Source organism: Paraburkholderia sp. BR14374 (assembly GCF_040948685.1).
In the GTDB taxonomy this organism is placed as follows: domain Bacteria; phylum Pseudomonadota; class Gammaproteobacteria; order Burkholderiales; family Burkholderiaceae; genus Paraburkholderia; species Paraburkholderia youngii.
The window spans coordinates 1-57,671 of record NZ_JBFPKF010000005.1 but is presented as its reverse complement, the minus strand read 5'-3'; the positions used below and the strand labels follow the sequence as shown (position 1 = coordinate 57,671).

49 protein-coding genes, 1 tRNA gene and 1 rRNA gene are annotated in these 57,671 nt (G+C 64.0%); 16 read left to right on the top strand and 35 right to left on the bottom strand.

Annotation, left to right across the window (positions count from 1 at the left end; all coding sequences use genetic code 11):
- Positions 1–153: 153 nt before the first annotated feature.
- From AB3X86_RS13360 to AB3X86_RS13345, 4 genes are all read right to left on the bottom strand, one after another.
- Positions 154–3,153 carry a ribonucleoside-diphosphate reductase subunit alpha gene (locus tag AB3X86_RS13360; RefSeq protein WP_368596358.1) on the bottom strand — a complete coding sequence of 1,000 codons (3,000 nt, stop codon included), beginning with the start codon at positions 3,151–3,153 and terminating at the stop codon, positions 154–156.
- A 533-nt stretch (positions 3,154–3,686) separates the two neighbouring features.
- The gene (gene ampD / locus AB3X86_RS13355) at positions 3,687–4,283 is read right to left on the bottom strand and encodes a 1,6-anhydro-N-acetylmuramyl-L-alanine amidase AmpD (RefSeq protein WP_368596357.1); all 597 of its coding nucleotides are present in this window, start codon (positions 4,281–4,283) and stop codon (positions 3,687–3,689) included.
- Positions 4,280–4,582 carry a PP0621 family protein gene (locus AB3X86_RS13350; RefSeq protein ID WP_368596356.1) on the bottom strand — a complete coding sequence of 101 codons (303 nt, stop codon included), beginning with the start codon at positions 4,580–4,582 and terminating at the stop codon, positions 4,280–4,282. The genes ampD and AB3X86_RS13350 overlap by 4 nt, the downstream gene beginning before the upstream one ends.
- A gap of 8 nt (positions 4,583–4,590) precedes the next feature.
- Positions 4,591–5,514 carry an inner membrane protein YpjD gene (locus tag AB3X86_RS13345; RefSeq protein WP_368596355.1) on the bottom strand — a complete coding sequence of 308 codons (924 nt, stop codon included), beginning with the start codon at positions 5,512–5,514 and terminating at the stop codon, positions 4,591–4,593.
- A gap of 81 nt (positions 5,515–5,595) precedes the next feature.
- On the opposite strand from AB3X86_RS13345, the gene ffh reads away from it, so the two are divergent.
- On the top strand, positions 5,596–6,963 hold the full coding sequence (gene ffh, locus AB3X86_RS13340; protein ID WP_176105005.1) for a signal recognition particle protein: 1,368 nt from the start codon (positions 5,596–5,598) through the stop codon (positions 6,961–6,963).
- Positions 6,964–7,121: 158 nt separating this feature from the next.
- Positions 7,122–7,673: a hypoxanthine-guanine phosphoribosyltransferase gene (locus AB3X86_RS13335; protein WP_018437636.1), complete on the top strand. Its 552-nt coding sequence runs from the start codon at positions 7,122–7,124 to the stop codon at positions 7,671–7,673.
- A 93-nt stretch (positions 7,674–7,766) separates the two neighbouring features.
- On the opposite strand, the gene AB3X86_RS13330 is transcribed toward AB3X86_RS13335, so the two are convergent.
- Positions 7,767–8,366, bottom strand: coding sequence for a MarC family protein (locus AB3X86_RS13330; RefSeq protein ID WP_368596354.1), 600 nt, complete (start codon positions 8,364–8,366; stop codon positions 7,767–7,769).
- A 12-nt stretch (positions 8,367–8,378) separates the two neighbouring features.
- The gene (locus tag AB3X86_RS13325) at positions 8,379–10,115 is read right to left on the bottom strand and encodes a proline--tRNA ligase (RefSeq protein ID WP_368596353.1); all 1,737 of its coding nucleotides are present in this window, start codon (positions 10,113–10,115) and stop codon (positions 8,379–8,381) included.
- Positions 10,116–10,415: 300 nt separating this feature from the next.
- Between AB3X86_RS13325 and AB3X86_RS13320 the strand changes: the two genes are divergently transcribed.
- A complete protein-coding gene (locus AB3X86_RS13320; protein ID WP_368596352.1) occupies positions 10,416–11,165 on the top strand; it encodes an RNA pyrophosphohydrolase in 750 nt (249 codons plus the stop codon).
- Positions 11,166–11,242: 77 nt separating this feature from the next.
- Positions 11,243–11,800 carry a CNP1-like family protein gene (locus tag AB3X86_RS13315; RefSeq protein ID WP_176105000.1) on the top strand — a complete coding sequence of 186 codons (558 nt, stop codon included), beginning with the start codon at positions 11,243–11,245 and terminating at the stop codon, positions 11,798–11,800.
- 121 nt (positions 11,801–11,921) lie between these two features.
- Here AB3X86_RS13315 and proB read toward each other — a convergent pair whose 3' ends face one another.
- The 4 genes from proB to rplU form a co-directional block, all read right to left on the bottom strand.
- Positions 11,922–13,040, bottom strand: coding sequence for a glutamate 5-kinase (proB, locus tag AB3X86_RS13310; RefSeq protein ID WP_176121902.1), 1,119 nt, complete (start codon positions 13,038–13,040; stop codon positions 11,922–11,924).
- Between the two features lie 69 nt (positions 13,041–13,109).
- Positions 13,110–14,231 (bottom strand): Obg family GTPase CgtA, encoded by a 1,122-nt coding sequence (gene cgtA / locus AB3X86_RS13305; RefSeq protein ID WP_176104998.1) that lies wholly within the window; start codon positions 14,229–14,231, stop codon positions 13,110–13,112.
- A gap of 235 nt (positions 14,232–14,466) precedes the next feature.
- Complete coding sequence (rpmA, locus tag AB3X86_RS13300; protein WP_008923994.1) at positions 14,467–14,727, bottom strand: 50S ribosomal protein L27; 261 nt, start codon at positions 14,725–14,727, stop codon at positions 14,467–14,469.
- Positions 14,728–14,752: 25 nt separating this feature from the next.
- Entirely contained in the window at positions 14,753–15,064 is a 312-nt protein-coding gene (gene rplU, locus AB3X86_RS13295) for a 50S ribosomal protein L21 (protein WP_007180329.1), read from the bottom strand.
- 285 nt (positions 15,065–15,349) lie between these two features.
- Between rplU and AB3X86_RS13290 the strand changes: the two genes are divergently transcribed.
- The 9 genes from AB3X86_RS13290 (at position 15,350) to yacG (ending at position 23,578) form a co-directional block, all read left to right on the top strand.
- Positions 15,350–16,342 (top strand): polyprenyl synthetase family protein, encoded by a 993-nt coding sequence (locus tag AB3X86_RS13290; protein ID WP_026229109.1) that lies wholly within the window; start codon positions 15,350–15,352, stop codon positions 16,340–16,342.
- A gap of 49 nt (positions 16,343–16,391) precedes the next feature.
- Positions 16,392–16,468: transfer RNA gene (locus AB3X86_RS13285), tRNA-Pro, on the top strand.
- A gap of 245 nt (positions 16,469–16,713) precedes the next feature.
- Complete coding sequence (locus AB3X86_RS13280; RefSeq protein ID WP_368596351.1) at positions 16,714–18,012, top strand: HlyC/CorC family transporter; 1,299 nt, start codon at positions 16,714–16,716, stop codon at positions 18,010–18,012.
- Between the two features lie 147 nt (positions 18,013–18,159).
- Positions 18,160–19,416, top strand: coding sequence for a GspE/PulE family protein (locus AB3X86_RS13275; RefSeq protein ID WP_368596350.1), 1,257 nt, complete (start codon positions 18,160–18,162; stop codon positions 19,414–19,416).
- Positions 19,413–20,651: a type II secretion system F family protein gene (locus AB3X86_RS13270; protein ID WP_368596349.1), complete on the top strand. Its 1,239-nt coding sequence runs from the start codon at positions 19,413–19,415 to the stop codon at positions 20,649–20,651. Before AB3X86_RS13275 ends, AB3X86_RS13270 begins: the two co-directional genes overlap by 4 nt.
- 27 nt (positions 20,652–20,678) lie before the next feature.
- A complete protein-coding gene (locus tag AB3X86_RS13265) occupies positions 20,679–21,620 on the top strand; it encodes an A24 family peptidase (protein WP_368596669.1) in 942 nt (313 codons plus the stop codon).
- Positions 21,621–21,623: 3 nt separating this feature from the next.
- Positions 21,624–22,238, top strand: coding sequence for a dephospho-CoA kinase (gene coaE, locus AB3X86_RS13260; protein ID WP_368596348.1), 615 nt, complete (start codon positions 21,624–21,626; stop codon positions 22,236–22,238).
- Between the two features lie 258 nt (positions 22,239–22,496).
- The gene (zapD, locus tag AB3X86_RS13255) at positions 22,497–23,252 is read left to right on the top strand and encodes a cell division protein ZapD (protein ID WP_008921182.1); all 756 of its coding nucleotides are present in this window, start codon (positions 22,497–22,499) and stop codon (positions 23,250–23,252) included.
- A 122-nt stretch (positions 23,253–23,374) separates the two neighbouring features.
- Positions 23,375–23,578, top strand: a complete 204-nt coding sequence (yacG, locus tag AB3X86_RS13250; RefSeq protein WP_013090597.1) for a DNA gyrase inhibitor YacG — start codon at positions 23,375–23,377, stop codon at positions 23,576–23,578.
- A 90-nt stretch (positions 23,579–23,668) separates the two neighbouring features.
- Here yacG and AB3X86_RS13245 read toward each other — a convergent pair whose 3' ends face one another.
- From AB3X86_RS13245 to secA, 4 genes are all read right to left on the bottom strand, one after another.
- Entirely contained in the window at positions 23,669–24,115 is a 447-nt protein-coding gene (locus tag AB3X86_RS13245) for an NUDIX domain-containing protein (RefSeq protein ID WP_368596347.1), read from the bottom strand.
- Positions 24,112–24,981 (bottom strand): ATP-binding protein, encoded by an 870-nt coding sequence (locus AB3X86_RS13240; protein ID WP_368596346.1) that lies wholly within the window; start codon positions 24,979–24,981, stop codon positions 24,112–24,114. The genes AB3X86_RS13245 and AB3X86_RS13240 overlap by 4 nt, the downstream gene beginning before the upstream one ends.
- A 37-nt stretch (positions 24,982–25,018) precedes the next feature.
- A complete protein-coding gene (argJ, locus tag AB3X86_RS13235; RefSeq protein WP_368596345.1) occupies positions 25,019–26,260 on the bottom strand; it encodes a bifunctional glutamate N-acetyltransferase/amino-acid acetyltransferase ArgJ in 1,242 nt (413 codons plus the stop codon).
- A gap of 154 nt (positions 26,261–26,414) precedes the next feature.
- Positions 26,415–29,231: a preprotein translocase subunit SecA gene (secA, locus tag AB3X86_RS13230; protein ID WP_176121915.1), complete on the bottom strand. Its 2,817-nt coding sequence runs from the start codon at positions 29,229–29,231 to the stop codon at positions 26,415–26,417.
- A gap of 284 nt (positions 29,232–29,515) precedes the next feature.
- Between secA and AB3X86_RS13225 the strand changes: the two genes are divergently transcribed.
- Positions 29,516–29,998, top strand: a complete 483-nt coding sequence (locus AB3X86_RS13225) for a DciA family protein (RefSeq protein ID WP_368596668.1) — start codon at positions 29,516–29,518, stop codon at positions 29,996–29,998.
- Positions 29,999–30,061: 63 nt separating this feature from the next.
- Here the strand turns inward: AB3X86_RS13225 and lpxC are convergent, their stop codons facing one another.
- From lpxC to coq7, 18 genes are all read right to left on the bottom strand, one after another.
- Positions 30,062–30,979, bottom strand: a complete 918-nt coding sequence (gene lpxC, locus AB3X86_RS13220; protein ID WP_368596344.1) for a UDP-3-O-acyl-N-acetylglucosamine deacetylase — start codon at positions 30,977–30,979, stop codon at positions 30,062–30,064.
- Between the two features lie 287 nt (positions 30,980–31,266).
- A complete protein-coding gene (locus tag AB3X86_RS13215) occupies positions 31,267–31,770 on the bottom strand; it encodes a peroxiredoxin (RefSeq protein WP_368596343.1) in 504 nt (167 codons plus the stop codon).
- 264 nt (positions 31,771–32,034) lie between these two features.
- Positions 32,035–33,237, bottom strand: coding sequence for a cell division protein FtsZ (gene ftsZ, locus AB3X86_RS13210; protein ID WP_013090606.1), 1,203 nt, complete (start codon positions 33,235–33,237; stop codon positions 32,035–32,037).
- 116 nt (positions 33,238–33,353) lie between these two features.
- The gene (gene ftsA, locus AB3X86_RS13205) at positions 33,354–34,586 is read right to left on the bottom strand and encodes a cell division protein FtsA (RefSeq protein WP_008921172.1); all 1,233 of its coding nucleotides are present in this window, start codon (positions 34,584–34,586) and stop codon (positions 33,354–33,356) included.
- 27 nt (positions 34,587–34,613) lie between these two features.
- Complete coding sequence (locus AB3X86_RS13200; protein WP_368596342.1) at positions 34,614–35,366, bottom strand: cell division protein FtsQ/DivIB; 753 nt, start codon at positions 35,364–35,366, stop codon at positions 34,614–34,616.
- Between the two features lie 23 nt (positions 35,367–35,389).
- Complete coding sequence (locus AB3X86_RS13195) at positions 35,390–36,331, bottom strand: D-alanine--D-alanine ligase (protein ID WP_368596341.1); 942 nt, start codon at positions 36,329–36,331, stop codon at positions 35,390–35,392.
- Between the two features lies 1 nt (position 36,332).
- The gene (gene murC / locus AB3X86_RS13190) at positions 36,333–37,736 is read right to left on the bottom strand and encodes a UDP-N-acetylmuramate--L-alanine ligase (protein ID WP_368596340.1); all 1,404 of its coding nucleotides are present in this window, start codon (positions 37,734–37,736) and stop codon (positions 36,333–36,335) included.
- Entirely contained in the window at positions 37,733–38,857 is a 1,125-nt protein-coding gene (murG, locus tag AB3X86_RS13185; RefSeq protein WP_368596339.1) for an undecaprenyldiphospho-muramoylpentapeptide beta-N-acetylglucosaminyltransferase, read from the bottom strand. Before murG ends, murC begins: the two co-directional genes overlap by 4 nt.
- Complete coding sequence (gene ftsW, locus AB3X86_RS13180; RefSeq protein ID WP_176104982.1) at positions 38,854–40,131, bottom strand: putative lipid II flippase FtsW; 1,278 nt, start codon at positions 40,129–40,131, stop codon at positions 38,854–38,856. The genes murG and ftsW overlap by 4 nt, the downstream gene beginning before the upstream one ends.
- Positions 40,128–41,639, bottom strand: a complete 1,512-nt coding sequence (gene murD / locus AB3X86_RS13175; protein WP_368596338.1) for a UDP-N-acetylmuramoyl-L-alanine--D-glutamate ligase — start codon at positions 41,637–41,639, stop codon at positions 40,128–40,130. Before murD ends, ftsW begins: the two co-directional genes overlap by 4 nt.
- Positions 41,640–41,664: 25 nt before the next feature.
- On the bottom strand, positions 41,665–42,834 hold the full coding sequence (gene mraY, locus AB3X86_RS13170; RefSeq protein WP_176104980.1) for a phospho-N-acetylmuramoyl-pentapeptide-transferase: 1,170 nt from the start codon (positions 42,832–42,834) through the stop codon (positions 41,665–41,667).
- Positions 42,835–42,851: 17 nt separating this feature from the next.
- Positions 42,852–44,264, bottom strand: a complete 1,413-nt coding sequence (gene murF / locus AB3X86_RS13165; RefSeq protein ID WP_368596337.1) for a UDP-N-acetylmuramoyl-tripeptide--D-alanyl-D-alanine ligase — start codon at positions 44,262–44,264, stop codon at positions 42,852–42,854.
- A complete protein-coding gene (locus tag AB3X86_RS13160) occupies positions 44,261–45,823 on the bottom strand; it encodes a UDP-N-acetylmuramoyl-L-alanyl-D-glutamate--2,6-diaminopimelate ligase (RefSeq protein ID WP_368596336.1) in 1,563 nt (520 codons plus the stop codon). Before AB3X86_RS13160 ends, murF begins: the two co-directional genes overlap by 4 nt.
- A complete protein-coding gene (locus AB3X86_RS13155) occupies positions 45,820–47,685 on the bottom strand; it encodes a peptidoglycan D,D-transpeptidase FtsI family protein (RefSeq protein WP_368596335.1) in 1,866 nt (621 codons plus the stop codon). The genes AB3X86_RS13160 and AB3X86_RS13155 overlap by 4 nt, the downstream gene beginning before the upstream one ends.
- Positions 47,682–48,032: a cell division protein FtsL gene (gene ftsL, locus AB3X86_RS13150; protein WP_176121926.1), complete on the bottom strand. Its 351-nt coding sequence runs from the start codon at positions 48,030–48,032 to the stop codon at positions 47,682–47,684. Before ftsL ends, AB3X86_RS13155 begins: the two co-directional genes overlap by 4 nt.
- Positions 48,029–48,982: a 16S rRNA (cytosine(1402)-N(4))-methyltransferase RsmH gene (rsmH, locus tag AB3X86_RS13145; protein ID WP_176104975.1), complete on the bottom strand. Its 954-nt coding sequence runs from the start codon at positions 48,980–48,982 to the stop codon at positions 48,029–48,031. The genes ftsL and rsmH overlap by 4 nt, the downstream gene beginning before the upstream one ends.
- 15 nt (positions 48,983–48,997) lie before the next feature.
- Positions 48,998–49,426, bottom strand: a complete 429-nt coding sequence (gene mraZ, locus AB3X86_RS13140) for a division/cell wall cluster transcriptional repressor MraZ (protein WP_013090620.1) — start codon at positions 49,424–49,426, stop codon at positions 48,998–49,000.
- Between the two features lie 457 nt (positions 49,427–49,883).
- Positions 49,884–50,522, bottom strand: a complete 639-nt coding sequence (coq7, locus tag AB3X86_RS13135) for a 2-polyprenyl-3-methyl-6-methoxy-1,4-benzoquinone monooxygenase (RefSeq protein ID WP_368596334.1) — start codon at positions 50,520–50,522, stop codon at positions 49,884–49,886.
- Between the two features lie 304 nt (positions 50,523–50,826).
- On the opposite strand from coq7, the gene AB3X86_RS13130 reads away from it, so the two are divergent.
- Positions 50,827–52,023, top strand: coding sequence for a porin (locus AB3X86_RS13130; RefSeq protein ID WP_176380956.1), 1,197 nt, complete (start codon positions 50,827–50,829; stop codon positions 52,021–52,023).
- A 125-nt stretch (positions 52,024–52,148) separates the two neighbouring features.
- Here the strand turns inward: AB3X86_RS13130 and AB3X86_RS13125 are convergent, their stop codons facing one another.
- A complete protein-coding gene (locus AB3X86_RS13125) occupies positions 52,149–53,822 on the bottom strand; it encodes a long-chain fatty acid--CoA ligase (RefSeq protein WP_368596333.1) in 1,674 nt (557 codons plus the stop codon).
- A 147-nt stretch (positions 53,823–53,969) separates the two neighbouring features.
- A complete protein-coding gene (locus tag AB3X86_RS13120) occupies positions 53,970–56,048 on the bottom strand; it encodes a molybdopterin-dependent oxidoreductase (protein ID WP_368596332.1) in 2,079 nt (692 codons plus the stop codon).
- Between the two features lie 186 nt (positions 56,049–56,234).
- Between AB3X86_RS13120 and AB3X86_RS13115 the strand changes: the two genes are divergently transcribed.
- Entirely contained in the window at positions 56,235–57,431 is a 1,197-nt protein-coding gene (locus AB3X86_RS13115) for a M20 aminoacylase family protein (RefSeq protein ID WP_368596331.1), read from the top strand.
- Between the two features lie 119 nt (positions 57,432–57,550).
- Here AB3X86_RS13115 and rrf read toward each other — a convergent pair.
- Positions 57,551–57,664 (bottom strand): 5S ribosomal RNA (gene rrf / locus AB3X86_RS13110).
- Positions 57,665–57,671: the final 7 nt, after the last annotated feature.

Here is a 57,671-nt window from a genome sequence, read left to right as displayed (position 1 = left end):
GCTGCATCGACGAGCGGTGAGACTTCGATACTGCTCACCGCTCATCGACCTGCTTCTACTTCATCAACGGGGCGCGTCGCTCGCCGCCTGCGGGTCATCACCTACGACCCTCGTGTGCAGTTAGCAAGCATCGCTCCCGCTGCTTGCCTCTCGTTACTGGCAAGCCTCGCACTCGTCGAAGCCAGGATCGCCCGGACGCATCATGCAGACCGGACCATCCGCTTCGGGTGCCGCTTCGACTGCGACCGCGGCAGTCGCTGTCGCTGCCTGGAAGCCGCCGCTCACGCCACCCGCCGCGCCGCCCACGCCGAAGCCGCCTGCCGCGCCGCCTGCGCCACCCGAGCCGTCATGACCCGAGCTCACCGCGTTAAGCGCGCCGTGCGCGACCGTCGACTTCTCGACGTGCGTCGCCGCCATCGTGCGCAGGTAGTAGGTGGTCTTCAGACCGCGCAGCCATGCGAGCTTGTAGATCTCGTCGAGCTTCTTGCCCGATGCGCCCGCCATGTAAATGTTCAGCGACTGCGCCTGGTCGATCCACTTCTGACGACGCGAGGCCGACTCGACGAGCCACACCGGATCGACTTCGAACGCGGTCGCGTAGATCGCGCGCAGGTCGGCCGGGATGCGGTCGATGCGCGACAGCGTGCCGTCGAAGTACTTCAGGTCGGCGACCATCACTTCGTCCCACAGACCGCGCGCTTTCAGGTCGCGCACCAGGTAGTCGTTGACCACCGTGAACTCGCCCGACAGGTTCGACTTCACGTACAGGTTCTGATAGGTCGGCTCGATGCACGCCGACACGCCGATGATGTTCGAGATCGTCGCGGTCGGCGCGATCGCCACGCAGTTCGAGTTGCGCATGCCGTGGGTCGCGATGCGCGAGCGCAGCGCCGGCCAGTCCATCGACTCGCTCGAATCGACCTCGACATAACCGCCGCGCGCTTGCTCGAGCAGCGCCACCGAGTCTTGCGGGAGGATGCCGCGATCCCACAGCGAGCCGCGGTAGCTCGAGTAGCGGCCGCGCTCTTCGGCGAGCTCGGTCGAAGCGTAGTACGCGTAGTAGCAGACCGCTTCCATCGAGCGATCGGCGAACTCGACCGCTTCCTGCGACGCGTACGGCGTGCGCAGCACGTGCAGGCAGTCCTGGAAGCCCATGATGCCGAGGCCGACCGGACGGTGCTTCAGGTTCGAGTTACGCGCCTTGGCGACCGCGTAGTAGTTGATGTCGATCACGTTGTCGAGCATGCGCATCGCGACGCTGACCGTGCGCTTGAGCTTGTCGTGGTCGAGCGCCACCGTGCCGTCGGCCTGCTCCTTCAGGTGCGCGACGAGGTTCACCGAGCCGAGGTTACAGACGGCGATTTCGGCGTCGCTGGTGTTCAGCGTGATTTCCGTGCACAGGTTCGACGAGTGGACGACGCCGACGTGCTGCTGCGGCGAGCGCACGTTGCACGGGTCCTTGAACGTGATCCACGGATGGCCGGTTTCGAACAGCATGCCGAGCATCTTGCGCCACAGTTGCGCCGCCGGAAGCTTCTTGAACAGCTTGATCTCGCCGCGCGCGACCTTGTCTTCGTAAGCCGTGTAAGCCGCTTCGAATTCGGCGCCGAACTTGTCGTGCAGATCCGGGCAGGTGGACGGCGAGAACAGCGTCCAGTCGCCGCCTTCCATCACGCGCTTCATGAACAGGTCGGGAATCCAGTTCGCGGTGTTCATGTCGTGCGTGCGACGACGGTCGTCGCCGGTGTTCTTGCGCAGCTCGAGGAACTCCTCGATGTCGAGGTGCCACGACTCGAGATACGCGCACACCGCGCCCTTGCGCTTGCCGCCCTGGTTCACCGCGACCGCCGTGTCGTTGACGACCTTCAGGAACGGCACCACGCCCTGCGACTTGCCGTTGGTGCCCTTGATGTGCGAGCCGAGCGCGCGCACACGCGTCCAGTCGTTGCCGAGACCGCCGGCGAACTTCGACAGCAGCGCGTTTTCCTTGAGCGCTTCGTAGATGCCGTCGAGGTCGTCGTCGACCGTGGTCAGGTAGCACGACGACAGCTGCGAGCGGCGCGTGCCCGAGTTGAACAGCGTCGGCGTCGAGCTCATGAAGTCGAAGCTCGACAGCACGTTATAGAACTCGATAGCGCGCGCTTCGCGGTCGATCTCGTTCAGCGACAGACCCATCGCGACACGCATAAAGAATGCCTGCGGCATCTCGATGCGCACGTTGTCGTGATGCAGGAAGTAGCGGTCGTAGAGCGTCTGCAGACCGAGGTAGCCGAACTGCAGGTCGCGGTTCGCGTCGAGCGCGGCGCCTAGACGCTTCAGGTCGAACTGCAGCAGCTTGTCGTCGAGCAGTTCCGCTTGCACGCCGCGCTTGATGAACTGCGGGAAGTACTCGGCGTAGCGCTCGCCCATTTCGGCTTGCGTGACTTCCTCTTCGAGGATCTCGCGGCGGATCGTGTGCAGCAGGATGCGCGCGGTGACCTGGCTGTAAGCCGGGTCCTTTTCGATCATCGTGCGGGCAGCGAGGATGGCCGAGTCGTACACCTGGCTCATCGGCACGCCGTCGTACAGGTTCTTCACCGTTTCCGCGACGATCGGCTCGGCGCTCACCGCGTCGCCGAGGTTCGCGCAGGCGGACTCGATGATGCCACGCAGCGCGGCCATGTCCAGCGGACGCGTGATGCCGTTGTCGGTCACGTTCAGGCCCGGCGTGCTCGCGGCATCTGCATGGTCGTCATGCGCGCGCGCCTGGTTGCGCTTCTCGCGATACAGCACGTAAGCACGCGCGACGTTGTGCTCACCGCCGCGCATCAGCGCGAGTTCGACCTGATCCTGAATGTCTTCGATATGGAACGTGCCGCCGTTCGGACGGCTGCGCAGCAGCGCGCGCACCACGTTCTGCGTGAGTTGCTCGACCAGTTCGCGCACCCGTGCCGACGCCGCGCCCTGACCACCGTTGACGGCGAGGAACGCCTTCGTCACGGCGATCGCGATTTTCGACGGCTCGAACGACACCACGGTGCCATTGCGGCGGATCACCTTGTAGTCGGCGTAGCTCGCTTGCGGCGCGAGCGACTGTGCGCCTTGAGTCTGGCCGAAAGCCTGGCCAGTCGGTGAGCCCTCGTACCGGGTCGTCACGTTGTCGGTGGTTTGCATGTGCAAAGCTCCTGGTCTTGGAAATGGCGGCGGGTGCCGCGGATTAAATCGAACGCCGCGCCGTCGCGTGCGCGAGCGATGAGGTGCAGGAAGGCCGGCTACGCCGGTTGGCGGGATGCAACTGCGAGGAAGCCTGGTTCGATTTGATGACGGTCTTCATCGGGTCGGTCGCGATCACTGGCTGGTCCTTTCCTGAATGCTTCTGGATGCGGCCGGAGATCCCCCAACGGCTGCGCCCCAGGAATTTTTTTCGCTGTCTGGAATGCTTGCGGCGCCGTGCTCGGGGAGCGGGGCGCCGCAGACTTATCCACTCTTATTCACTCGGTTATGCACATGGTTATTCACAGCACAACACAAGATATAGTGCGAAACTCAGTTGTCGGCACCAAGTATAGTGGAGATTCGAGACAGGTCAAACCGTTTTATTTGCGCTCGAAGTCTTGACTTTTGCGTCGCGCGACGCGCATAAGCTCCCCGGAGAAGCAGGCTGCGCTTCGTTCTCTGCGGATCACGCAAGATCGTGCGAAGGGGGATTACCGCGTTTCGGAAAACTTGAGATAGGGGAAATACCGACCGTCGAGCAACGTGTCGCGTTGCAGCCGCGGCCACTCGAAATGTGGACCGGGATCGGTCTTGCGACCGGGCGCGATGTCGGAGTGTCCAGCAAGCGCGTCGATCGGATAGCGCGCCTTCAGTGCGCTCACCAGCGCGGCGAGCGTGCGGTATTGCGCCGCTTCGAAGGCGGTGGTGTCGCTGCCTTCGAGCTCGATGCCGATCGAGAAATCATTGCAGCGCTCGCGGCCGAAAAAATTCGACGGTCCCGCGTGCCACGCGCGCTCATTGCACGACACGAACTGCTCGAGCGCGCCGTCGCGATGAATCACGAAATGCGCGGACACACGCACGCCGCGCAGATGCGAGTCGTAGTACGGGTGAGCGTCGCAGTCGAGCGTGTTCTGGAACAGCTCGGCAATCGCGGTGCCGCCGAACTCGTTCGGCGGCAGGCTGATGTTGTGAACGACGATCAGCGTCGGCACCGCGCCTTGCGGCCGCGCTTCGAAGTTCGGCGAGGGGAGCTTGCGTGCGGCGGGAACCCAGCCGTCGGTATCGACGGTGAAGACGTCGCTCATCGGGCGTCGCGGCCGCTCGGACGCGCGCCGTGACGCTGCGCGTGCGCGGCGCAACAGAACGCCTGCCCCGCGACGCTGACCGAGTCGCTCTTCGGTGCGTGCACGCCGCACTCGACGCAGCGAATCATCGGTTCGGCAAGCTGCGGCTGTTGTCCATCCGAAGAACGCGCGCCGCCGTTCGCGGCGCCGGCACCGTTGGCGCCGCGCGCGCCGGTGCGTTGCGCGTCGTGGCGGCGCAGTGCCTTCACGAGCCACTGTCCGACGATGAACAGCAGAATCAGCAAAAAGATTTGTCGCATGGGGACGCTCACACTACAGGCCGGTGCAACAGCACCTCTAAAACGAAACGGCTGCCGACGTACGCGAGCAACAGCGCGACGAACGAGGCCAGCACCCAGCGCAATGCCGCACGGCCGCGCCAGCCGGACACCTTGCGCGCCGTCAGCAGCGCGCCGAACATCACCCACGAAAGAATCGCGAACACAGTTTTGTGATCGAGCCGCAACGCGCGGTCGAGCAGTTGCTCGCTAAACAGGATGCCCGACAGCAGCGTCAGCGTAAGCAGCACGAAGCCGGCGCCGATCAGCCGGAACAGCAGCTTCTCGAGTGTGAGTAGCGGCGGCAGGGTGTCGAGCCAGCTCGACCACCAGCCGTTGCCCGACGCCGCGTGTCGCTGCGCGAGAGCGCCGCGCATCGAATGCAAACGCCGCTCGACCGCCAGCATCAGCACCGCGTGCAGCGCGGCGATCGCGAACAGACCGTACGCGATGTTCGCGATCAGGAAGTGCAGCTTGAACATCGGCGCGGCCGCATACGGCAGCACGCGCGCGCCACCGAACGCAAGCGGCAGCAGCGATGCGACGCACGCGAGCGGCAACACCAGCAGGCGCAGTCCGTCGAGCGGGAAGAAGAAGCTTTCGATCCAGTAGATGCCGGCGCCGAGCCAGAACATCGCCGACAGCGCGAACGCGAAGCCGAACACCATCGCGTTCTGCGGGAAGATCGTGGTATGCAGCAGTACGCCGTGAGCGAGCAGCGCGACGAATAACAGCGCGCGCCCGGGCGCGCTCATGCCGGAGGCCACCAGAGCGCCCGCGTGGACGGATTGATCGGGCAGCGGCGGCACGCTCTCGAGCAGCGGACGCACGGCCGCGTGCCGGTGCGAGCGCCAGCCGGCCACGGCAAGACCGCCGTAGAGAAGCGCGGTGAGGGCATACAGTACAATATCCATATTCGAAGTTTACACTAGGGCCCTTCCCCGCGACGCCTTCTGCTTCGCGCGCTGCGCGGGCCCCACCGTTCATCGCTCCCCATGCTCGACAATCTGACTCAACGGATGGCGCGCGTCGTCAAGACGCTGCGCGGCGAAGCCCGGCTCACCGAGGCGAACACCCAGGAAATGCTGCGCGAGGTGCGTCTCGCACTGCTCGAGGCCGACGTGGCGCTGCCCGTCGTGCGCGAGTTCATCGCGAAGGTCAAGGAGAAGGCGCTCGGCGAGGAAGTGATCGCCAGCCTGTCGCCGGGTCAGGCGCTCGTCGGCGTGGTGCAGCGCGAGCTGACCGCGGTGATCGGCGGCGATTACGAGGGCAAGGCCTCCGAACTGAATCTCGCCGTCACGCCGCCTGCGATCATCCTGATGGCGGGTCTGCAGGGTGCCGGTAAAACGACCACGGTCGGCAAGCTCGCGAAGCTGCTGCGCGAGAAGTACAAGAAGAAGGTGCTGACGGTTTCGTGCGACGTCTATCGTCCCGCCGCTATCGCGCAGCTGAAAACGGTGACTGAGCAGGTCGGTGCGGACTTCTTCCCGTCGGAGCCGAACCAGAAGCCGGTCGACATCGCGCGCGCCGCGGTCGACTGGGCCAAGCGCCACTATCACGACGTGCTGCTCGTCGACACGGCCGGCCGTCTCGGTATCGACGAAGCGATGATGCAGGAAATCGCCGCGCTGCACGCCGAGCTGAAGCCGGCGGAAACGCTGTTCGTCGTCGACGCGATGCTCGGTCAGGACGCGGTCAACACCGCGAAGGCGTTCAGCGACGCGCTGCCGCTCACCGGCGTCGTGCTCACCAAGCTCGACGGTGATTCGCGCGGCGGCGCGGCGCTGTCCGTGCGTCACGTGACGGGCAAGCCGGTCAAGTTCGTGGGCGTCGCCGAAAAGCTCGACGGCCTCGAAGTATTCCACCCCGACCGCATGGCGAGCCGGATTCTCGGCATGGGCGATATTCTCGCGCTCGTCGAGGAAGCGCAGCGCGGCGTCGACGTGCAGGCCGCGCAGAAGCTCGCCGACAAGGTCAAGAAAGGCGGCGACTTCGACCTCAACGATTTCCGCGCGCAGCTCTCGCAAATGAAGGGCATGGGCGGCTTGTCGTCGCTGATGGATAAGCTGCCCGCGCAGTTCCAGCAGGCCGCCGCCGGCGCCGACATGAGCCAGGCCGAGAAGCAGATGCGCCGCATGGAAGGCATCATCAACTCGATGACGCCGGCCGAGCGCGCCAAACCCGAACTGATCAAGGCGACCCGCAAGCGCCGCATCGCCGCGGGCGCGGGCGTGCAGGTGCAGGAAGTCAACCGCATGCTGAACCAGTACGAACAGATGCGCACGATGATGAAGAAGCTCAAGGGCGGCAACCTGCAGAAGATGATGCGCGGCATGAAGGGCATGATGCCCGGCATGCGCTAAGCTTGATGGGACCGGCGCGCGCTCGCGCCGATGCGCGGCGTGGCTGACTTCGGCATCGTGCGGGTTTATTCTGTAGCGCATCGCGTCGTCCCTCGCGGGAACGTCCCTCGGGATGTTGCCACTCACACTATGTATACAGTTATCGGCCGTCAGACGTCATGAACCGCGAAGAAGCCCTGCAGATTTTTCAACATTCCGAAGAGATCGTTTCGGCCTCGGACGTCACTGCGTCAATCGCCCGCATGGCGGCCGCCATCCGCGACGAGATGAGCGAGGACTTCCCGCTCGTGCTGTCGGTAATGGGCGGCGCCGCGGTGTTCACCGGCATGCTGCTGCCGCACCTCGATTTCCCGCTCGAGTTCGACTACATCCATCTGACGCGCTACCGCAATACGACGAAGGGCAGCAACGAGATGCAATGGCGCGTCGCGCCGGCCGAGTCGGTCAAGGATCGCGTGGTGCTCGTGCTCGACGACATCCTCGACGAAGGCGAGACGATGGCCGCGATCCGCGACCGCATTCTCGCGATGGGCGCGAAGCGCTTCCTGTCCGCGGTGCTGTGCGAGAAGATCATTCCGAAGGCGAAGCCGCTGCGCCCCGATTACTGCGGCTTCGAAGTGCCGGACCGGTACGTGTTCGGCTGCGGGATGGATGCGAAGGGCTACTGGCGCAATCTGCCGACCATTCGGGCGTTGACCGAGGGGGCGTGAGCGGCGCATCCGCGTACCGGCAAAAAAAAAGCAGCCTGTCCGGCTGCTTTTTTTATGGCTGCGACGGTGGCGGCTCGCGCACCGGCTCCCGCTTTACAGCTTGTGCACGAAAGAGCGGATCCCGCCGAGCATCATCTCGACTGAAATCGCGACGAGCACCAGCCCCATCAGCCGCTCGAACGCCGCCATCATCCGTTCACCGAGCCACGCCTGAATGCGCTCGGCGAGCATCAGCACGATCGCGCAGATGATCATCGTGACGGTCAGCGCGCCGACCCACTCGAACGTCTGGCCCGGCGCCTGCGAGGTCAGCAGCATGACGGTCGCCAACGCCGACGGACCCGCGAGCGCCGGAATCGCGAGCGGCACGATCAGCGGCTCGCCGCCGCGCGCGTCGCCGCCGAATGGACCGTCCGGATGCGGAAACACCATGCGCAGCGCAATCAGAAACAGCACGATGCCGCCGCCGATCCGCAGCGACTGGTCACTCAGGCTCATCATGCGCAGAAAGCTCTGCCCGAGCACCATGAACACCAACAGGATCGCAAACGCGATCGCGACCTCGCGCAGGATCACCACCGTGCGGCGCTCCGGCGACACCCCACGCAGACAGCTAATGAAGATCGGGATGTTGCCGAGCGGATCGGTGATCAGGATCAGCAGCACCGTCGCGGACAGGAAGGTGTACTCCACTGCCCGCCCCGCTTAGTTCGCGAGCGCCGCGCGCACTTTGTCGATCACGGTCTGCGCGGCGTCCGCGACCGGCAGCAGCGTCGCTTCGGCGTCGCGACGGCCCTGATACTCGATCTTGCCGTCCTTCAGCCCGCGGTCGCCGATCACCAGCCGATGCGGCACGCCGATCAGTTCCCAGTCGGCGAACATCACGCCCGGACGCTCGCCGCGATCGTCGAGGATCACGTCGATGCCGGCCGCGACGAGTTCCGCGTACAGCTTGTCGGCCTGCTCGCGTACCGCGTCGCTGCGGTCGTAGCCCATCGGGCACAGCACGACTTCGAACGGCGCGATCGACTCCGGCCAGATGATGCCTTTGTCGTCGAAATTCTGTTCGATCGCGGCGCCGAGAATACGTGTGACGCCGATACCGTAGCAGCCCATTTCCATCGGCCGCGGCTTGCCGGTTTCGTCGAGACAGGTCGCGTTCATCGCTTCGGAGTACTTCGTGCCGAGCTGGAACACGTGGCCCACTTCGATGCCGCGGCAGATGTCGAGCACGCCCTTGCCGTCCGGCGACGGATCGCCCTTCTTCACGTTGCGGATGTCGGCGACGACCGGCTCCGGCAGGTCGCGGCCCCAGTTCACGCCGGTGGTGTGATAGTCGACCTCGTTCGAGCCGACCACGAAGTCGCTCATGTTCGCGACCGTGCTGTCCGCGATCACCTTGACCGGCTTCTTCGTGTTGATCGGACCGAGATAACCCGGCGGCGTGCCGAACGTCTCGATGATCTCGGCTTCGGTCGCCATGCGGAAGTCGGCGAGGCCGGCCAGCTTGCCGACCTTGATCTCGTTCAGGTCGTGGTCGCCGCGCAGCATCAGCAGCCAGATGGTCGGCTCGGCGCCTTCGTTTTCGGTGGCGAGAATGACCGACTTGATCGTCCGCTCGAGCGGAATGTTCAGCAGTTCGGCGACCGCCTCGCACTTCGCCTTGCCGGGCGTCGCGGTCTTTTTCATGTCCTCGGCCGGCGCGGCGCGTTGCGCGATCAGCGGCAGCGCGTCGGCGGCCTCGACGTTCGCGGCGAAATCGGAACTCGGGCAATAGGCGATCGCGTCTTCGCCGGTGTCGGCGATCACGTGGAACTCATGCGAGCCGCTGCCGCCGATCGAGCCGTTGTCCGCCGCGACCGCGCGGAACTCGAGGCCGAGGCGCGTGAAGATGCGCACGTACGCGTCGTACATCTTGCGATACGACTCGCGCAGACCTTCCGCGTCCTTGTCGAACGAGTACGCGTCTTTCATGATGAATTCGCGGCCGCGCATCACGCCGAAACGCGGACGGATCTCATCGCGGAACTTCGTCTGGATCTGATAGAAGTTGACCGGCAGCTGGCGATAGCTCTTGATCTGGTTGCGCGCGATGTCGGTCACGACTTCCTCGTGCGTCGGGCCCATCACGAAATCGGCCTGCTTGCGGTCCTTGAAGCGCAACAGCTCGGGACCATACTTCTCCCAGCGGCCCGATTCCTGCCACAGTTCGGCCGGCTGCACGGCCGGCATCAACAGCTCGATGGCGCCTGCCCGGTTCATTTCCTCGCGCACGATCGCTTCTACCTTGCGGATCGAACGCAGGCCGACCGGCAGGTAGTTGTAGATACCGCCCGCGACGCGGCGGATCATGCCCGCGCGCACCATGAGCTTGTGGCTGATGATTTCGGCGTCGGCGGGCGCTTCTTTGAGCGTGCCGATAAAGAAACGGGAAGCTTTCATTCAAGGTGTCCAAAAGCGGCGGCTTCCGGTGGGACCGCCAGAAAAGGTGAAAACATGGGGAAAATCGACACAGATCAGCGGCGAAGCCAGCGGGGTTCGCCCGACTGGCGGCGCCCTGCCGCCGTGCGGCGCCGAAACCGCCGCGCAAAGCCTCTCGCAAGGGATCGGGCACGGAAAACCGACAGGCTACCGCAAACACGGGCTGTTGCGGCGAATCGCGGCAATCTCATGCGATTCGGTGCGTAGGGTCCGTTATCTGTTTATAATCAAAGCAATTTTAAAGGATTCGAAGGTGGTTGTATGCTGGATCGTGAAGGCTTTCGCCCGAACGTCGGCATCATCCTCTTGAACGCGCACAACGAGGTGTTTTGGGGCAAACGGCTCCGTGAACATTCCTGGCAGTTTCCGCAAGGGGGCATCAAATATGGCGAGACCCCCGTGCAAGCGATGTATCGGGAGTTACACGAAGAGACCGGACTGCTTCCTGAGCACGTCAAGGTGATCGGTCGCACGCGCGACTGGTTGCGTTACGAGGTGCCTGACAAGTTCATCAAGCGCGAAGTACGCGGTCATTACCGCGGCCAGAAACAAATCTGGTTTTTGCTCCGGATGGTAGGACGCGACTGCGACATCTGTCTGCGCGCCACCGACCACCCTGAGTTCGATGCGTGGCGTTGGAACGAGTATTGGGTACCGCTCGACTGTGTGATCGAGTTCAAGCGGGATGTGTATCAGTTGGCGCTGACGGAGTTGTCCCGTTTCATGCGCCGGCCTGCGCCGCGTGCGGAAAAACCTGGCGGGCATCATGGGTCGCGTTATCCTCGGATAGCGTCGTCGATGCAAAGCCCGCCGGATTCCGCGGTAAGCACGGTGGTCACCACCGTCACTACCGTAAGTTCGGTCGGTGTCGAAACTTCGACGCGCCTGCTGGTCGTGCCGGATTGCGGCCCCGGCTCACCGGATGCAAACATTGCACCGGAGCATGAGCAGGAAACGGCCGAAGCCCACGAGGTCGGCGCCCCGTCAGTCCGACGAGGGGTGCGCGATTAACCATTGCAAGGCGGCGGCTCACGCCGCCTCTCTCTGGCGCGGCCTTCGGGCCGCGTCCGTCTTTCGAGGGAATCAGATTGAAAGCATTTGCACTCGCCGTGGCATGCGTCGCCACCGGCGCCCTGCTGGCAGGCTGTTCGAGCGCCGGCAAACCGACCAATAAAGACGACAGCGAGTTCGTCTATCTGCTGGATCGTAAGAGCAACTGGGTTGAAAACAAGGTCGACACGTTGCCGCCGCTGCCCACCGACACGAACCTGCTGCCGTTCGAGGTCTCCGGCAATACGCCGCTGCAATTCGCGATCGACCCGAAATCGGTCAGCGTCGGCGACGACGGTGTCGTGCGTTACACGGTGGTCGTCACGAGCCCGGGCGGCGCGCGCAACGTCAATTACGAGGGCATCCGCTGCGATACGTATGAATGGCGTCAGTACGCGGGCCTCAACGCCGATCACGACGGCTGGGACACGACGGTCGCGAATCAGTTTTCGCGCATCGAAAACGGTGCGCTGAACGCGTACCAGGCCGCGCTGTATCAGGACTATATGTGCGCGAACAAGATTCCGACCGGCAACGCGCAGCGCATCGTCGAGAACATTCGTTACAAGCGCACGCAGACGTCGCAGATTCATTGAGGCCGTTTGTGCGGCACACCTGATTCAGGCGTCGTTGCCTACACATGACCACAAAAAGCCGTTCCAGCCTGCGCTGGAACGGCTTTTTTGTCGGCGCTTTGTGCGCTCGCATCCTGAAAGATCAAATCAGCACGAGATTGTCGCGGTGAATCAGCTCGGGCTCCAGCATATAGCCCAGTACCGACTCGATTTCGCCGCTCGGACGCCGCTGGATCAGCTTGGTTTCCGCGCTGCTGTAGTTCGTCAAACCACGTGCGACTTCACGGCCCGACGCGCTCAGACACGCGATCACCTCGCCGCGCGCGAAAGCGCCCTGCACGCCGACGATGCCGATCGGCAGCAGGCTCTTGCCGCCGGCGGTCAATTTTTCGACCGCGCCGTCATCGATCACGACGTGGCCGCGCACCTGCAGGTGATCGGCCATCCATTGCTTGCGCGCCGCCATGCGCGCGGTGCGGGCGATCAGCTGCGTGCCGATCGCCTCGCCGGCCGCTAGTCTCAGCAGCACGTCCGCTTCGCGCCCACTCGCGATCACCGTATTTGCGCCGCTATGGGCGGCGCGCTTCGCGGCAAGGATTTTGGTCAGCATGCCGCCGCGGCCGAGGCTCGAGCCCGCGCCGCCCGCCATCGCTTCCAGATCGGGCGCGCCGGCGTCGGCTTGCTGGACGAGCGTCGCGTTCGGGTTCTTACGCGGATCGGCGGTGAAGAGGCCTTGCTGGTCCGTCAGAATGATCAGCGCGTCGCCCTCGATCAGATTGGCGACCAGCGCGCCGAGCGTGTCGTTGTCGCCGAACTTGATTTCGTCGGTGACGACCGTGTCGTTCTCGTTGATGATCGGTACGACACCGAGCCGCAGCAGCGTGAGCAGCGTGGAGCGCGCATTCAGATAGCGCTCGCGGTCGGCGAGGTCGGCGTGAGTGAGCAGGATCTGCGCAGTCTGGATGGAATGCTCGGCAAAGCGGCTTTCGTACACTTGCGCGAGGCCCATCTGGCCGACCGCCGCGGCCGCCTGCAATTCATCGATTTCACGCGGCCGCTTGGTCCAGCCGAGCCGCTGCATGCCCTCGGCGATCGCGCCCGAACTGACCAGCACGACTTCCTTGCCCTGCGCGCGCAGTGCGGCAATTTGCGCGGCCCAGCGGCCGATGGCCGCATGATCGAGGCCGCGTCCGTCGTTCGTGACGAGGCTCGAACCGACTTTGACGACCAATCGCCGTGAATCTGCGATGACGGAACGCATTGTGCGCTGTCTCCCAAGATGACGCGTGATGCATGCCGACACCCGCCGCAGGCGCCGGCGCTCGAGTTGTTATTCCTGCGGATCGGTGCCGGCTTCGCGGGTCGCGGCCGGTACTTGCGTCCCCTCTCGGAAACGCACGTCGGAGGCGAGATCTTCGGCTTCGGCCGCGCGTTGTGCGTCCGAGTGTTCGGCTAGGTAGTCGAACACCGCATAGCAAAGATTTTCACAGCCCTGGCCGGTCAGCGCCGAGATCTCGAACACCGGACCGTCCCAGCCGAAACCTTCGAGGAAAGCCGCCACGCGCGCTTCGCGATCGTCCTCAGGCACCATGTCCAGCTTGTTCAGCACGAGCCAGCGCGGCTTCTGGTAGAGCTCTTCGTCGTACTTGCGCAGTTCGTTGACGATCGCCTTCGCTTCCGCGACCGGATCGATCGATTCATCGAACGGTGCGATGTCGACGATATGCAGCAGCAGCCCGGTACGTTGCAGGTGACGCAGGAATTGATGGCCTAGGCCGGCGCCTTCCGCCGCGCCTTCGATCAGCCCCGGAATGTCCGCAATCACAAAGCTGCGGCTCGGCCCGACGCGCACGACGCCGAGGTTCGGCGCGAGTGTGGTGAACGGGTAATCGGCAATTTTTGGCTTCGCGTTAGACACCGACGAGATGAACGTCGACTTGCCTGCATTGGGCATGCCGAGCAGACCGACGTCGGCCAACACTTTCAGTTCGAGGCGGACCATGCGGCGCTCGCCCGGCTTGCCGTCGGTCTTTTGACGCGGCGCGCGGTTCGTGCTGGACTTGAAATGGAGGTTGCCGAGACCGCCGGCGCCGCCTTGCGCGATTTGCACGCTCTGGTTGTGCTCGGTCAGATCGGCGATCAGCTCGCCGGTTTCCATGTCCGTGATGGTAGTGCCAACCGGCATGCGCAGCGTGATGTCGTCGCCGCCCTTGCCATAGCAATCTGAACCACGGCCGTTTTCGCCGTTGCGCGCCAGATGTTTTTTCGCGTAGCGGTAGTCGATCAGCGTGTTGATGTTGCGGTCAGCAACCGCGATCACGCTGCCGCCCCGGCCGCCGTCACCGCCATCGGGACCGCCGAACGGAACGAACTTCTCGCGGCGCATCGACGCGCTGCCATCCCCTCCGTCGCCGGCGATGACTTCAATCCTCGCTTCGTCAATGAACTTCATGCGTTACTCCGTCCCGTGGTGTACTGCCCGATTCGATGCAAGGGCGTTACTGATTGGATACTTGCTATTTTGCCGCGCGCGCCGCGCGTTGATCAATCGACCGAACGGCATAGTCGCCGGTGATGAACTGCCGGCTGCGCGGCTTCGGCGCCACACGAAAGAGACGCCGCAATAAAAAAGGCCCCGCGAACTTCGCGGGGCCTTTTCCGGTCCTGAAGCCCGTGCCTGATTAAACTCAGGCTGCCGGGACGACGGAAACGGTATGCTTCTTCGCCGCGCCCTTCGTCGAGAACTGGACGTGGCCGTCCTTCAGCGCGAACAGGGTGTGATCCTTGCCCATGCCGACGTTCTCGCCAGCGTGCATGCGCGTACCGCGCTGACGCACGATGATGCCACCAGCGTTGATAGCCTGGCCGCCGTAAACCTTAACGCCGAGGCGCTTCGATTCGGAGTCGCGGCCGTTCCGGGACGATCCGCCTGCCTTTTTGTGTGCCATTTGATTTGCTCCTTAACCGGTGCGCTTACGCGTTGATCGCGTCGATGCGCAGTTCGGTATAGTTCTGGCGGTGGCCGCCATGCTTCTGGTAGTGCTTCCGGCGACGCATCTTGAAGATCGTCACTTTGGCGTGACGCCCTTGCGACACGACGGTAGCCTTGACGGAAGCCCCACTGACCAGCGGCGTACCGAACTTAATCGATTCGCCTTCGCCCACTGCGAGAACCTGGTCGAGCGTGATTTCAGCGTCAATGTCTGCCGGTATCTGTTCTACTTTAAGTTTTTCGCCGACGGCAACCTTGTACTGCTTGCCACCGGTTTTTATGACCGCGTACATTGAAAACCTCACTCTGTATTCATTTTTCCCACGCACCGCGCGCGGAAACTCTCAATTATACATAGAGTTAGCTGCTCGGTCAAAACCTGCTTACCAAACCGCCTACCGTTCGCGCTCGCCCTCTCTCGCAGGCGCTCGCAGAGACTAAACCAGCGACGCGCGGCGGCCCGCAGACGCCCTTGGCGAGCGGCCCTCGCGCCATGCGAAAAGCATCCGCACCGCAGCCGACGACACGGAAGCGCCCCGATCGCCTTATAATTCGCGGCACTACCCAATTCAGCCATCATGTCGTCGACTGCCACCACCTCCCCCAACGTCGCCAGCCTGCTTGCTCCGATCGCCGAAGACATGCAGCAGGTCAATCGCGTCATCCGGCAACGTCTTGCGTCGGACGTGATGCTGATCAACCAGATTTCCGAGTACATCATCAGCGCCGGCGGCAAGCGGCTGCGGCCCGCGCTGCTGTTGCTGGTGGCGGGCGCGCTGGGCGACACGACGGGACACCGGCACGAGCTTGCCGCGGTCGTCGAATTCATTCACACGGCCACGCTGCTGCATGACGACGTGGTCGACGAGTCCGACCTGCGGCGCGGCCGCCAGACCGCCAACGCGCTGTTCGGCAACGCCGCGAGCGTGCTGGTCGGTGATTTCCTGTATTCGCGCTCGTTCCAGATGATGGTCGGCGTGGGCAAGATGCGCGTGATGGAAATTCTGTCGGAGGCGACCAACATCATCTCCGAAGGCGAAGTGCTGCAGTTGTTGAACATGCACGATGCCGACGTCGATGAAGCCCGCTACATGCAGGTGATCCGCTACAAAACCGCAAAGTTGTTCGAGGCGGCCGCCCAACTCGGGGCAGTGCTCGCCGGCGCGGACGCGAAAACCGAAGCCGCCGCCGCCGAATATGGCCGCCGCATCGGCACCGCGTTCCAGATCATGGACGACTGGCTCGACTACACGGGCACGGCCGAGTCGATGGGCAAGAACGCCGGCGACGATCTGCGCGAAGGCAAACCGACGCTGCCGCTCATCTATCTGATCGAACGCGGCACGCCCGAGCAATCGGCGCTCGCGCGTGAAGCCATCGAGCAAGGTGGCACCGACCGTTTCGATACGATTTTCGACGCGATCACGCGATCGGGCGCGCTCGACCACACGCTCGAGTGCGCGAAACAGGAAGCGCAAGCAGCCGCGGCAGCAATTTCTTCATTTCCCCATTCCATTTTCAAAGAGAGCCTGCTAGAATTATGTTCTTACTCGACGGCAAGACAGTCTTGAACGAGACTGCAACGCCGAATTAGTCCGAGTCGAGTCAGCAGTACCAAATCGGGGTGTAGCTTAGCCTGGTAGAGCGCTACGTTCGGGACGTAGAGGCCGGAGGTTCGAATCCTCTCACCCCGACCAGATTCCCCCCTTGTTAGCTCAAGGTTTAAAAACCGCCGCAGCATTGCTCGGCGGTTTTTTGTTTTGCGCGGCACCTTTTTGCTGCTGTCGTGCTGCCTTTCGCTGCTTTCTTTTCCTCCGGTTAGACAGGCACAGCGCGCACGTCGCGACGTTGTCGTCCGAGCGGCGTCAGCCGCCGTTCACGGCGGAGCGCGTGGCCCCCTCTGCTATATTCTCTCCATCCTTTCCCTTATTTTTCACGACGCGTGGAACAACTTCCCTTATGGGCGCAGATCGGCGCCGTCCTTCTGCTGCTTGTCTGCTCCGCCTTCTTTTCCATTTCCGAGACAGCGATGATGGCGCTGAACCGTCATCGGCTCAAACATCTCGCCAGCAAAAACACCCTCGGCGCGAAAACTACCCAGGGACTGCTTGCGAAAACCGATCAGTTGCTGAGCGTGATCCTGATCGGCAATAACCTGTTCAACACGATCATTCCGGTACTGACTACATCGCTCGCGTTGCATACGTTCGGCCGCAATAGCCTCGTGCTGTCGATCGCGACCGGTATCGTCGCCTTCCTAATCATCGTGTTCGCAGAAATCACGCCGAAGATCGTCGGCGCAACCTTTCCCGAGAAAATCGCGCTGCCCGCAAGCCTGCTGATCGCGCCATTGATGCGCATCGGGAAACCGGTGATCTGGTTCGTCAACCTGTTCGCCACCGGCATCCTGCGCGTGCTGCACATTAATACGAAGGGCGCGCGCGATCAGCGACTGTCCACCGAAGAACTGCGCACCATCGTGCTCGAGTCGGGCAGCTTCATGCCGACCAAACACCGCAGCATCCTGCTGAATCTGTTCGACCTCGAAAACATCTCGGTCGATGACGTGATGATCCCGCGTCGCCGCATCGAAGCGCTCGACTTCGATGCACCGTTCGAACAGATCCTGCATCAACTAGAGACCTGCTATCACAACAAGCTGATCGTCTACCAGGGCGACATCGACCGAGTGCTCGGTGTGCTGCACGTGCGCAAGACCCTGTCAGCGCTGCACAACCAGGAGTTCGAACGCGATACCTTGCGCGAGCTGCTCGCCGAGCCGTACTTCGTGCCAAGCGGCACGCCGGTGTTCCCGCAGTTGCAATACTTCCAGGAGAGCCGGCATCGCATCGCGCTCGTCGTCAACGAATACGGCGAACTGCAAGGTCTCGTCACGCCGGAAGACATCATCGAGGAGCTGATCGGCGAATTCACCACGTCGATTCCGCGTGGCGCCAGTTCGCGCGGCGGCTGGAACGAAGCGGGCGAATGCATCGTCGCGGGCAGCATGCCGTTGCGCGAGTTGAACCGCTGGCTGCAACTCGCGCTGCCCACCGATGGCCCCAAAACGCTCAACGGCCTGATTCTCGAAATTCTCGAAGACATTCCCGACGGCGACGTCTGCGTGTGCATCGGCGACACCAAGCTCGAAGTGATGCGCAGCGACGATCAGGCAATCCGCACCGTCAAGCTGTTCAAACCGCCGTCGCGCACAAAGGCCGGAAAAGCAAGGTCAGGCTGAGACCCGCACAGTCGCTCGCTAATTCATGGTCAGCATTGCACAGGCTCGCGACGCGCGCCATTAGCCGAATGGCCGAATGGCATTCGGACGCCCTCATCGGGAAGATGAAGCCGTCATGTTCTACAGGCGGCTCATCACCGGTCTCTCATGCAAACCCCCTTTGCCACCGCTGCGGCATTGCCGCGCCCACTCGCTGCTGACGGCGAATCCAGCGCAACCAATCTAAACGATCCGGACAACGCCCCGGCCGTGCGTCTGTTGACCGACACGTTGCACGAAGCGACGCGGCGCAATGCGTCCGATATCCACATCGAGCCGGCCGAGCACGGCTGGCGTGTGCGGCTGCGCATCGACGGCGTACTGCATGAAATCCCGCGGCCGCCCGCGCATCTACGCGATGCCTTCGTCACGCGGGTTAAGGTGCTCGCGCGCATGGACATCGCCGAGCGACGCGTGCCGCAAGACGGCCGGCTACGCCTCGCGACGTCGCCCGGGCGACTCGAGGATTACCGCGTCAATTCACTGCCGACGCTGTTCGGCGAAAAGCTCGTGCTACGACGGCTCGACGCGCTGCCCGCTGATCTTTCGCTCGATTCGCTCGGCCTCGATCCGCGGCAGCGCGAAGCCGTGGACGCCGCGATCCGCGCGCCGCACGGTCTGATGCTCGTCACCGGACCAACGGGCAGTGGCAAGACGCTGTCGCTGTACTGCTTCCTCAATCTGCTGAACGGCGAGGCACGCAACCTCTGCTCAGTGGAAGATCCGGCCGAGATCCAGCTGGCCGGTATCAACCAGGTCAGCGTGCGCGAAAAAGCCGGGCTAACGTTCGCGGTCGCACTGCGCGCGTTCCTGCGTCAGGACCCGGACGTGATCATGGTCGGCGAAATCCGCGACAACGAAACCGCCGACGTCGCCGTGAAGGCCGCGCAAACCGGCCACCTCGTGCTGTCCACGCTGCATACGAACGACGCGCCCGCGGCCATCACGCGGCTCATCGATATCGGTGTCGAGCCGTACAACCTTGCAGCCGCGCTGCGGATGGTGACCGCGCAGCGGCTGGTGCGGCGACTATGCGTCGCGTGCCGCGCACCCGCGCCGCATTCGGCGACGGCGCTCCACGCCGCTGGCTTCGGCGAACAAGAGCTCGACGGCTGGCAACCGTATGCGGCGACCGGCTGTGCGGCTTGCCATGGCATCGGCTATCGGGGGCGCGTCGGCATCCATCAGGTGATGCCCGTTTCCGACGCGATGCGCGAGCTGATCGTCGCAAGCGCGGGTGCGCACGAGCTGGCCCGCCTCGCGCAGACCGAACAGGTCGCGACATTACGCGACGCGGCGCTAGCGCGCGTACGCGACGGCACCACCAGTCTCGCCGAAGCGCTCGCCGCCACGGAGGTCGCATGAGTACCGCCGCGCAGTCACCGACACGGCCCGTCTCAGCCGACCTGCGCTTCAGATGGCGCGGCGTCGACGCGGACGGCAAGCGCCATAGCGGCACGCTGATCGCGCCCGACGCGAGCGCCGCGCGCACGCTGCTCAAACGCGACAGCCTCTTTATCGTCGAACTCGCAACGCAAGGCCCGGCGCCACGCCCGAAGACCAGCGCGGCCGATGTCACGCTGTTCACGCGGCAACTTTCCAGTCTCCTGCGTGCCGGCTTGCCGCTCGCGCCCGCGCTCGAACTGCTCGCACAGACGCCGACGTCGGGGCAGCGGCAAGGCATGCCGCGCATCGTCGGCACGGTCGCGCGCGACATCACCGCCGGCCTGCGGTTTTCGGCGGCCTTGGAGCGGCACCCGGCGCAGTTCAATGCGCTGTATTGCCAACTCGTCGAGGTGGGCGAAGCCGCGGGCGCGCTCGTCAACGTGCTCGCCCGCCTCGCCGACGACCGCGAACGCGCCGCCGCGCAGCGTGCAAAGGTGCGCGCAGCTCTCACCTATCCAGTCGCGATCCTGCTGCTCGCGATCGCGATAACCGCCGCGTTGCTGGTGTGGGTCGTGCCGACGTTCAAGCAGATCTTCGATGGCTTCGGCGCCAGGCTGCCCGCGCCGACGCAGTTCGTGCTGGCGCTCTCGGCGGCTGCCGCGCGCTGGAGTGTGCCGCTGTTCGTGCTGATGCTCGCAATGAGCTCGGCCATCACATTCGTGCTGCGTCGATCGATAAGCGCGCGCATCCGCTTCGCTCGCCTGTCGCTCAACCTGCCAGTGGCCGGCCCGCTGCTGCGCACGCTGTGCGCAGCGCGGTGGAGTCGCGCGCTCGGCACCCTGCTGTCCGCCGGCACACCGCTCGCCGACGCGTTCGATTCGCTCACGCAGGCAACCGGCAATGCCTTCTTCGATCGCGCGACCGCGAGCATCGCCACCAGACTGCGGCGCGGCGAAAGGCTTGCCGCGGCGATGCGCGCGGCCCGCTGCTTTCCTGCCGAGGTCGTTCAGCCCGTTGCGGTCGCCGAGGAATCCGGCGCGCTCGACAGCATGCTGCTCGATGTCGCGTCGCTTGCGGATCGCCAGGTCGACGACAGGATCGGCACGCTATCGAGCCTGTGCGAACCGCTCGTGATCGTCGTGCTCGGCACGCTTGTCGGCGGCCTCGTCATCGCGATGTATCTTCCCATTATTCAACTCGGCAACGTGGTGTAGCATCCCAGCCGAATCCAATTCATGACCATACAGGCTCCTCCACCGCTCGTGCCACAAACTTCCTCCAGCCTGCTCGCGGGCTTACTGCCAGGCCGCTTTGCAGGCGATATCGGCCTCGCGCTCGCGAGTCTGCCCGCCGGGGTGCAGATCGCGTTCGCGATCGTGCTCGGCCTCGTGATTGGCAGCTTCCTGAACGTGGTCGTGCATCGGCTGCCGATCATGCTCGAGCGTGCGTGGCGCGCCGAAATCAGCGAGGCCACCGACGCGCCGCAGCCCGGCGACGGACTGCCCGAGCGCTACAACCTGTGGGTGCCGCGTAGCGCGTGCCCGCATTGCGGCCACGTGCTGAGCGCGTGGGAAAACTTGCCGGTGCTGAGCTACCTGCTGTTACGCGGCCGTTGTTCCGCATGCGGCACGCACATCAGCGCACGCTATCCGCTGCTCGAAATCGCGAGCGCAGCTTTCGCCGCGGGCGCACTGATGGCCTTCGGCCCGACGCTGATGGCACTCGCCGCGTTCGGCCTGTGCGCGACGTTGCTTGCGATGAGCGCGATCGATATCGACACGCATCTGCTGCCCGATTCCTTGACCCTGCCGCTGTTGTGGGCCGGCCTGATCGTCAATTTCAATGGCATGTTCACGAACCTGCATGATGCGGTGCTCGGGGCTATCTTCGGATATCTGGTGTTATGGGCCGTGCATTGGGCGTTCAGGGTCGTGCGCGGTATCGAAGGCATGGGCTATGGCGACTTCAAACTTCTCGCGGCGCTCGGCGCGTGGCTCGGCTGGCCAGCGCTGCCGCAAATCGTGCTCGTCGCCGCGGTGGCCGGTGCCGTGATCGGCCTCGCGGCGACGTGGCGCGGCCGTATGCGCTTCGAGGAGCCGCTGCCGTTTGGGCCATTTCTTGCGGCGGGCGGTGCGCTCACGCTGTTTGCCGGCACGCCGCTTTACCTAGCTTTGGGAGGCTGAAGCATGTTCGTTGTGGGACTCACCGGCGGCATCGGTAGCGGCAAGTCGACGGTTGCCAATCTGTTCGCCGCGCGCGGCGTGCCGCTCGTCGATACCGACGTGATCGCGCATCGCATCACCGCGCCGCATGGCCTGGCGATGCCGCGCATCGCCGCCGAATTCGGCGCGGAGTTCGTTGCCGCCGACGGCTCGCTCGATCGCGCGCGCATGCGCACGCTCGTGTTCAGCGACGACACCGCGCGCCAACGTCTCGAAAGCATCACGCATCCGCTGATTCGGGTGGAAACCGAGCGCGAAGAGCGCGAAGCGAAAGGGCCGTATGTGATCGTCGTGGTGCCGTTGCTGGTCGAGTCCGGGACCTGGAAGAACCGTGTGAATCGCGTGCTCACCGTCGATTGCAGCATCGACACGCAAGTCGCGCGGGTGATGAGCCGCAACGGCTTCAGCCGTGAGCAGGTGCTCGCGATCATCGCGCGCCAGGCCACGCGCGAAGCGCGCCTCGCCGCCGCCGACGACGTGATCGTCAATGACAACGCGCCGCCCCTGGAGCTCGAAGCGCAGGTGGACGCTCACCATCAAGCGTATCTGTCGCTCGCGAAGGGTGAGGCCGAGTCGTAGCGCGCGGAGGCCTCAGGTCGGCCTCGCTGCAAGCATCAAGCGCACGATGCCCTGTGAAGGCAGATACGCATTTTCGGCACGCGTCGTCACCGACACAATTGAACTTTGCGCGCATGCGAGAGCCGAAGCGCTCATAGCACCGGGAACTGACAAAAAAGTTGCGAAAGCACGCGGAAAGCGTGCGTGATTGCCTGGGTAGTCCCACGGCATTAGAATGTTTTGCATTCCTGTCACCGACCACGCCCGAGGCGAGCCCGCTTGATCCTTTACGAGTACCCCTTCAATGAGCGAATCCGGACGCTGTTGCGGCTCGAAGATCTGTTCGAGCGCTTCACGTTCTTTCTGACTCAGGAAGACGCGCGGGAACATCACGTCGCACTGACAACGCTGTTCGAAATCTCCGAAGTAGCTGGCCGCGCGGATCTGAAGTCGGATCTGATGAAAGAGCTCGAACGCCAGCGGCAAACGCTCGCGCCGTTTCGCGGCAATCCGGGCATCGAGCAGAACGCGCTCGAAGCGGTGCTCGGCGAAATCGAGCAGACCCTTGCGGGGCTCACGCAGATGCAAGGCAAAACCGGCCAGCATCTTGCAGACAACGAATGGCTTGCAAGCATTCGCAGCCGCGCGATCATCCCCGGTGGCACCTGCAAATTCGACCTGCCCTCGTATTACGCGTGGCAACAGTTGCATCCCGATCAGCGTCGCCAGGACATCGCCAAGTGGGTCACGCCGCTTTTGCCGCTGCGCGACGCGGCCACGATCGTGCTGCGGCTCGCGCGCGAGTCGGGCCAGGCGTCGAAGGTGATGGCGATGCAAGGCAGCTATCAGCAAATGCTGTCGGGCCGCTCGTATCAATTGATGCAGGTTCGTGTCGCGCCCGAATTGCGCGTGATTCCCGAAGCGAGCGCCAACAAGTACATGCTGTGGGTGCGCTTCACGGTGCAGGACGGCGATCTGCGGCCGCGCGCGGTCGACGTCGACGTGCCGTTCCAGCTCACGCTCTGCAGCCTGTAACCGCCTGACAATCGCCGCGCACCGAGCAGCGCGCACCGGATTTGACCGAACGCGCCTTTGAAGCGGTGCGAAATAGCCCTATATTCGTTACTTGTTCTGTTTGCGATTGACCGTCCGACCGTATGCCTACCGTCGTCAAATGTCCTACTTGCGGTAAAGATGTCCGCTGGACCCCCGAGAGCCGCTTCCGTCCTTTCTGCTCCGAGCGCTGCAAGCAGATCGATCTCGGCGCATGGGCCGCCGAAAAATACCGGATTGGCGGCAACGAACAGGAAGGGTCTTCGTCCGAAGAGGAAACGCCGCGCGGCGACTACAACCCGCACTGAGCGAGCCAGTAAAAAAGCCACGCGAACCGCGACGCTGCCGAGACAGCGCCCGCTCTCGCGTGGCTTTTTCAGTCGCTCCGTTTCAACCAATCACCTGTTCTCGACCGCGAGCCACTCCAGCACCGGGATCGTGGCCGGCAGCAATGGCGAGACATCCGCAGGCAAGCTCTGCCACACGAAGGCCTGGCCCTCACGCCCGTGCGGCTCGCCCGACCACTGCGTCACCTTGCAGAAGAAGAGGCGCACATAGGCGTGCGGATAGTCGTGTTCGAGCGTATGCCACAAATGGCTCGCCTCGACCTCGATTCCCAGCTCCTCGTGCAGCTCGCGCGCAAGCGCGGCCTCAACTGATTCTCCCGCTTCCAGCTTGCCCCCCGGAAACTCCCAGTAGCCCTCGTACGGCTTGCCCGCCGGACGCTGCGCGAGCAGGTAGCGCCCGTCCGGCTGCACCAGCACGCCGACCGCGACTTCGGTGACCGGACGGCCGGCGCCGTTGGTGCCGGCGCTACTGCCCGCGTTTTTGCTAACGTCGCTCATGCCGGCGTCTTACGGCCGGACCAGTCGCGCGCGAACTGCCACGCGACCCGCCCCGAGCGCGAGCCGCGTTCGAGCGCCCACACGAGCGCATCGCCGCGCGCCGATTCGATCTCGGCGTCGTCACAACCGAAATGACGCAGCCAGTGCGCGATGATCGTCAGATAGTCGTCCTGCTTGAACGGATAGAAGCTGACCCACAGCCCGAAACGCTCCGACAGCGAAATCTTCTCTTCGACCAGTTCGCCTGGATGAATCTCGCCGTCCGGCATGTGCTTGTACGTCTCGTTGTCGCTCATGTACTCGGGCAGCAGATGGCGGCGGTTCGACGTCGCGTAGATCAGCACGTTGTCCGACTGGGCGGCGACCGAGCCGTCGAGCGCGACCTTCAGCGCCTTGTAGCCCGACTCGCCTTCTTCGAACGACAGGTCGTCGCAGAACACGATGAAGCGCTCCGGGCGCTTCGCGATCAGATCGACGATGTCGCCGAGGTCGTGCAGATCGTCCTTGTCCACTTCGATCAGACGCAGGCCGTCTTTTGCGTACGCGTTCAGACACGCCTTGATCAGCGACGACTTGCCGGTGCCCCGCGCGCCCGTCAGCAGCACGTTGTTGGCCGGCTGGCTGCGCACGAACTGGCGCGTGTTCTGTTCGATCAGCCCTTTCTGGCGATCGATGTTCTGCAGGTCGTCGAGCGTGATCGACGAAATGGCGTGCACCGGCTGCAGGTAGCCGCGCCCCTGGCGCTTGCGCCAGCGAAAAGCGACCGCGGCCGACCAGTCGATGTCCGGCGCGGCGGGCGGAAGCATCGCTTCCAGGCGGCCGAGCACGGCTTCGGCCCGGGTCAGAAACTGTTCGAGTTTGTCCATGGTAAGTGGGCGGCCAGCGGCCGCGCTTTGAACCTCATTACGAGCGGTAGTCGGCGTTGATGCTCACGTAGTCGTGCGACAGATCGCAGGTCCAGATCGTGGCTTGCGCATTGCCGCGGCCGAGCACGACGCGAATGCCGATCTCGCTCTTTTTCATCACGCGCTGGCCGTCTTCTTCGCGGTAGGCCGGGTTGCGGCCGCCGGCAGTCGCGACCAGCACGTCGTCTAGATACAGATCGATCTTGCCGACGTCGAGATCGTCCACGCCGGCATAGCCGATGGCCGCAAGAATGCGGCCGAGGTTCGGGTCCGATGCATAGAAGGCCGTCTTGACGAGCGGCGAGTGGCCGATCGCGTAGGCGATCTGGCGGCATTCGCCGACGCTCGAGCCGCCTTCGACATGCACGGTCATGAACTTGGTCGCGCCTTCACCATCACGCACGATCAGTTGCGCGAGGCTCTGCGCGACCTCGGTCACCGCGTCGCGCAGCGCTGCATAAGCGGGCGAATCGGTGGACGTGATCGCTGGCAGGCCCGATTTGCCCGACGCGATCAGGATGAATGAATCGTTGGTCGACGTATCGCCATCGATCGTAATGCAGTTGAACGAGCGGTCCGCGACGTGCTTCACGAGCTCGTCGAGCACGGGCTGCGCGACGGCTGCGTCGAACGCGAGGAAGCCGAGCATGGTCGCCATGTTCGGCTTGATCATGCCGGCGCCCTTGCTGATGCCGGTCAGTGTGACCGTGTGGCCGTCGATCGTGACTTGGCGCGAGCTCGCCTTCGGCAGCGTGTCGGTCGTCATGATCGACTGTGCCGCGTCGTACCAGTTCGCTTCCTTGCGGTTCGCGAGCGCGGCCGGCAAACCGGCCTTCAGACGATCGACCGGCAGCGGTTCGAGAATCACGCCCGTCGAGAACGGCAGCACCTGCTCGGGCGCGATGTCGGCGAGACGCGCGAGTTCCGCGCACGTTTCGCGCGTCGCCGCGAGGCCCTGCTCACCGGTGCCCGCGTTCGCGTTGCCGGTGTTGATCACCAGCGCGCGAATCGGCTTGCCGCCCGCGCGCACGCGCTGCAGGTTCTCCCGGCAGACCGTGACGGGCGCCGCGCAGAAGCGGTTCTGCGTGAACACGCCGCCTACCGTCGCGCCTTCGTCGACGGAAATGACGAGCACGTCCTTGCGGTTCGGCTTGCGGATATGCGCTTCCGCCCAGCCTAGCGTGACGCCGGCGACGGGGTGGAGTTGAGCGGGATCGATCGAGGGAAAGTTGACAGCCATGGTCGCGACCTGTCGAAGAAAATGCCGGCGGACGCCGGCATCGGGCAAACGGAACTGATGACCCGGGCGTGTTGCCGGGTCACCCGCGAAATCAAAACGGCCAAGCGGCACTCAAAAACGACGCGGCGCGCCCTGAAGCGCGCCGCGTCGCCAATTATGCGATCTTGCCGTGGCACTGCTTGTACTTCTTGCCGCTACCGCACGGGCACGGGTCGTTGCGGCCGACCTTCGGCACGTTATCGGTATGCATATGCACGGCCGCCTGCGGCGCTGCGCCGTGGCCGTGGCTCATCGCGTCGCCGATCATCGCGGCGGTGGCCGCTTCGGCTGCAACCGGCGCGGCGGCGCCGGCTTCCGCGAACTCCGCATGACGGAACTCGACATTCTCCAGATGACCGCCCTGCTCTTCCATCTGTTCCGCGGCCGCTTCGAGCTGCTCCGGCGACTGGATCTGCACGTTCATCACGATGCGCGTAACTTCGAGCTTCACCGCGTCGAGCATCGCGGCGAACAGTTCGAACGCCTCGCGCTTGTATTCCTGCTTCGGGTTCTTCTGCGCATAGCCGCGCAGATGGATGCCCTGACGCAGATGGTCGAGCGCGGCCAGATGCTCGCGCCACGCGCGGTCGAGCGTCTGCAGCATGATCGAGCGCTCGAACGCGCTGAACGATTCACGGCCGACCAGCTGGACCTTCGCCTCGTACCCCTCGTCCGCGGCGGCTTCAACCGCTTCGAGAATCTCGTCGGGGCTGATCGAGTTCGACTCGTTGATCATTTCCTGGATCGCGAGGTCGAGCTGCCATTCGTTGCGCAGCACTTCTTCGAGCTCGGGCACGTCCCACTGTTCTTCGATGCTGCCCACCGGCACGAACTGATGCACGATGTCGGAAATCACGCCATGACGCATCGCGGTGATGGTCTCGGTGATGTCGTTCGCTTCGAGCAATTCGTTGCGCTGCTGGTAGATCACCTTGCGCTGGTCGTTCGACACGTCGTCGTATTCGAGCAATTGCTTACGAATATCGAAGTTGCGTGCCTCGACCTTGCGCTGCGCCGATTCGATCGAACGCGAGACGATGCCTGCTTCGATCGCCTCGCCTTCCGGCATCTTCAGGCGGTCCATGATCGCGCGCACGCGGTCGCCCGCGAAAATGCGCAGAAGCGGATCTTCCAGCGACAGATAGAAGCGCGACGAACCCGGGTCACCCTGACGGCCCGCGCGGCCGCGCAGCTGGTTGTCGATCCGGCGCGACTCGTGACGCTCGGTGCCGATGATGTGCAGACCGCCCGCGGCCTTCACCTGATCGTGCAGCGTCTGCCATTCGTCGTGCAGCTTCTGGATGCGGCGCTGCTTTTCGTCGTCGGAGAGCGTTTCGTCCTGCTCGATGAACGACGCCTGCTTCTCCGCGTTGCCGCCGAGCACGATGTCCGTGCCACGGCCGGCCATGTTGGTTGCGATCGTGATGCGTTGCGGACGGCCCGCTTCGGCGACGATCGCCGCTTCGCGCGCATGCTGCTTCGCGTTCAGCACTTCGTGCGGCAAGCCGGCCTGCTTCAGCAGATGCGACAGCAGCTCCGAGTTCTCGATCGACGTCGTGCCGACCAGCACCGGCTGACCGCGTTCGTAGCACTCGCGGATGTCGCGGATCACCGCGTCGTAGCGTTCCTTCGCGGTCTTGTAGATCTGATCCTGCTTGTCGATCCGCTTGGGCGGACGGTTGGTCGGGATCACGACCGTTTCGAGACCGTAGATCTCGTTGAATTCGTACGCTTCGGTGTCGGCCGTGCCGGTCATGCCGGCCAGCTTCGCGTACATGCGGAAGTAGTTCTGGAACGTGATCGACGCGAGCGTCTGGTTCTCGCTCTGGATCTTCACGTGCTCCTTCGCCTCGACCGCCTGGTGCAGACCGTCCGACCAGCGGCGGCCGGCCATCAGACGGCCGGTGAATTCGTCGACGATGATCACTTCGCCGTTCTGCACGACGTAGTGCTGATCCTTGAAGAACAGCGTGTGCGCGCGCAGCGCCGCGTACACGTGGTGCATCAGCGTGATGTTCTGCGGCGCGTACAGGCTTTCGCCCTCGCCGATCAGGCCCCACTCGGAGAGCAGGCGCTCGGCCTTTTCGTGGCCAGACTCGGTCAGGAACACCTGACGGCCTTTTTCGTCCAGCGTGTAGTCGCCCGGCTTCTCGACGCCGGTGCCGTCCGCCTTCTCTTCGCCGATCTGGCGCTCGAGCAGCGGCGGGAGCGCGTTCATGCGCACGTAGAGTTCGGTGTGATCTTCGGCCTGGCCGGAGATGATCAGCGGCGTACGCGCTTCGTCGATCAGGATCGAGTCCACCTCGTCGACGACCGCGAAGTTCAGGCTACGCTGCACGCGCGCGTCGGTCTCGTAGACCATGTTGTCGCGCAGATAGTCGAAGCCGAATTCGTTGTTGGTGCCGTAGGTGATGTCGGCGGCGTAGGCTTGCTGCTTCGCCGTGTGCTCCATCTGCGACAGGTTGATACCGACCGACAGACCGAGGAAGTTATAGAGACGCGCCATCCATTCGGCGTCGCGCTGCGCGAGGTAGTCGTTGACCGTGACCACGTGGACGCCGCGGCCCGACAGCGCGTTCAGGTAGACCGGCAGCGTCGCGACGAGCGTCTTGCCTTCGCCGGTGCGCATTTCGCTGATCTTGCCGTAGTGCAGCGCCATACCGCCGATCAGCTGCACGTCGAAGTGGCGCATCTTCAGCACCCGCTTGCTGGCCTCGCGGCAGACCGCGAACGCCTCCGGCAGGATCTTGTCGAGCGATTCGCCGCTCGCGACGCGCTGGCGGAATTCACCCGTTTTGGCGCGCAGTTGGTCATCCGTCAATTGCTCGATCTGCGGCTCGAGCGCATTGATCGCCGCGACGGTCTTTTGATATTGCTTGACAAGCCGCTGATTACGGCTGCCAAAAATCTTCTGTAGAAAACCGGTGGTCATCGGATCGGTGTCTGCGTCGCGGCTTCGGCTGGCTCGCGGTGTGCGCTACATGCATACCGCGCCTGGGTCGGAAAGTCCTCGGCGGCTTAGTCCAAGAGTGAATTCGAATCGGGCATTTTAGCACGCGCCTCCGGCTGCGCTCGTGTCGGAGCCGTGACGGCACCGGCTCTGGCCGGCCCTGTCGGGCAACCTTCGGCGCGGCGCTGACCGGCATCGCAAGCTGCCCGCGCGGTACAATCGCGGCGTGAGCGCGCATGGGGCGAGCTCACATGTCAATGCCAAACATGAGCCGTTTTTCGTCCTTTTCAAGGCCGCCGAAGCAGTTCGATCTGCGCCGCCCGCAACCGCTCGCCGAGGTTCTCGGCCGCACGGACGCGTTCGCGGCGCTGCGCGCGGGCGTCGAGCAGATCGCCGCTCTCGAGAAGGACCTGCGCGAGCTTTTGCCCGATTATCTGGCGACGAGCGTCGAGCCCGGCTTCATCAAGGAGGGCGTGCTGGCCCTATTCGCCGCGCACAACGCGCTTGCGGCGCGTCTGCGGCATCTGGAGCCGCGGCTGCTGGTGGATTTGCAGCAGCGCGGCTGGCCCGTGCAGTCGCTGAAAATTCGCGTGCGGCCGCAGCCGCTGAAAGAACCGCCGCCCGTCAAGCAGGCGCGCATGACGCCGGCCGGCGCCGCCGCGCTGCAGGCGTTGAGCGAATCGCTCGAGCCGTCGCCGTTGCAGGAAGCGCTTGCGCGCATAGCCGCGCGGCATCGGCGCAATCGCTGAACGCTGAACGAAAAAAACGGCCCCGAGGGGCCGTTTTTCATTTGCCTGCCTGTCACGCTGGCTTTATGCGAACGCCGTCTGCGTTTCGTACGCGAAGCCGCGCGGGGCTTTCTGCGTGTCTTCGAAGGTGACGATTTCGTACGAGTCTTCGTGCGCGAGCAGCTCACGCAGCAGCGCGTTGTTCAGGCCGTGGCCCGACTTGTACGCGGTGTACGACGCGAGCAGCGGGTGACCGACCACATACAGGTCGCCGATCGCGTCGAGCATCTTGTGCTTGACGAACTCGTCGTCGTAACGCAGACCGTCGTTGTTCAGGATGCGGTACTCGTCGAGCACGATCGCGTTGTCCATGCTGCCGCCGCGCGCGAGGCCGAGCTCACGCATCGTTTCCACTTCATGCGCGAAGCCGAACGTGCGGGCGCGCGCGATTTCGCGCACGTACGACGTGTTGGCGAAATCCACTTCCAGCGCCTGACCGGTTTTGTCGACGGCGGGGTGACGGAAGTCGATCGTGAACTTGAGCTTGAAGCCGAAATACGGATCGAGGCGCGCGAACTTGTCGCCGTCGCGGATTTCGACCGGCTTCGTGACCTTGATGAATTTCTTCGGCGCGTTCTGCTCTTCGATACCCGCCGACTGGATCAGGAACACGAACGAACCCGCGCTGCCGTCCATGATCGGGATTTCTTCGGCGGTGACGTCGACGTAAAGGTTGTCGATGCCAAGACCGGCGCAGGCGGACATCAGATGCTCGATGGTCGACACGCGCGCGCCGTCTTTCTGCAACACGGAAGCCAGACGCGTATCGCCAATCGCCATCGCCGACGCAGGAATGTCCACGGGCGTGGGCAAATCCACGCGCGAAAACACGATGCCAGTGTCCGGCCCCGCCGGACGGAGCGTCAGATTGACTTTACGGCCGGAGTGCAACCCGATGCCGACAGTCTTGACGATCGATTTGATTGTGCGCTGCTTCAACATGGTGGTCTTCTGTTCGATTGAAAATCCTAATCAGGATTTTTTATTCCATAGGCGCAATTATACTCCAATCCCCAGACCAGCGTCTTTGCGGGGAACGTGACAATCTGTTTCGCTGCATTACCCATTGGGCTTAGCGACGGAAAGCGTGACGGGCCGATGCCCCGGAACGGAGGCGTTTCCGGTCATCGGCCCGCGTAACGGCCTGTCACAAAAGCGTCGTAGTCACCGTTGCCGTCGCGCCACGCGACATGAACACGCTGGCCGCGGCGAAGCTGCGACGTCAGCAACTAGCTCAACGTGGCGAGGATACTCGCTGCATCGCTGACTTCGAATTTGCCGGCAGCCTCGACGTTCAGCGTCTTGACCACGCCGTCGTCGACCACCATCGCGTAGCGCAGGGCACGAATCCCCATGCCGCGCGCCGACAGATCCTGCTCCAGACCAAGCGCCCGTGTAAAAGCCGCACTACCGTCCGCCATCATGCGCACCTTGCCCGAGGTGTGCTGATCGCGTCCCCACGCGCCCATCACGAACGCGTCGTTGACGGACACGCACCAGATTTCGTCGATGCCGGCAGCGCGCAACTGCTCGGCATGCTCGACATAGCCCGGTACATGCTTGGCCGAACAGGTCGGCGTGAACGCGCCGGGCAATCCGAAGATCACCACGCGTTTGCCCGCCGTCTGCTCGCGCACGTCGAAACTGTTCGGTCCGATCGTGCAGCCCGCGCGGTCGTCTTCGACATACTCGAAGAGCGTCGCGTCGGGCAGCTTCTCACCTTCCTTGATCATGCTCAGTCCTTTGCATCGATGCGAAGCACGCTCGCACGTCATCGTGTCGCAGTGAATATCGGTTCGGCCCTTGCAACTATAAGCCACACCGTGCGGCGACGGTCACTCCGTCCGCTTCGCGAATCCGCAGAGGGCAGTTGCCCCCGCCGCGAACCAGACGATACGCGACCTGCTTGCCGTTCACCCGCCACGCTCGTGCATTCGTCCGCCAGCGCTGCACCTGCGATGCGACTCGCAGCGCGGCAACGAAGCCTGCCCGTGCGCTCAGTCCGCCTGCTTGCGCAGGAATGCCGGAATGTCGTACGTATCGACGCCCTTTTCCTGCAGCGCCTGCACGTGCGAGGCCGCCGTGTCGCGCGACGTGCGCCACACCGCCGGCGTGTCGAGCGCGCCGTAGTCGGCCGTGCTGGCATGGCCTGCCGCCGGTGCATACGCTGCGTGCGCCATCGCGCCGACCGGCTGGTTGTCGGTGCCGGTGCGCAGCAGCGTCATCGGTGCCGATTGCTGCTTCTTCGCCGCGCGGCCGAGACCCGTTGCCACGACCGTCACGCGCAGCGCGTCGCCCATCGCATCGTCGTACACGGCGCCGAAGATCACCGTGGCATCTTCCGCGGCATAGCTCTTGATCGTGTTCATCACTTCGCGCGTTTCCGACAGACGCAGCGAACGGCTCGACGTGATGTTGACCAGCACGCCACGCGCGCCCGACAGATCGACGCCTTCCAGCAGCGGGCTAGCGACGGCCTGCTCTGCCGCGAGACGCGCGCGATCGACGCCGGCCACCGTCGCCGTGCCCATCATCGCCTTGCCCTGCTCGCCCATCACGGTCTTCACGTCTTCGAAGTCGACGTTCACGAGACCGTCGACGTTGATGATTTCCGCAATGCCCGCAACCGCGTTGTTCAGAACGTCGTCAGCGCACTGGAAGCACTTGTCCATCTCGGCGTCGTCGCCCATCACCTCGAACAGCTTGTCGTTCAGCACGACGATCAGCGAGTCGACGTGATCCTCCAGTTGCTGCGAACCGGCTTCCGCCACGCGCATGCGCTTGCCGCCTTCGAATTCGAACGGCTTGCTGACGACGCCGACGGTCAGAATGCCCATTTCCTTCGCGATCTGCGCGACGACCGGTGCCGCGCCCGTGCCCGTGCCGCCACCCATGCCGGCGGTGATGAACACCATGTGCGCGCCGCGCAGTGCGTCGGCGATACGCTCGCGTGCTTCTTCAGCGGCGGCGCGGCCCATTTCCGGCTTGGCTCCTGCGCCCAGCCCCGTGTTGCCGAGCTGGATCACCGCGGTGGCGCGCGAGCGCGACAGCGCCTGCGCGTCCGTGTTCATCACGATGAAGTCGACGCCTTGCACGCCTTTGTTGATCATGTGCTGAACGGCATTGCCGCCAGCGCCACCGACTCCGACGACCTTGATGATGGTGCCGCTCGTTTCGGTTTCCAGCATCTGGAATTCCATGTTGCCTCCGTCAAGATAAAAAGTTACTGCCACTCGGCGTTATCCGGCAGGAGATCGGGCAACCTCCTGTCGCGCACCGGCCGCCGGCACCAGCGCGAATTTCTCGAAACCCTTGCTCAGAAGTTGCCGAGGAACCAGTCCTTCATGCGCGAGAACACCTGTCCCATCGACCCCGACTGCACCGCAACCTTGCGCCCGCGCATACGCTGCGAGCGCCCTTCGACGAGCAGGCCCATCGCCGTCGAATAGCGCGGATTGCGCACGACGTCGGCGAGACCGCCCGCGTACTCCGGCACGCCAATGCGCACCGGCTTCAGGAAAATGTCCTCACCGAGCTCGACCATGCCGATCATCATCGACGCGCCGCCCGTCAATACGACGCCTGAGCTCAGCAGTTCTTCGTAACCCGACTCGCGCACCACCTGCTGCACGAGCGAAAACAGTTCTTCGACACGCGGCTCGATCACGGCCGCCAGCGCCTGGCGCGACAGCGTGCGCGGACCGCGCTCGCCGAGACCCGGCACTTCGATCATCTCGTCCGGATCGGCGAGCGCCTGCTTGGCGATGCCGTAATCGACCTTGATGTCTTCGGCATCCGGCGTCGGCGTGCGCAGCGCCATCGCGATGTCGCTGGTGATCTGATCGCCGGCGATCGGAATCACGGCGGTGTGGCGAATCGCGCCTTCGCTGAAGATCGCGATGTCCGTGGTGCCGCCGCCGATGTCGACCAGCACCACGCCCAGTTCCTTTTCGTCTTCCGTCAGCACCGCGAGCGACGACGCGAGCGGCTGCAGGATCAGGTCGTTCACTTCGAGGCCGCAGCGGCGCACGCACTTGACGATGTTCTGCGCCGCGCTGACCGCGCCGGTGACGATATGCACCTTCACTTCGAGGCGGATGCCGCTCATGCCGATCGGCTCGCGCACATCTTCCTGACCGTCGATGATGAATTCCTGCGTGAGGATATGCAGCACCTGCTGATCGGTCGGGATGTTGATTGCCTTGGCCGTTTCGATCACGCGCGCGACGTCGGCCTGCGTGACTTCCTTCTCCTTGATCGCGACCATGCCGCTCGAATTGAAGCTGCGGATATGGCTGCCGGCGATCCCGGTGAACACGTTCGTGATCTTGCAGTCGGCCATCAGCTCGGCTTCCTCGAGCGCGCGCTGAATCGACTGCACGGTGGCTTCGATATTCACCACCACGCCCTTCTTGAGCCCCTTCGATTCGCTCTGGCCGAGACCGATCACCTCGTAGTGACCCTCGCCCTTCAACTCGGCGACGATGGCCACTACCTTCGACGTCCCGATGTCGAGGGCGACCAGCAGATCCTTATAGTCTTTACTCATAGCGTGCTCAGTGCGTGTGATGTCCGTTTACTTCTTGCCCTTGTCGGGTTCGCTGATGAAGCGCATGCCAGCGGCACGAATCGCGAAACCGTTCGGATAGCGCAAGTCCGCATTCTCGATATCCTTTCCCCAACGTTGCGTCACCGCGCCCCATGCCGCGGTCAGGCGTTTGCTGCGATCGGCCAGCGTGTCCTGATTGCGCTCGCGGCCCAGCTCCACCTGCGTGCCGTTCGACAGCTTCACCGTCCACGCATAGCGCGGCGACAGCGTCACTCCCTCGGGCGTCGCGTTGATCGCCGCGAACCACTTCTGGAAGTCGTGATACCGCGCGACGACTTCCTTCGCCGTACCGTCCGGGCCGTCGAACGCGGGCAGTTCTCCGTCGAGCTCGCCCTGGTTCGCGGTGAACAGCTCGCCGTCCACGCTCACCAGCTGATCGCTGCCCCACGTCCCTAGCGGCTTGTACTCCTCGAGCGTGACAGCCAGTGCATTCGGCCACACGCGCCGCACGCTCGCGTGACGCACCCACGGCATCTGCTCGAACGCCTGCCGCGCGGCGTCGAGATCGACCGTGAAGTAGTTGCCCTTCAGGCGCCCCACCACGCCGGCGCGCACCGTCGGCGAATTGATGTGCTCAGTGTCGCCGTCGATCTGGATCTCGCGCAGCGCGAAATTCGGGCGCTGGATCAGCCAGTAACCGCCCGCCGCCAGCAGCACGAGCACCAGCAACGCGTGCAGCGCGTTGGTGGCGAGATTGAGCTGGCGAACGTTGTTCCACATGGTGTTGCTTGCGCTTACCCTGGTTAATCCTGCAGCGTCAGCGCCAACACGCCGACCACGAGTTCCTGATAGCTGATGCCGACCGCACGCGCCGCTTTCGGCGGCAGCGAGTGATCGGTCATGCCAGGCGCCGTGTTCACTTCGAGGAAGTACGGCTTGCCTTCGCCATCGAGCATGAAGTCCGCGCGGCCCCAGTCGGTGCAGCCGAGCACGTCGAACGCGCGGCGTGCGAGCACTTTCAGGCGCGCTTCCTCTGCGGCGCTCAGACCGCACGGAATCAGATACTGCGTGTCGTTCGCGATGTACTTCGCGTGATAGTCGTAGAACTCGCCGGCGGGCACGATGCGGATCACCGGCAGGTCCAGATTACCGGCGATGCACGCGGTGTATTCGCCGCCGCCTTCGATGCTCTTCTCGACCACGACGATGCGGTCGTGCTTCGCCGCTTCGATCAACGCGGCCGGCAACGCGTCCGCGCTCTTCACCTTGATCACGGCGACGCTCGAACCTTCGCTCGCCGGCTTCACGAACAGCGGCAGACCGAGCTTCGCGACGATCTCTTGCGCACGCGCCTCGTAGTCGTCACCGCGCAGCACCGCTTCGAACGGCGGCGTCGGAATGCCGAGCTGCTGCCACACGAGCTTGGTGCGGAACTTGTCGAGACCGAGCGCCGAGCCGAGCACACCGCTACCGGTGTAGCGGATGCCGTAAAAATCGAGCGCGCCCTGGATCTGCCCGTTTTCGCCGTAGCCGCCATGCAGCGCGTTGAACGCGCGCACGAAGCCCTCTTCCTTCAATGCCGACAACGGACGCTCGGCCGGATCGAACGGATGCGCGTCGACGCCCGCGTCGCGCAGACCTTGCAACACGAGGCGTCCGGAATTGAGCGACACTTCGCGCTCGGCGGAATTACCACCGAGCAGCACGGCCACCTTGCCGAATTTTTTTGGATCGATACCGCTCATCTCACACCTTCAGTTCCTGAGCGAGGCGACCCGGCACACCGCCGATCGAACCCGCGCCCATCGTAATCACCACATCACCGTCGCGCACCACCGCAGAGAGCGCGTCCGGCACTTCATCGACCGTATCGACGAACACCGGCTCGACCTTGCCCGCGACACGCAGCGCGCGCGCCAATGCGCGGCCGTCCGCGGCGACGATCGGCGCTTCGCCGGCCGCATAGACTTCGGTCAGCACGAGCGCGTCGACGGTCGACAGCACTTTCACGAAATCCTCGAAGCAATCACGCGTGCGCGTGAAGCGGTGCGGCTGGAACGCCAGCACCAGGCGCCGGCCCGGAAATGCGCCGCGCGCCGCCGCCACCGTGGCGGCCATTTCGACTGGGTGGTGACCGTAGTCGTCCACCAGCGTGTAGGAGCCCGCGGCCTCACCGTCACTGACGACCGGCACTTCGCCGTAACGCTGGAAGCGTCGACCGACGCCGTTGAAATCCGCGAGCGCTCGCTGGATATCGGCATCTTTCACTTCAAGTTCAGTCGCAATTGCAATTGCGGCCAACGCGTTCTGCACGTTGTGCTCGCCCGGCAGGTTCAACGTGACGTCGAGCGGCGCCGCGTCTTCGCGCATCACGGTGAAATGCATGCGGCCTTCGCGCGCTTCGACGTTGACCGCGCGCACCTGCGCATCGGCCGCCAAACCGTAGCGGATGATCGGCTTCGACACGAACGGCAGGATCTCCTTCACGTTCGGATCGTCGACGCACAGCACCGCGATGCCATAGAACGGCAAACGGTGCGTGAATTCGATGAACGCCTGCTTCAGACGCGCGAAGTCGTGACCATAGGTATCCATATGATCGGCGTCGATGTTCGTGATGACTTCGATCACCGGGAACAGGTTCAGGAACGACGCGTCCGATTCGTCCGCCTCGGCGACGATGAAGTCGCCGGTGCCCAGACGCGCATTCGCGCCCGCACTGATCAGCCGGCCGCCGATCACGAAGGTCGGATCGAGCCCGCCCGCGGCGAGCACGCTCGCGACCAGCGAGGTGGTCGTGGTCTTGCCGTGCGTGCCGGCGATCGCGATGCCCTGCTTCAGTCGCATGAGTTCCGCGAGCATCACCGCGCGCGGCACGATCGGAATGCGGCGATGACGCGCGGCCAGCACTTCCGGGTTGTCGCTGCGCACCGCGGTCGACACCACCACCGCGTTCGCGCCATCGATGTTCTCCGCCGCGTGCCCGATCGAAATGCGCGCGCCGAGCCGGGCGAGGCGCTCGGTGACCGCGTTGCCCGACAGGTCCGAGCCGCTCACCTGATAGCCGAGATTGACGAGCACTTCGGCGATGCCGCTCATGCCGACGCCGCCGATACCGACGAAATGAATATGTTTGACGATGTGTTTCATTGCTTTCCTTCTGGGCTCACGCCCGCCATCGAACCCGCACCCGCCACCGTCGCGCAGATCTGCGCGACCTGTTCGGTGGCATCCGGTTTCGCGAGCGAGCGCGAACGCTCCGCCATTTCCGCGAGACTCTCCCGCGTCTGGCTACGCAACCAGTCGGCGAGCTTTTCCGCCGACAGGTCGCGTTGTTGCACGGCCAGCGCCGCGCCGTTGTCGGCGAGGAACGCTGCATTAGTAGTCTGGTGATCGTCGACCGCGTACGGGAACGGCACGAACAGCGCCGCGACGCCGACCGCCGATATCTCCGACACCGTCATCGCGCCCGAGCGGCAGATCACCAGATCGGCCTGCGCATAGGCGCTCGTCATGTCGTCGATGAACGGCACGAGCGACACGTCCGCGCCTGCCTGCAAGCCTGCGGCCGCATAGTTCTCGCGCAGCGCGTCGATATGCTTCGCGCCCGCCTGATGAACGATGCGCGGTCTTTCATTGGGCGCTAACAGCGCGAGCGCACGCGGCACGACTTCGTTCAACGCGGCGGCGCCGAGACTGCCACCCACGACGAGCACGTTCAGCGGACCGTTACGCTGCGCGTAGCGTGCTTTGGGTGCATTCGCGCGCGCAAGTTCCTCACGAATCGGATTGCCGGTCCATTCGCCGTGCGGCAGCGCATTCGGAAACGCGACCAGAACGCGTTTCGCGAGCTTCGCGAGCACCTTGTTCGCGAGACCGGCGATCGAATTCTGTTCGTGCAGCACGAGCGGGCACCCGCTCAGCGCGGTCATCAGCCCGGCCGGGAACGTGATGTAGCCGCCCATGCCGAGCACGACGTCGGGCTTCACGCGACGCAGCACACTCAGGCTCTGCGTGCACGCGCGCAGCAGGTTGACCGGCAGCATCAGCTTGGTCTTCAGCCCCTTGCCGCGCACGCCGCCGAAGCGCACGTACTCCATCGGAATGCCGTGCTTCGGCACCAGCGTCGCTTCCATGCCTGCGGGGTTGCCGAGCCACACGACTTTCCAGCCCCACGCCTGCATCAGATGCGCGACCGCGAGCCCCGGGAACACGTGTCCCCCGGTGCCGCCGGCCATCACCATCAGCGTGCGTTGTGGCAGAGCCGTCATACCTTGCCCCCGCGCATCAACACACGATTCTCGTAATCCACTCGCATCAGCACGGCGATCGCGACACAGTTCAGCAAGATGCCCGACCCGCCGTAGCTGACGAGCGGCAACGTGAGGCCTTTGGTCGGTAAAAGACCGAGGTTCACACCCATGTTGATGAAGGTCTGTGCGCCGAACCAGATGCCGACGCCCTTCGCGACCAGACCCGCGAACGTGCGATCGAGCGCTAGCGCCTGACGGCCGATCTCGAACGAGCGGCGCACGATCCAGTAGAACATCAGAATCACGACGAGCACGCCGACGAAACCCAGTTCCTCGCCGATCACCGCGAGAATGAAGTCGGTATGCGCTTCAGGCAGATAGTTAAGCTTCTCGACGCTGCCGCCGAGACCGACGCCAAACCACTCGCCACGCCCGAACGCGATCAGCGAGTGCGTCAGCTGATACGCCTTGCCCTGCGCGTAGCGATCGTCCCACGGATCGAGGTACGCGAAGATCCGCTCACGACGCCAAGGCGACGCCCACACCAGCAACGTGAACGTGCCCACCGCGGTCGCGACGAGACCGCCGAACAGCTTGCCGTTCACGCCGCCGAGGAACAGCACGCCCATCGCGATCGCCGCGATCACCATGAACGCGCCCATGTCCGGCTCGAGCAGCAGCAGCGCGCCGACCAGGCCGACCGCGACCGCCATCGGCAGAAAGCCCTTGGCGAAGCTGTGCATGTATTCCTGCTTGCGTACCGTGTAGTTCGCCGCGTAGATCGTCACCGCGAGCTTCATGATTTCCGACGGCTGCATGTTCGTGATGCCGAGCGGAATCCAGCGGCGCGCACCGTTCACGCCCTTGCCGACGTGCGGGATCAACACGATCACGAGCGCGACGAGCGAGATCAGGAAGAGCTTCGGCGCGTACTTGTCCCACGTCGAAATCGGAATGCGGAACGATACGATGCCGACCGCCGAGCCCATCAGCACGAAGACGATCTGGCGCACGAGGAACGCCCAGTCGCGATACGACGCGTACTTCGGCGAATCGGGCATCGCGATCGACGCCGAGTACACCATCACGATGCCGAGTCCGAGCAGCGCGACGACGACCCACAGCAGCGAGTGGTCGTAGTCGAGCATGCGCGAGCGCAGCGGCCGCACGCCGTTGACCGCGCTCGCGAGACCGCTGCCGCCCGTGCGGGTGGTCGTGCGGGTAGACGTACCTGCGGCGGCGCCGTTGCCCCCGGTGGCTTCCCGCGAGCCGAAACGTTCCGACCAGCTCATATCATCGTCCCCCGTTCGGCCGCGATATCTTCGACCGTGCTGCGGAATACCGCCGCACGATGTGCGTATCCCTTGAACATGTCAAAGCTCGCGCACGCGGGCGACAACAGCACCGCGTCGCCGGGCTGCGCGATGGCGGCGGCTGCGCGTGTCGCTTCTTCGAGCGTCGCGTGATCGGTCATCGCGACGCCGCAATGTTCGAGCGCCGCGCGAATCTGCGGCGCGTCACGGCCGATCAGCATCACCGCGCGGCACCAGCGCATCACCGGCGCGGCGAGCGGCTCGAATTCCTGGCCCTTGCCGTCGCCGCCCGCGATCAGCACGACGCGTTGCGCGAGACCATCGAGCGCGGCGACCGTCGCGCCGACGTTGGTGCCCTTGCTGTCGTCCACGTAGTCGATGCCGTCGATCGACGCGATCAGTTCCACGCGATGCGGTTCGCCGCGGTATTCGCGCAGGCCGTGCAGCAGCGGCGCGCCGGGCAGACCGATCGCACGCGCGAGCGCGTACGCGGCTAATGCGTTGGCGGCGTTGTGCAAGCCGCGGATGCGCAGCGCGTCGGCGGGCATCAGACGCTTCAGCGCGATGTCGGGCGTTGCGGCTGCTTCGTTCTTGCGGCGGCGCTTCGTGGTAGGTTCGTCGGTCGCGTCGCGATCTTGCGCCTCGACGAGCCACACCATGCCGTTCTCGCGCAACAGGCCGTAGTCACCGTCGTTCTTCGGCTCGGTCACGCCGAACGTGATGACCTCCGCCTCGCCGCTGGTGGGCGCGAGCGACATCACACGGGCGTCGTCGCGATTCAGCACGCGCACCGTTCGTGTACCGAAGATGCGGCCCTTCGCGGCCGCGTACGCATCGAGTCCGCCGTGCCAGTCCAGATGATCCTGCGTGATGTTCAGCACGACCGCCGCGTCCGGCGCAAACGTATGTGAGGTCTCAAGCTGGAAGCTCGACAGTTCGAGCACCCACACGTCGGGCAGCGCGGTCTGATCGATTGCTTCGGACAGCTTGTCGAGCAGCGACGGGCTGATGTTGCCCGCCACCGCGACCTTCTTGCCCGCGCGTTCGCACAGCAGGCCGGTCAGGCTCGTCGTCGTGGTCTTGCCGTTCGTTCCGGTGATCGCGATCACCTTCGGCGCGTAGCCGGACTCGCCGAGCGTGCGCAGCGCCTGCGAAAACAGTTCGAGTTCGCCCCACACCGGAATGCCCCGCTCGCGCGCCGCCGTGATCAGCGGCAGCAGATCGGCGGCGAGCGGCGACAGCCCCGGGCTGATCGCGACCAGCTCGACGCCTTCGAGCAGCACCGGCGAAAACGGACCGCCGACGAAATCGGCATCGACACCATGCGCTTCGAGCGCGGACAGGTTCGGCGGCACTTCGCGCGTATCTGCCACGCGCAGCCGACAGCCGTGCCTGGCGCACCAGCGCGCCATCGCGAGACCGGATTCACCCAGTCCCAGCACGAGCACCATCGGCTTTTGCCGATCCCGAAACTTCTCGCCGAACATCGCCTGCTTCCTTAAATACTGCTGCTTAACGCAATTTGAGAGTGGACAAACCGAATAGGCACAACATCAACGTGATGATCCAGAACCGCACGACCACCTGTGTTTCCTTCCAGCCCGACAATTCGAAATGATGATGCAGCGGCGCCATCTTGAAGAACCGCCGCCCTTCGCCGTAACGGCGCTTCGTGTATTTGAACCACGTGACCTGCAGCATCACCGACAGCGTCTCCGCAACGAAAATGCCGCCCATGATGAACAGCACGATTTCCTGACGCACGATCACCGCGACCGTGCCGAGCGCACCGCCGAGTGCGAGCGCGCCGACGTCGCCCATGAACATCTGCGCCGGGTGCGTGTTGAACCACAGGAACGCAAGCCCCGCGCCACCCATCGCCGAACAGAAGATCAGCAATTCGCCCGCGCCGGGAATGTGCGGAAACAGCAGGTATTTCGAGTAGACCGAGCTGCCCATCACGTACGCGAACACACCGAGCGACCCGCCGACCAGCACGACCGGCATGATCACGAGGCCGTCGAGGCCGTCGGTCAGATTCACCGCGTTGCTCGCGCCGACGATCACCAGATACGTCAACACGATGAAGCCCCACACGCCGAGCGGATACGTGATCGACTTGAAGAACGGCAGCAACAGGTCGGCGCGCGCGGGCAGGCCCATCGACAGGCCACTGCGCACCCACGCCATGAACAGGTCGAACACGCGCACGTTGCTCGCCTCGGACACACTGAATGCGAGATACACCGCCGCGAACAGGCCGATCACCGATTGCCAGAAATACTTCTCGCGCGATGACATGCCGCGCGGGTCCTTGTAGACGACCTTGCGGTAATCGTCGACCCAGCCGATCACGCCGAAGCCGAACGTGACGAGCATCACGATCCAGATGAAGCGGTTGGTCAGATCGGCCCACAGCAGCGTGGCCACGCCGATGCCGAGCAGGATCAGCACGCCGCCCATCGTCGGCGTGCCCGATTTGACGAGATGAGTTTGCGGGCCGTCCTTGCGAACGGCCTGGCCGACCTTCATTGCGGTCAGCTTGCGAATGACCGCCGGGCCGCAGACGAGCCCGATCAACAACGCGGTGATGGTCGCCATCACCGCGCGAAACGTCAGATAACTGAACACGCGCAAGAAGCTTGCGTCATTCTGCAGCCATTGCGCCAGCGCCAGTAGCATGCCTGGATCCTTCTATTTCAATGTGCGGCGGGCGTCGTGCCCGCTGCGTTGGGTTGTGGACTCGTAACGGCGTCCACCACGCGCTCCATCTGCATGAAGCGCGAGCCTTTCACGAGAAGCGTTGCAGCAGCGCCGAAACCGGCCTGATGCAGTTGCGCGACCAGCGCGCCGACATCGGCGACGTGGTGCGCGCCCGCGCCGTATGCGGTGCAGGCGTCGCGCGAGGCGTCGCCCATCGCGTACAGCGCGTCGATACCGCGCTCTTTCGCATACGCGCCGATTTCGCGGTGAAACGCCGGGCCGTTGTCGCCGACTTCGCCCATGTCGCCCATCACGAGCACACGCGGCGATTCACGCGACGCGAGCACGTCGATTGCGGCGCGCATCGAATCGGGATTCGCGTTGTAGGTGTCGTCGATCACGGTTGCGCCCGCGAGCGAGCCGAGCGCGGCCTGCTTGACCTGCAGACGGCCCTTCACCGCGCCGAACGATTCGAGTCCGCGCTGGATCGCGTCGAGCGACACACCCGCGGCCAACGCGGCCGAGGTCGCCGCGAGCGCGTTGTGCGCGTTGTGATCGCCGAGCACCTGCAGCGTCACGTCGAGATGGCCTTGCGGCGTGTCGATGCTCAAACGCTTGCCGTCGAAGTTGCCCTGCACCGCGGCTTCGGTCGTGCGCTCCGCGCTGTTCAACGCGAAGTCGATGATGCGGTTGCCGGTGGCGGCGACGCGCCAGATGCTCGCGTACGCGTCGTCGGCGGGGAACACTGCCGTGCCTTCGGGCGACAGCACGTGAATCACGCTCGCGTGTTCGAGCGCGACCGCTTCGACGGTCGCCATGAATTCCTGGTGCTCGCGCTGCGCGTTGTTGACGACGGCGACCGTCGGCTCGGCGAGCTTCGCGAGCAGTTCGGTTTCGCCCGGATGATTCATGCCGAGCTCGACCACCGCGAGCCGATGCGCGGCGTGCAGACGGAACAGCGTGAGCGGCAGGCCGATGTCGTTGTTGAAATTGCCGGCGGTCGCGAGACGCGCGTCCGTGCCGACCGCGGCCGCGAAGATCGACGCGATCATTTCCTTGACCGTGGTTTTGCCGTTGCTGCCCGTGACCGCGACGAGCGGCAGGTCGAACTGACGACGCCAGCCGCGCGCGAGCGCGCCGAGCGCTGCGCGCGTATCGGCGACGCGGATCGCCGGCACGCTCCAGTTCTCCGGCGTGCGCGCGACCAGCACGGCCGCGACGTTGCGCTCGGCGACTTGCGGCAGGAAATCGTGCGCGTCGAATCGATCGCCCTTGATCGCGATGAACAGATCGCCGGGGCCGGCGCTGCGGCTGTCGGTCGACACGCGTTCGAAGCGCACGCTGTCGTCGCCGGTGACGCTCGCGCCGGGAATCTGCGCGGCGGCTGCACGTAGCGAGAACATCGTCATTCGCCACCTCCGCGAGTTTGTGTGGCCCGCGCGGCGAGCGCGAGGCGGGCGTGGTCCTGATCGGAGAAAGCGCGTTTCTTGCCCATGATTTCCTGTGTGGCTTCGTGCCCCTTGCCGGCCAGCACGATCACGTCTTCACGCGCGGCGCCGCGGATCGCCTGCAGGATCGCGCTCGCGCGGTCTTCGACGCGGCGCGCCTGCGACGCATCCTGCATGCCCGCGGCAATTTGCTCGATGATCACGAGCGGATCTTCGCTGCGCGGGTTGTCGCTCGTCACGACGACGTTGTCCGCCAGCCGCTCGGCGATCGCGCCCATCAGCGGACGCTTGGTCGCATCGCGGTCGCCGCCGCAGCCGAACATGCAGACGAGTTCGCCGCCGCGCGCGGTCGCGATCGGGCGCAGGGCCTCGAGCGTTTTTTCGAGCGCGTCGGGTGTGTGCGCGTAATCGATCACGACGAGCGGCTCGTCGTTTTGCAGTCGGCCGCCCAAACGCTGCATGCGGCCGTTCACCGGTTCCAGCTTTGCAAGTTCGGCGAGCGCCGCGTCGAACGGCACGTCGGCGGCGAGCAGCACGCCGAGCACCGCGAGCAGATTGCTGACGTTGAAGAGGCCGAGCGTTTGCACTTCGACGTCGGCGTTGCCCCAGTCCGACGTGCTCAGATGAAACGCGGTGCCGGTCGCGGTCGCACTCACGTTCGATGCGGTCAGCCACGCGTCCGCTTCTGGCTCATTCGTGGCGCCGGCGTCGCTGTGCTCGCCCTCGATGCCATAAGCGATGGTGCGAGCGTGACCACGCGTGCTCGCGAGCAAACGCCGGCCGACGGCATCGTCGCGATTGATCACGGCCGCGCGCAGCTCTGGCCATGCGAACAGGCGCGCCTTGGCGGCTTCATAGGCCTCGAACGTGCCGTGATAATCGAGATGGTCCTGCGTCAGATTCGTGAACACCGCGATGTCGAAAGCGGTGCCGTTCACGCGCCCCTGATGCAGCGCATGCGACGACACTTCCATCGCCACCGCCTGCGCGCCCGCGTCACGCAATTGCGCGAGGCTGCGCTGCAATTGCGGCGCGTCGGGCGTGGTGAAGCCGGTGTGCACGAGCTGGCCAACGAGGCCGGTGCCAAGCGTGCCGACGATCGCACAGCGTGTGCCGCGCGCGGACAGCGCCGCAGCGACCCATTGGCTGCAAGATGTCTTGCCGTTCGTGCCGGTGATGCCGACCGCGAGCATCGCGTCGCTCGGATCGCGATACCACGCGCTCGCGATCGTGCCGGCGAGTTCGTTCAATGCCGGTACCGGATGCGCGATGGACGCGTCGAGCTTGCCGGCGAAGCCTTCGGGTTGCACGAGCACGGCGGCTGCGCCGCGCTCGATCGCCGCGTCGATGAACGCGCGATTGTCCGCGCCATCGACCGCGTACGCGAAGAACGCGTCGCCGGCCGCGAGCGAGCGCGTGTCCGCGTGCAGATGTGCGCCTGGCTGCACGTGCGCGTGCAGCCAGGCGAGGGCGTCGGCGATCTGCCGGTGCGCTGGATGTTGCTCGCGCAGCGCGCTCATCGCTCGACTCCTGGATGGGTTTTCTGGTTGGCGGAAATGGTCATCTTCTTCACGCCGGGGTTCGTCGGCAGCTTCTTCGCCCCGGGCGGCGCGGACGGCGCGCCGGGCGCGGGCGGCGCCGAATCGTCGGACACCACCATCTGCTTGACAGGCATGTCGGGCGGCACGTTCAGCGCGCGCAGCGTATCGCCGACGATCCCCGAGAACACCGGACCCGACACCTGGCCGCCGAAGTGGCTACCCGCCGTCGGCTCGTCGACCGACACGGCGACGACGATGCGCGGATTCGGCATCGGCGCCATGCCGACGAACGACGCGCGATATTTGGAGTGGTCGTAGCCGTGCGGCCCGTGCTTGTACGCGGTACCGCTCTTGCCGCCGACGCGATAGCCGGGCACCGCCGCATCCGGCGACGTACCTTGCGCCGACACGACGGTTTCGAGCATCGCGCGCACTTCGCGCGCGGTGGTAGGCGAAAAGATCTGCGGACCGGTGGCCGGCTGGTCGCCCGGCGCGTGGAAAATCGTCACCGGCATGATCTGGCCGTCGTGCGCGATCGCGGTGTACGCGCGGCCGAGCTGGAACAGCGACACCGACAGGCCGTAGCCGTACGACATCGTCGCCTGCTCGATGCGGCGCCAGCTCTTCCACGGACGCAGGCGGCCCGCCGCCGCGCCAGGAAAACCGACCTTCGGCGCCTGGCCGAGACCGACGCTGGTATACATATTCCACATTTCTTCGGGCCGCAGCTGCATCGCGATCTTGGTCGCGCCGATGTTGCTCGACTTCTGGATCACGCCGCCGACCGTCAGCACGCCGAAGCCGCTGTCGTCGGTAATCGGCGCGCCGTCGAGTACGAAGTGGCCGTTGCCCGTATCTACCAGTGTAGTCGGCGTCACCCGGTGCAGATCGAGCGCGAGCGACACCGTGAACGGCTTCATGATCGAGCCCGGCTCGAAGGTGTCGGTCAGGATGCGGTTGCGCAGCTGTTCGCCCGTCAGGTGCGAGCGGTCGTTCGGGTTGTACGTCGGGTAGTTGACGAGCGCGAGCACTTCGCCGGTGCGCACGTCAATCACCATCGCCGCGCCGGCCTTCGCCTTGAATTTTTCGACGGCCGCTTTCAGGTTCGTATAGGCGATGTACTGGATCTTGCTGTCGATCGATAGGTCGACGTCCTTGCCGTTGTGCGGCACGACCTGCTCGTCGACGTCCTCGATGATGTGACCAATCCGGTCCTTGATCACGCGACGGCTGCCCGATGTGCCCGCGAGCAGCTTCTGGTCGCCGAGCTCGACGCCTTCCTGGCCCTCGTCCTCGACGTTGGTGAAGCCGATCAGGTGAGCGGTGATCTCGCCTTCCGGGTAGAAGCGCTTGTACTCGGCGCGCGAGTAAATGCCGGGGATGTCGAGCGCCGCGACTTTGTCGGCGACGTCGACGGGCACCTGGCGCTTCACGTAGACGAAGGTCTTGTCTTCCGACAGCTTCGTGCGCAATTCCTTCGCGGTCATGCCGAGCAGTTTGCCGAGCGCGTCGAGCTTGTCGGCGCCGAGGTCGTCCGGCACCGATTCGGGAATCGCCCAGATTGCGCGCACCGGCAGACTCGTGGCGAGCACGAGGCCGTTGCGGTCGAGAATCTTGCCGCGCGTGGCCGGCATGTCGATGCGGCGCTGATAGCGGATTTCGCCCTGTTTCAGATAGAACGCGTTGCCCGGCCCCTGAATCCAGAACGCGCGCGCGGCGAGCGCGACGAACGCCATGAACAGCAGGAACACGACGAGCTTCGAGCGCCACATCGGCAGGCGCACCGACAGAATCGGGTTGGCCGAAAACGCAACGCTCTTGTGAGCCGACGATTTTTTCATCGCGTGGCTCCGCGACGGGTCGCGACCGGCGCCGAGGCGGCCGCGGAGGTCGGAATGGGAGCGTCGATCGCCGTTGCGGCACCCGGGGCGAGCGTCAGGTACTGCGTGCGGCCCGTGGTGGCCGACTGCATCTTCAGCGAGGCGGTGGCGAGTTGCTCGATGCGCGACGTTTTGGACAGCGCGCTCTGCTGATATTGAAGCTGCGAATAGTCCTGCTGCAGCTGACGCTCCTGCGACTGCGCGCGCTGCAGCTGGATAAAGATCTGACGCTGCTGATTGGTCGCGTTGACGACCGACAAGGCACAGCCCATCACGATGATCAGCAGGAAGATATTGAGGCGGTTCATGGCGCGATCCGCTCCGCCACGCGCATCACGGCAGAACGGGCGCGCGGGTTGTCGGCGACTTCTGCGTCGCTCGCAAAGACGCGGCCGATGATCTTGAGCGGAGGGCTCGGCAGGTCGACCGCGCGGATCGGCAGGCGGCGGTCGACCGCCGGCGTACTTGCGTGCGCCTGCATGAATCGCTTGACGATACGGTCCTCGAGCGAATGAAAGCTGATGACCACCAGCCGCCCCCCTTGCTCCAACAACGACAACGCTGCTTCTAGAACGACTTGCAGCTCCGCAAGCTCTTGATTGACGTGAATCCGTATAGCCTGAAAGGTGCGGGTTGCCGGATCCTTGCCCTTCTCACGGGTTTTGACGACGTTAGCCACGATTTGGGCAAGCTCGCCCGTGCTGACGAGAGGCCCAAGACGGTCGGACTCTGCCCGGCGAGCAACAAGCGCCTTTGCAATCTGAAAAGCAAACCGTTCTTCCCCATAATCTCGTATCACCTCCGTCAGTTCCTGCACCGTAGCCCGCGCGAGCCAGTCAGCCGCGGATTCGCCGCGCGTCGGGTCCATCCGCATGTCGAGCGGGCCGTCGGCGCGGAAGCTGAAGCCCCGCTCCGGATCGTCGACTTGCGGCGACGACACGCCCAGATCCAGCAACACCCCCGACACACGCCCTACCCCGCGCTCCGCCATTGCGGCGCGCAGTGAAGCAAAACTCTCGTGGACGATGGCAAAGCGCGGATCGGCGATCTTCTGCGCCGTCGCGATCGCGAGCGGATCTTTATCGAACGCGATCAATCGCCCCGCTTCGCCGAGCCGCTCCAGCACGAGGCGGCTATGGCCGCCACGGCCGAACGTGCCGTCCACATACGTGCCGTCGGCGCGCGTGACCAGCGCATCGACCGCTTCGTTCAACAGCACCGTGCGATGCTGCAATTCGTTTCTCATCGCAGAAGCCATATAAATAAGCCGCGATCAGAACGTGAAGTCTTTCAACGCGTCGGGCATGCCCTCGGCGATCGCCGCCTGTTCCTTCGCCGCGTAAATCTGTGCATCCCACAGCTCGAAGTGACGGCCCATGCCGAGCAGCGTCACTTCCTTCTCCAGCGAGCCAGCCGCGCGCAACTCGGGCGACACGAGCACACGGCCTGCGCCGTCCATATCCACATCCATTGCATTGCCGAGAAAAATGCGTTTCCACCAGGCTGCGTTCATGGGCAGCTTGTCGACCTTGTCACGGAAGATTTCCCATTCGGGGCGCGGAAAGAGCAACAGGCAGCCGTCCGGATGCTTGGTGATCGTCACCCGGCCCTCTGCCTGTGTTTGCAGCGCATCCCGATAACGAGAGGGAATCGACATCCGCCCTTTCGCATCGAGCGTCAGCGCCGACGCCCCTTGGAACACTTCGCTCTCCCCTATTGCGGTGCTGTTTGCGCCGCCCGCCCGGTCCGTGAAAATCTACCTGAAAGTGATGCCGAGAACACACAAAAATACACTTTCTCACACTGTCTCCCACTTTAGAGGAACGCTAAACACGGGTCAAGGGAGCGGCCGGCTTTTCGGCCGGATTTTGTTTGTTAGAACAAGGACTTAGCGCGACTCCTTCACGTCCCGTATAAAGCGGAAAACCGTTATAAATGAATGGGCTAGTGCAACTTGTGAAGGTGATACGTGAACAGTGCGAGGAAACAGCGCGGATTGAAAGAGATCGTTAAGGGAATCTGAAAGGGAAAAGGCGGCGCTGCGGGGACGGTTGACGAACGGCGTGCGCGGCGCCGTCCCACTTGCGAATAATGCGTTCAGCGATGGTCGACGCGGTACGCGCGGCGCTCCGGTCGGCGAAGCAAAGCAGGCGAAACGCTCATATGTAATAGGCGGTGCGCGTCATCACCTTCGACATCGCGCGCATCAACGCGCGCGCCGGAAACGGCAACTCGATGCCGCCCGCGTCCATCGCTGCCTTGCCGTGCTGCGCTTCATCGGCGCGCATCTGCTCGATGATCGCGCGCGATTCATGGTCCGCGGCCGGCAGCTGATCTAAATGACTGTCGAGATGCTGCTCGACCTGGCGCTCCGTTTCGGCCATGAAGCCGAGACTCACGCGATTGCCGAGACGTCCCGCGGCGAGCCCGATCGCGAGTGCGCCGGTATACCACAGCGGATTGAGCAGACTCGGACGCGAGTCGAGCGCCTCCAGGCGTTTGGCGGTCCACGCCAGATGATCCTCTTCTTCCGACGCGGCGTGATCGAACATGGCGCGCAATGAAGGCGAGTCGGTAGCGAGTTTCTGCGCCTGGTAAAGCGCCTGCGCGCACACTTCGCCGACGTGGTTCACCCGCATCAAACCAGCCGCATGCGCGCGCTCCGCGGGCGAGAGTTCGGGAGATTCGCCCGTCGCCGGGGAAGCCTGCGGAAGCGGCAGCGGACGGCTCATCCGCGACACCCCCGTCAGTGAGCGTAAACCCCGATCAAACTCGCCAATTAACTCGTCCAGCAACATAAAGCGCTCCCTGATTCGACAACCGCCGCATCGTTCCGGAAGGTCCGTGCGACAAGGCCTTGCGACGCGAAACCCGCGGTCCGACAGGCATCAATCCGCAAGAAATCGGCGGTTAATTTCGGATTTTAGACCATGTTGCGTAAACGAAACAGCGGCCGTCCGGAGCGCCTCCTTTTTCTTTGTCCCATGTATGCCTTTTGTTACATTACGTGGCAACTTCTCGCGAAGTTGGATAAGCAAGGCCTCAGCACTTACTAAATATTTCGCCTTGAACAAAAGATTCGTAATCCTTGGAGATCATTCGATGAAAAAGTCGCTTCTCGCTCTAGCAGCACTGGGCGCATTCGCAGGCGTCGCTCATGCGCAGAGCAGCGTGACCCTGTACGGCATTGTTGACGTTGGTATCAACATGAATACCAATGCTGGTGGCTTTCACAAGTACGACATGTCCAGCGGCGTCCTGCAAGGCTCGCGTTTCGGCCTGCGTGGCACGGAAGATTTGGGCGGTGGTCTGAAGGCGCTGTTCGTTCTGGAAAACGGCTTTGACGTGACCAACGGCAAGCTCGGTCAAGGCGGCCTGATGTTCGGTCGTCAGGCATATGTCGGTCTGTCGAGCACCTTCGGCACGGTCACGCTGGGTCGTCAGTACGACTCCGTCGTCGACTACGTGGGTCCGTTCGAATCGGGCGATCAGTGGGGCGGCTACATCGCCGCTCACCCGGGCGATATCGACAACTTCAACAACGCGTATCGCACCAACAACACGATCAAGTACACGAGCGCGAACTACAACGGCCTGACGTTCGGCGGCACGTATAGCTTCGGCGGCGTCGCTGGTGACTTCACGCACAACCAGATCTGGTCGTTGGGTGCTGGCTATAACAATGGCCCGCTGGCATTGGGCGTTGGTTACCTGAACGCACGTACGCCTGCAGCATCGGGTGGTCTGTTCAACAACGGCGGCACGATCGCAACGAACACACCGGCCGTGGGTACTACTGCGGCTAGCTTCGCAGTCACGAGCCCGATTTACGCTGGCTTCGCATCGGCTAACACGTATCAGGTCGTCGGCGCAGGCGGTGCGTACACGTTCGGCGCCGCAACCATCGGCCTGACGTATTCGAACATCCAGTTCGGCAACCTGGGCAAGACCTTCACGTCGCCGTTCACCGGCCAGAAGGCTACGTTCAACAACGGCGAAATCAACTTCAAGTACCAGTTGACCCCGGCACTGCTGGTCGGCGCAGCGTATGACTACACGCGCGGCACGCAGATCGAAGGCCAATCGCGTGCTCAGTACCACCAGGGCGCACTGGGCGTGGATTACTTCCTGTCCAAGCGTACCGACGTGTACCTGGTCGGCGTATATCAGCACGCTCTGGGCGACACGGTCAACGCAACGGGCCAGGTGGTCGCAGCAACGGCAGGCATCAACGGCCTGACCGGTTCGTCGACCAACAATCAGTTCACGGCCCGTGTTGGTATCCGCCACAAGTTCTAATAAGTCGTAAAAAAGCAGTTTGCCTCAAAGGCGCCTTCGGGCGCCTTTTTTTATGCGCGGGTTTTCACGGCGCAACAAAAAAGCCCGGCGCACTTTCGTGCGCCGGGCTTCTGTTCTTCGCTCGCTTAAGCCCTGCCGTCGCGCAACTCGCGGCGCAGGATCTTGCCGACGTTGCTCTTCGGCAGCTCGGTGCGGAATTCGACGACCTTGGGCCGCTTGTAGCCGGTCAGTTGCGTTTTGCAGTACGCGAAGATCTGTTCGTCGGTCAGCGACGGATCCTTCTTCACGACGAATAGCTTCACGGCCTCGCCGGAATGCTGATCGGGCACGCCGACCGCCGCGACTTCGAACACGCCCGGCAGCTTTGCGACGACGTCCTCGACTTCGTTCGGATACACGTTGAAGCCGGACACCAGAATCATGTCCTTCTTGCGATCGACGATCTTCACGAAGCCGTCCGCGTTCATTATGCCGACGTCGCCCGATTTGAAGAAGCCGTCGGCCGTCATCACCTTGGCGGTTTCGTCGGGCCGGTTCCAGTAGCCCGCCATCAGCTGCGGGCCGCGGATGCAGATCTCGCCTGCCTGGCCGGCCGGCACTTCGTTGCCTGCGTCGTCGCGAATCGAGATCTCGGTCGACGGCAGCGGCAGGCCGATCGTGCCGCTGTATTCGGTGGCGGTGACAGGGTTGCAGGTCACGCACGGCGACGTTTCCGACAGCCCATAGCCTTCGACGATCGGCGTGCGCGTCCGCTCGAACCAGCGCTTCGCGACCGCCTCCTGCACCGCCATGCCGCCGGCGTTCGCGGTCAGCAGCTTCGAGAAGTCGAGCTTGTGGAAGTCGGGGCTGTTCAACATCGCGTTGTACAGCGTGTTGACGGCGGGAATCGTCGTGATCGCATAACCCTCGAGCGACTTGATCATGCCGGGGATATCGCGCGGATTCGGGATCAGCACGCCGAGACCGCCGGTGCGGATCGTCAGCAGCCCGCACACGGTCAGCGCGAACACGTGATACAGCGGCAGCGCAACGACCGTGATGAACTGGTCGATATCGGTGCGGTTCGCGCGCACCGGATTGAGCCAGACCTCCGACTGCAGCACGTTCGCGATCAGGTTCCGGTGCAGCAGCGTTGCGCCCTTGGCCACGCCGGTGGTGCCGCCCGTGTATTGCAGAAACGCGATATCGTCAGGTCCCTGCTGGACCGGCTTGAACGTCAGGCGCGCGCCTTCCGAGACCGCGTCGTTGAACTTGACGTGCCCGGGCAGGCTCCACGCCGGCACCATCTTCTTGACCTTGCGCACCACGAAGTTCACGAGCGGGCCTTTGATGCCCATCAGGTCGCCCATCGTCGCGACGACCACATGCTTGACCGGCGTATTGCGCACGATTGCCTGCAAGGTCCCCGCGAAATTCTCGAGCAGGATGATCGCCTCAGCGCCGCTGTCCTTCAGTTGGTGTTCGAGTTCGCGCGGCGTATACAGTGGATTCACATTCACGACCACATAGCCCGCGCGCAGAATCGCGGCAATTGCGACCGGATACTGCAGCACGTTCGGCATCATGATCGCGACACGCGCGCCGCGCGCGAGCCCTTTCGACTGCAGCCACGCCGCAAGATCGCGCGAGAGCTCGTCGAGTTCACCGTAGCTGATCTGCTTGCCCATGCACACGAACGCCGGGTTCGCGCGGTGTTCGCGAAAGGCTTCCTCGAGCAACTCGGCCACCGACGAATAGCGTGTCGGGTCGATCTCTGCGGGAACGCCGGGCGGATAAGACTTCAGCCAGATTTTCTCCATGCAGCGTCTCCTGAATTATTTTCGAATGATCGTGCTAAAAACGCATCGTAGCATGGGCATATTGCGGCCAATGGCCAAACCGATGGGGTTAGACGGCAGCCTCGAACTTGCGAGGCTCGCCGTCGGCTTCAAGGTGCGGTGCGGCTTTCAGGCCCGCTCAACTTCGACGAGGCAGTCGTAAAACGTCGCGGAACCGCCGAGATCGGTCAGTGCCTGGCTCGTCAACTGGTTGGCGTTGCGGCCGTCCGGCGCGAGCTTCTTCCACCAGATCGACAACCCGACGACGAGACCTTCGCGCGCGCGGTCCGTCACGCGGGCCCGCGCCTGCATCGAGCCGCGGTCGTTGAAGATGCGCACCTGATCGCCGTCGCCGATGCCGCGCGCGTGCGCGTCGGCAGGGTGGATGTCCAGATGCGGCTCGCCTTCCGTCGCGCGCAGACTCTCGATGTTCACGAAGGTGCTGTTCAGGAAGTTGCGCGCGGGAGGCGAAATCATCGCGAGCGGATAGCGGGCCGCCAGTTCGGGCGAGCCGTCGGCCGATTCGTAGGGTGCCAGGTAGTCCGGCAGCGGGTCGAGGCTCTGTTGCGCAAGGCGCTCGCTGTAGAACTCGCACTTGCCGGATGGCGTGCGAAAACCACCGTCGGCAAATGGCGCGTCGGGCAGATCGAGACGGGCCCAGCCGGCTTGCTTCAGCATCGGCCAGTCGACACCGTCCAGTGTCTTGTCTTCCCATCGAAATGCGGCTTGCGCGACTGCTTCGTCGCTGTCGAAGAGCGACGGTTCCGTCAGGCCCATGTGGCGCGCGAGGCCGCGGAAGATCTCGGTATTCGGGCGCGCGTCGCCAAACGGCGCGATGGCGGGCAGGTTGACCATCACGTGGGTGTGGCCGTATGACTTGTGCACGTCGAGATGCTCGAGCTGCGTCGTGGCGGGCAACAGCAGGTCGGCGTAATCCGCGGTGTCGGTCTGGAAATGCTCGAGCACGATCGTGAACAGATCCTCGCGCGCAAAGCCAGCCGCGACGCGTTCGGAGTCCGGCGCGACCGCGACCGGATTCGAGTTGTAGACGACGATCGCCTCGACCTTGGGACCGAACGTCGCGTCGCCAGGATGCAGCAGCGCGTCGCCGATCGCATTCATATTGATCACGCGGCTCGGCTTCGACGGCCAACCCGGCATCAGGTCGGGACGCTGCAACGCGTGCGAGTCGACCGGCGCCCAACCGCTCGACGACAACAGCGCCCCGCCCGCGCGCTCGCGCCATGCGCCGGTCAGCGAAGGCAAACACGCGATCGCGCGCACTGCATTGCCGCCGCCGCGCACCCGCTGCAGACCGTAGTTCAAGCGGATCGCGGCTTTCTTCGTGCCGGCGTAAAGTCGCGCAAGCTCGGCGATTTCCCCCTCTTTAACGCTACAAATTTCGCTAACGCGTGACAGCGGATAGCTGAGCGCGCGCAGCTTCAAGGCAGCGAAGCCCAGCGTGTGCGCGGCGATGTACTCGTGGTCGAGCAGATCCTCGGTGATCAGCACGTTCATGATGCCTAGCGCGAGAGCCGCGTCGGTTCCGGGCTTCAGCGCGATGTGCTGATGGCATTTCTCCGCGGTCAGCGAGCGATACGGATCGATCGCGATCAGCCGGGCGCCGCGACGCTTGGCTTCCTGCGCGCGCGTCCAGAAATGCAGATTCGATGCGATCGGATTGGCGCCCCAGATCAGGATCACTTCGCTTTCGGCGAAAAACTCGGTGTGCATACCGACGCCGGCGCCATACGTGTATTTGAGGCCAGCTGCGCCGGCGGCCGCACAAATCGTTCGATCCAACTGCGATGCGCCGAGCTTGTGGAAGAAGCGTTGCGCGATGCTATCGCCCTGCACCAAGCCCATCGTGCCAGCGTAGCTGTAAGGCAGAATCGCTTCCGGCGCGCGACGGGCAATTTCGCCGAGGCGGTTTGCGGCAAAGTCCAATGCTTCGTCCCAGCTGACCGGCGCGAAGCGGCCCTCGCCCTTGCGGCCGACACGCTTCATTGGCGTCGTCAATCGGTTCGGATGGTATACACGCTCCGCGTAGCGGCTGACCTTCGTGCACAGCACGCCCTGAGTCGGGGGATGGTCGGGATCCCCGGCGACCTTGATCGCGCGTCCGTTGTCGACGGTCACGCGCATCGCGCAGGTGTCGGGGCAATCGTGCGGGCACACGGCGCGCGCGAATTCGGTCGGAGCGTTCATCGGCAAGGCGTCCTGGCGAGCAGTAAGCGATCGGGCAAGATGGAATTTTATTACGTCAATGGGCCGCCGACCCGGTGGTGCCGCCAAAAATGCCTTCGGCGTAGAATGAATTATCCGCAGTGCCCGGGCCGACGCGGTCCGCGGCGATCTCATGCTCGTCGAGCACAAACGCATAATCACTCCATCATGAAACTCATCCCAGAAATTCAGGCCGCTCGCGGTGAAATCCAGACCCTTCGACGAACCATCCATGCCCACCCGGAACTGCGCTACGAAGAGACGGCGACCGCTGACCTCGTCGCGCGTTCGCTTGAGTCTTGGGGCATCGAGACCCACCGTGGTTTGGGCAAGACGGGCGTGGTCGGCGTATTGAAGCGCGGGAACGGCTCACGCGCGATTGGTTTGCGCGCCGACATGGATGCGCTGCCGATCCAAGAGCTCAACAGCTTCGATCATCGTTCGACGAACGACGGCAAGATGCACGCGTGCGGGCATGACGGACATACTGCGATGCTGCTCGGTGCCGCGCACTACCTGGCCAAACATGGTGATTTCGACGGCACGATCGTGTTCATTTTCCAGCCGGCCGAAGAGGGAGGCGCGGGCGCGAAGGCGATGATCGACGACGGCCTGTTCACCCAATTCCCCGTGGACGCCGTGTTCGGCATTCACAACTGGCCTGGCATGCCGGCGGGCCACTTCGGCGTGACCGAAGGCCCCATCATGGCGTCGAGCAATGAATTCCGCATCGAAATCAAGGGCGTCGGCTCGCATGCGGCACTACCTCACAATGGCCGCGACCCGGTCTTTACGGCAGTGCAAATTGCCAGCGGACTGCAAAGCATCATCACGCGAAACAAAAAGCCGCTGGACACCGCGGTACTGTCGATTACGCAAATACATGCCGGCGATGCGGTCAATGTCGTGCCGAACGACGCCTGGATCGCGGGAACGGTGCGGACCTTCACTACAGAAACGCTCGACCTGATCGAGTCACGGATGCGCAAGATCGCGCAGAGTACAGCCGAAGCATACGATTGCTCCGTTCAGATCCAGTTCCACCGGAACTATCCGCCGACGATCAACAGCAGCGAGGAAGCGCGTTTTGCGGCGTCGGTCATGAAAGAGATCGTTGGCGCGGAAAATGTCGATGACGCAGTTGAACCGACGATGGGCGCCGAGGATTTCTCGTTCATGCTGCTGGCGAAACCGGGCTGCTATGCGTTTTTGGGCAACGGCGATGGCGGCCACCGTGAAGCCGGCCACGGCGCGGGCCCTTGCATGCTGCACAACGCGAGTTATGACTTTAACGACGAGCTATTGCCGGTGGGGTCGACGTATTGGGTTCGACTGGCGCAAAAGTTTCTGGCTCAGGGTAAGTAGAGGGTTGAGACGCATTGAGGCGGGTGGAGGGTTTCGCTTACTTCAATGCTGTTTGTTAATTTCGACGCGTAAACGCAAAAACCCCACCGCTGCGGGTGGGGTTTCTGGCTTTTGGGGGAGCCTGACGATTACCTACTTTCACACGGGCAATCCGCACTATCATCGGCGTGGAGTCGTTTCACGGTCCTGTTCGGGATGGGAAGGGGTGGGACCGACTCGCTATGGTCATCAGGCATGACG

Bases quoted from the DNA above. Each gene is read 5' to 3' on its own strand.
- AB3X86_RS13115 (WP_368596331.1), top strand. From the start codon at position 56,235: ATGAAACTCATCCCAGAAATTCAGGCCGCTCGCGGTGAAATCCAGACC.
- ampD (WP_368596357.1), bottom strand. From the start codon at position 4,283: ATGAGCGACGTCTTCACCGTCGATACCGACGGCTGGGTTCCCGCCGCA.
- rpmA (WP_008923994.1), bottom strand. From the start codon at position 14,727: ATGGCACACAAAAAGGCAGGCGGATCGTCCCGGAACGGCCGCGACTCC.
- AB3X86_RS13275 (WP_368596350.1), top strand. From the start codon at position 18,160: ATGCAAACCCCCTTTGCCACCGCTGCGGCATTGCCGCGCCCACTCGCT.
- ftsZ (WP_013090606.1), bottom strand. From the start codon at position 33,237: ATGGAATTCCAGATGCTGGAAACCGAAACGAGCGGCACCATCATCAAG.
- AB3X86_RS13225 (WP_368596668.1), top strand. From the start codon at position 29,516: ATGAGCCGTTTTTCGTCCTTTTCAAGGCCGCCGAAGCAGTTCGATCTG.
- ftsL (WP_176121926.1), bottom strand. From the start codon at position 48,032: ATGAACCGCCTCAATATCTTCCTGCTGATCATCGTGATGGGCTGTGCC.
- AB3X86_RS13320 (WP_368596352.1), top strand. From the start codon at position 10,416: ATGCTGGATCGTGAAGGCTTTCGCCCGAACGTCGGCATCATCCTCTTG.
- AB3X86_RS13125 (WP_368596333.1), bottom strand. From the start codon at position 53,822: ATGGAGAAAATCTGGCTGAAGTCTTATCCGCCCGGCGTTCCCGCAGAG.
- murG (WP_368596339.1), bottom strand. From the start codon at position 38,857: ATGACGGCTCTGCCACAACGCACGCTGATGGTGATGGCCGGCGGCACC.
- AB3X86_RS13120 (WP_368596332.1), bottom strand. From the start codon at position 56,048: ATGAACGCTCCGACCGAATTCGCGCGCGCCGTGTGCCCGCACGATTGC.
- proB (WP_176121902.1), bottom strand. From the start codon at position 13,040: ATGCGTTCCGTCATCGCAGATTCACGGCGATTGGTCGTCAAAGTCGGT.
- murF (WP_368596337.1), bottom strand. From the start codon at position 44,264: ATGACGATGTTCTCGCTACGTGCAGCCGCCGCGCAGATTCCCGGCGCG.
- AB3X86_RS13270 (WP_368596349.1), top strand. From the start codon at position 19,413: ATGAGTACCGCCGCGCAGTCACCGACACGGCCCGTCTCAGCCGACCTG.
- AB3X86_RS13130 (WP_176380956.1), top strand. From the start codon at position 50,827: ATGAAAAAGTCGCTTCTCGCTCTAGCAGCACTGGGCGCATTCGCAGGC.
- rplU (WP_007180329.1), bottom strand. From the start codon at position 15,064: ATGTACGCGGTCATAAAAACCGGTGGCAAGCAGTACAAGGTTGCCGTC.
- AB3X86_RS13155 (WP_368596335.1), bottom strand. From the start codon at position 47,685: ATGAAAAAATCGTCGGCTCACAAGAGCGTTGCGTTTTCGGCCAACCCG.
- AB3X86_RS13215 (WP_368596343.1), bottom strand. From the start codon at position 31,770: ATGATCAAGGAAGGTGAGAAGCTGCCCGACGCGACGCTCTTCGAGTAT.
- ffh (WP_176105005.1), top strand. From the start codon at position 5,596: ATGCTCGACAATCTGACTCAACGGATGGCGCGCGTCGTCAAGACGCTG.
- AB3X86_RS13195 (WP_368596341.1), bottom strand. From the start codon at position 36,331: ATGAGCGGTATCGATCCAAAAAAATTCGGCAAGGTGGCCGTGCTGCTC.
- AB3X86_RS13240 (WP_368596346.1), bottom strand. From the start codon at position 24,981: ATGGACAAACTCGAACAGTTTCTGACCCGGGCCGAAGCCGTGCTCGGC.
- coq7 (WP_368596334.1), bottom strand. From the start codon at position 50,522: ATGTTGCTGGACGAGTTAATTGGCGAGTTTGATCGGGGTTTACGCTCA.
- AB3X86_RS13290 (WP_026229109.1), top strand. From the start codon at position 15,350: ATGTCGTCGACTGCCACCACCTCCCCCAACGTCGCCAGCCTGCTTGCT.
- mraY (WP_176104980.1), bottom strand. From the start codon at position 42,834: ATGCTACTGGCGCTGGCGCAATGGCTGCAGAATGACGCAAGCTTCTTG.
- ftsA (WP_008921172.1), bottom strand. From the start codon at position 34,586: ATGAGTAAAGACTATAAGGATCTGCTGGTCGCCCTCGACATCGGGACG.
- AB3X86_RS13245 (WP_368596347.1), bottom strand. From the start codon at position 24,115: ATGAGCGACGTTAGCAAAAACGCGGGCAGTAGCGCCGGCACCAACGGC.
- murC (WP_368596340.1), bottom strand. From the start codon at position 37,736: ATGAAACACATCGTCAAACATATTCATTTCGTCGGTATCGGCGGCGTC.
- murD (WP_368596338.1), bottom strand. From the start codon at position 41,639: ATGTTCGGCGAGAAGTTTCGGGATCGGCAAAAGCCGATGGTGCTCGTG.
- secA (WP_176121915.1), bottom strand. From the start codon at position 29,231: ATGACCACCGGTTTTCTACAGAAGATTTTTGGCAGCCGTAATCAGCGG.
- AB3X86_RS13200 (WP_368596342.1), bottom strand. From the start codon at position 35,366: ATGTGGAACAACGTTCGCCAGCTCAATCTCGCCACCAACGCGCTGCAC.
- AB3X86_RS13325 (WP_368596353.1), bottom strand. From the start codon at position 10,115: ATGAAAGCTTCCCGTTTCTTTATCGGCACGCTCAAAGAAGCGCCCGCC.
- AB3X86_RS13160 (WP_368596336.1), bottom strand. From the start codon at position 45,823: ATGAGCGCGCTGCGCGAGCAACATCCAGCGCACCGGCAGATCGCCGAC.
- rsmH (WP_176104975.1), bottom strand. From the start codon at position 48,982: ATGGCTTCTGCGATGAGAAACGAATTGCAGCATCGCACGGTGCTGTTG.
- AB3X86_RS13345 (WP_368596355.1), bottom strand. From the start codon at position 5,514: ATGGATATTGTACTGTATGCCCTCACCGCGCTTCTCTACGGCGGTCTT.
- lpxC (WP_368596344.1), bottom strand. From the start codon at position 30,979: ATGTTGAAGCAGCGCACAATCAAATCGATCGTCAAGACTGTCGGCATC.
- AB3X86_RS13360 (WP_368596358.1), bottom strand. From the start codon at position 3,153: ATGCAAACCACCGACAACGTGACGACCCGGTACGAGGGCTCACCGACT.
- argJ (WP_368596345.1), bottom strand. From the start codon at position 26,260: ATGGCTGTCAACTTTCCCTCGATCGATCCCGCTCAACTCCACCCCGTC.
- AB3X86_RS13335 (WP_018437636.1), top strand. From the start codon at position 7,122: ATGAACCGCGAAGAAGCCCTGCAGATTTTTCAACATTCCGAAGAGATC.
- coaE (WP_368596348.1), top strand. From the start codon at position 21,624: ATGTTCGTTGTGGGACTCACCGGCGGCATCGGTAGCGGCAAGTCGACG.
- cgtA (WP_176104998.1), bottom strand. From the start codon at position 14,231: ATGAAGTTCATTGACGAAGCGAGGATTGAAGTCATCGCCGGCGACGGA.
- yacG (WP_013090597.1), top strand. From the start codon at position 23,375: ATGCCTACCGTCGTCAAATGTCCTACTTGCGGTAAAGATGTCCGCTGG.
- AB3X86_RS13350 (WP_368596356.1), bottom strand. From the start codon at position 4,582: ATGCGACAAATCTTTTTGCTGATTCTGCTGTTCATCGTCGGACAGTGG.
- ftsW (WP_176104982.1), bottom strand. From the start codon at position 40,131: ATGAGCTGGTCGGAACGTTTCGGCTCGCGGGAAGCCACCGGGGGCAAC.